At 33.5% G+C, this 57,671-nt stretch carries 47 protein-coding genes, 1 tRNA gene, 1 rRNA gene and 2 pseudogenes; 19 read left to right on the top strand and 32 right to left on the bottom strand.

Translation table 11 applies throughout. From position 1 onward, the window contains the following. The 11 genes from AMQ68_RS17250 to AMQ68_RS17300 form a co-directional block, all read right to left on the bottom strand. Nucleotides 1-1,085 (bottom strand): 16S ribosomal RNA (locus tag AMQ68_RS17250); the annotation flags it as partial. A 1,258-nt stretch (nt 1,086-2,343) separates the two neighbouring features. Next, complete coding sequence (locus AMQ68_RS17255) at nt 2,344-2,703, bottom strand: VanZ family protein (RefSeq protein ID WP_082384139.1); 360 nt, start codon at nt 2,701-2,703, stop codon at nt 2,344-2,346. After that, complete coding sequence (gene gcvH, locus AMQ68_RS17260; protein WP_054511864.1) at nt 2,696-3,073, bottom strand: glycine cleavage system protein GcvH; 378 nt, start codon at nt 3,071-3,073, stop codon at nt 2,696-2,698. The genes AMQ68_RS17255 and gcvH overlap by 8 nt, the downstream gene beginning before the upstream one ends. A 110-nt stretch (nt 3,074-3,183) precedes the next feature. Then, complete coding sequence (sprA, locus tag AMQ68_RS17265; protein ID WP_054512849.1) at nt 3,184-10,254, bottom strand: cell surface protein SprA; 7,071 nt, start codon at nt 10,252-10,254, stop codon at nt 3,184-3,186. Between the two features lie 6 nt (nt 10,255-10,260). Beyond that, nucleotides 10,261-10,845, bottom strand: coding sequence for a Holliday junction branch migration protein RuvA (ruvA, locus tag AMQ68_RS17270; protein ID WP_054511865.1), 585 nt, complete (start codon nt 10,843-10,845; stop codon nt 10,261-10,263). Nucleotides 10,846-11,020: 175 nt separating this feature from the next. After that, nucleotides 11,021-11,572: a carbohydrate porin gene (locus AMQ68_RS25840; protein WP_054511866.1), complete on the bottom strand. Its 552-nt coding sequence runs from the start codon at nt 11,570-11,572 to the stop codon at nt 11,021-11,023. Further along, nucleotides 11,569-12,327, bottom strand: coding sequence for a carbohydrate porin (locus tag AMQ68_RS25845; protein ID WP_054511867.1), 759 nt, complete (start codon nt 12,325-12,327; stop codon nt 11,569-11,571). The genes AMQ68_RS25840 and AMQ68_RS25845 overlap by 4 nt, the downstream gene beginning before the upstream one ends. A 402-nt stretch (nt 12,328-12,729) precedes the next feature. Further along, a complete protein-coding gene (locus AMQ68_RS17285) occupies nt 12,730-13,374 on the bottom strand; it encodes an HAD family phosphatase (protein WP_054511868.1) in 645 nt (214 codons plus the stop codon). A 21-nt stretch (nt 13,375-13,395) separates the two neighbouring features. Further along, nucleotides 13,396-15,684 (bottom strand): NADP-dependent malic enzyme, encoded by a 2,289-nt coding sequence (locus tag AMQ68_RS17290; protein ID WP_054511869.1) that lies wholly within the window; start codon nt 15,682-15,684, stop codon nt 13,396-13,398. Nucleotides 15,685-15,700: 16 nt separating this feature from the next. Beyond that, on the bottom strand, nt 15,701-16,552 hold the full coding sequence (locus tag AMQ68_RS17295; protein ID WP_054511870.1) for a BadF/BadG/BcrA/BcrD ATPase family protein: 852 nt from the start codon (nt 16,550-16,552) through the stop codon (nt 15,701-15,703). A gap of 84 nt (nt 16,553-16,636) precedes the next feature. Beyond that, complete coding sequence (locus AMQ68_RS17300; RefSeq protein ID WP_054511871.1) at nt 16,637-16,900, bottom strand: hypothetical protein; 264 nt, start codon at nt 16,898-16,900, stop codon at nt 16,637-16,639. 229 nt (nt 16,901-17,129) lie between these two features. On the opposite strand from AMQ68_RS17300, the gene AMQ68_RS17305 reads away from it, so the two are divergent. From AMQ68_RS17305 to AMQ68_RS17325, 5 genes and pseudogenes are all read left to right on the top strand, one after another. After that, entirely contained in the window at nt 17,130-17,588 is a 459-nt protein-coding gene (locus tag AMQ68_RS17305; RefSeq protein WP_054511872.1) for a GtrA family protein, read from the top strand. A gap of 3 nt (nt 17,589-17,591) precedes the next feature. Further along, entirely contained in the window at nt 17,592-18,320 is a 729-nt protein-coding gene (locus AMQ68_RS17310) for a 1-acyl-sn-glycerol-3-phosphate acyltransferase (protein ID WP_082384141.1), read from the top strand. A 41-nt stretch (nt 18,321-18,361) separates the two neighbouring features. Further along, nucleotides 18,362-18,937, top strand: a pseudogene (locus AMQ68_RS17315) (MFS transporter); the annotation flags it as partial. Between the two features lie 163 nt (nt 18,938-19,100). Further along, nucleotides 19,101-19,994: pseudogene (locus AMQ68_RS17320) on the top strand (MFS transporter); the annotation flags it as partial. 91 nt (nt 19,995-20,085) lie between these two features. Next, on the top strand, nt 20,086-21,042 hold the full coding sequence (locus tag AMQ68_RS17325; RefSeq protein ID WP_241775169.1) for a DUF3810 domain-containing protein: 957 nt from the start codon (nt 20,086-20,088) through the stop codon (nt 21,040-21,042). 400 nt (nt 21,043-21,442) lie between these two features. Here AMQ68_RS17325 and AMQ68_RS17330 read toward each other — a convergent pair whose 3' ends face one another. The 3 genes from AMQ68_RS17330 to AMQ68_RS17340 are packed head-to-tail and all read right to left on the bottom strand — an operon-like array spanning nt 21,443 to nt 26,668. Further along, the gene (locus AMQ68_RS17330) at nt 21,443-22,279 is read right to left on the bottom strand and encodes a thiopeptide-type bacteriocin biosynthesis protein (RefSeq protein WP_054511874.1); all 837 of its coding nucleotides are present in this window, start codon (nt 22,277-22,279) and stop codon (nt 21,443-21,445) included. Beyond that, a complete protein-coding gene (locus AMQ68_RS17335) occupies nt 22,279-24,480 on the bottom strand; it encodes a lantibiotic dehydratase family protein (protein ID WP_054511875.1) in 2,202 nt (733 codons plus the stop codon). Before AMQ68_RS17335 ends, AMQ68_RS17330 begins: the two co-directional genes overlap by 1 nt. A gap of 1 nt (nt 24,481) precedes the next feature. After that, entirely contained in the window at nt 24,482-26,668 is a 2,187-nt protein-coding gene (locus AMQ68_RS17340; RefSeq protein ID WP_054511876.1) for a prolyl oligopeptidase family serine peptidase, read from the bottom strand. A gap of 787 nt (nt 26,669-27,455) precedes the next feature. Here AMQ68_RS17340 and AMQ68_RS17345 point away from each other — a divergent pair. The 7 genes from AMQ68_RS17345 to AMQ68_RS17375 all read left to right on the top strand — a co-directional run bounded on the left by AMQ68_RS17345 (nt 27,456) and on the right by AMQ68_RS17375 (nt 36,993). Continuing rightward, nucleotides 27,456-27,731, top strand: a complete 276-nt coding sequence (locus AMQ68_RS17345; protein WP_054511877.1) for a hypothetical protein — start codon at nt 27,456-27,458, stop codon at nt 27,729-27,731. 81 nt (nt 27,732-27,812) lie between these two features. Then, nucleotides 27,813-28,562: a GLPGLI family protein gene (locus AMQ68_RS17350; protein ID WP_054511878.1), complete on the top strand. Its 750-nt coding sequence runs from the start codon at nt 27,813-27,815 to the stop codon at nt 28,560-28,562. A 135-nt stretch (nt 28,563-28,697) separates the two neighbouring features. Beyond that, a complete protein-coding gene (locus AMQ68_RS17355) occupies nt 28,698-31,265 on the top strand; it encodes a carboxypeptidase-like regulatory domain-containing protein (RefSeq protein WP_054511879.1) in 2,568 nt (855 codons plus the stop codon). 147 nt (nt 31,266-31,412) lie between these two features. Next, on the top strand, nt 31,413-32,963 hold the full coding sequence (locus AMQ68_RS17360; RefSeq protein ID WP_054511880.1) for a thioredoxin domain-containing protein: 1,551 nt from the start codon (nt 31,413-31,415) through the stop codon (nt 32,961-32,963). 260 nt (nt 32,964-33,223) lie between these two features. Next, nucleotides 33,224-33,409 carry a hypothetical protein gene (locus AMQ68_RS17365; protein ID WP_054511881.1) on the top strand — a complete coding sequence of 62 codons (186 nt, stop codon included), beginning with the start codon at nt 33,224-33,226 and terminating at the stop codon, nt 33,407-33,409. A 97-nt stretch (nt 33,410-33,506) separates the two neighbouring features. Continuing rightward, entirely contained in the window at nt 33,507-35,699 is a 2,193-nt protein-coding gene (locus tag AMQ68_RS17370; RefSeq protein ID WP_054511882.1) for a peptidase domain-containing ABC transporter, read from the top strand. Next, on the top strand, nt 35,689-36,993 hold the full coding sequence (locus tag AMQ68_RS17375; protein ID WP_054511883.1) for an HlyD family secretion protein: 1,305 nt from the start codon (nt 35,689-35,691) through the stop codon (nt 36,991-36,993). Before AMQ68_RS17370 ends, AMQ68_RS17375 begins: the two co-directional genes overlap by 11 nt. Before the next feature lie 61 nt (nt 36,994-37,054). On the opposite strand, the gene AMQ68_RS17380 is transcribed toward AMQ68_RS17375, so the two are convergent. From AMQ68_RS17380 to greA, 7 genes are all read right to left on the bottom strand, one after another. Then, nucleotides 37,055-37,128: transfer RNA gene (locus tag AMQ68_RS17380), tRNA-Met, on the bottom strand. Between the two features lie 44 nt (nt 37,129-37,172). Beyond that, on the bottom strand, nt 37,173-38,459 hold the full coding sequence (locus AMQ68_RS17385) for a peroxiredoxin (RefSeq protein WP_054511884.1): 1,287 nt from the start codon (nt 38,457-38,459) through the stop codon (nt 37,173-37,175). Nucleotides 38,460-38,519: 60 nt separating this feature from the next. Then, a complete protein-coding gene (locus AMQ68_RS17390; RefSeq protein WP_054511885.1) occupies nt 38,520-38,735 on the bottom strand; it encodes a hypothetical protein in 216 nt (71 codons plus the stop codon). Nucleotides 38,736-38,740: 5 nt separating this feature from the next. Beyond that, nucleotides 38,741-40,705: a T9SS type A sorting domain-containing protein gene (locus AMQ68_RS17395; RefSeq protein ID WP_054511886.1), complete on the bottom strand. Its 1,965-nt coding sequence runs from the start codon at nt 40,703-40,705 to the stop codon at nt 38,741-38,743. 77 nt (nt 40,706-40,782) lie between these two features. Beyond that, nucleotides 40,783-41,970 (bottom strand): ATP-dependent Clp protease ATP-binding subunit ClpX, encoded by a 1,188-nt coding sequence (gene clpX, locus AMQ68_RS17400; RefSeq protein ID WP_054511887.1) that lies wholly within the window; start codon nt 41,968-41,970, stop codon nt 40,783-40,785. A gap of 64 nt (nt 41,971-42,034) precedes the next feature. Beyond that, the gene (locus AMQ68_RS17405; protein ID WP_054511888.1) at nt 42,035-42,424 is read right to left on the bottom strand and encodes an HIT family protein; all 390 of its coding nucleotides are present in this window, start codon (nt 42,422-42,424) and stop codon (nt 42,035-42,037) included. Nucleotides 42,425-42,449: 25 nt separating this feature from the next. After that, a complete protein-coding gene (greA, locus tag AMQ68_RS17410; protein WP_054511889.1) occupies nt 42,450-42,920 on the bottom strand; it encodes a transcription elongation factor GreA in 471 nt (156 codons plus the stop codon). Between the two features lie 109 nt (nt 42,921-43,029). Here greA and AMQ68_RS17415 point away from each other — a divergent pair, with 109 nt between their 5' ends. The 4 genes from AMQ68_RS17415 (at nt 43,030) to AMQ68_RS17430 (ending at nt 46,456) form a co-directional block, all read left to right on the top strand. Next, nucleotides 43,030-43,482, top strand: a complete 453-nt coding sequence (locus AMQ68_RS17415) for a hypothetical protein (protein WP_054511890.1) — start codon at nt 43,030-43,032, stop codon at nt 43,480-43,482. A 1-nt stretch (nt 43,483) separates the two neighbouring features. Beyond that, nucleotides 43,484-43,933, top strand: a complete 450-nt coding sequence (gene dtd, locus AMQ68_RS17420) for a D-aminoacyl-tRNA deacylase (RefSeq protein WP_054511891.1) — start codon at nt 43,484-43,486, stop codon at nt 43,931-43,933. A gap of 30 nt (nt 43,934-43,963) precedes the next feature. Beyond that, nucleotides 43,964-44,647, top strand: coding sequence for an FKBP-type peptidyl-prolyl cis-trans isomerase (locus AMQ68_RS17425; protein ID WP_054511892.1), 684 nt, complete (start codon nt 43,964-43,966; stop codon nt 44,645-44,647). Nucleotides 44,648-44,767: 120 nt separating this feature from the next. Then, nucleotides 44,768-46,456 (top strand): S8 family peptidase, encoded by a 1,689-nt coding sequence (locus AMQ68_RS17430; RefSeq protein ID WP_054511893.1) that lies wholly within the window; start codon nt 44,768-44,770, stop codon nt 46,454-46,456. 107 nt (nt 46,457-46,563) lie between these two features. Here AMQ68_RS17430 and AMQ68_RS17435 read toward each other — a convergent pair whose 3' ends face one another. From AMQ68_RS17435 to AMQ68_RS17475, 8 genes are all read right to left on the bottom strand, one after another. Continuing rightward, nucleotides 46,564-47,076: a hypothetical protein gene (locus AMQ68_RS17435; RefSeq protein ID WP_054511894.1), complete on the bottom strand. Its 513-nt coding sequence runs from the start codon at nt 47,074-47,076 to the stop codon at nt 46,564-46,566. A 46-nt stretch (nt 47,077-47,122) separates the two neighbouring features. Further along, complete coding sequence (locus AMQ68_RS17440; RefSeq protein WP_054512851.1) at nt 47,123-47,656, bottom strand: hypothetical protein; 534 nt, start codon at nt 47,654-47,656, stop codon at nt 47,123-47,125. A 436-nt stretch (nt 47,657-48,092) separates the two neighbouring features. After that, a complete protein-coding gene (locus AMQ68_RS17445; protein ID WP_054511895.1) occupies nt 48,093-49,463 on the bottom strand; it encodes a DUF4153 domain-containing protein in 1,371 nt (456 codons plus the stop codon). A 50-nt stretch (nt 49,464-49,513) separates the two neighbouring features. Further along, nucleotides 49,514-49,999: a Coq4 family protein gene (locus AMQ68_RS17450; protein WP_054511896.1), complete on the bottom strand. Its 486-nt coding sequence runs from the start codon at nt 49,997-49,999 to the stop codon at nt 49,514-49,516. A gap of 305 nt (nt 50,000-50,304) precedes the next feature. Beyond that, a complete protein-coding gene (locus AMQ68_RS17460; protein ID WP_054511898.1) occupies nt 50,305-51,144 on the bottom strand; it encodes a metallophosphoesterase in 840 nt (279 codons plus the stop codon). Nucleotides 51,145-51,218: 74 nt separating this feature from the next. Further along, nucleotides 51,219-51,509 carry a transcriptional regulator gene (locus tag AMQ68_RS17465; protein ID WP_054511899.1) on the bottom strand — a complete coding sequence of 97 codons (291 nt, stop codon included), beginning with the start codon at nt 51,507-51,509 and terminating at the stop codon, nt 51,219-51,221. Between the two features lie 59 nt (nt 51,510-51,568). Next, nucleotides 51,569-52,186: a hypothetical protein gene (locus tag AMQ68_RS17470; protein WP_054511900.1), complete on the bottom strand. Its 618-nt coding sequence runs from the start codon at nt 52,184-52,186 to the stop codon at nt 51,569-51,571. A gap of 137 nt (nt 52,187-52,323) precedes the next feature. Continuing rightward, nucleotides 52,324-53,088, bottom strand: coding sequence for an enoyl-CoA hydratase/isomerase family protein (locus AMQ68_RS17475; RefSeq protein WP_054511901.1), 765 nt, complete (start codon nt 53,086-53,088; stop codon nt 52,324-52,326). A gap of 254 nt (nt 53,089-53,342) precedes the next feature. Here AMQ68_RS17475 and AMQ68_RS17485 point away from each other — a divergent pair, with 254 nt between their 5' ends. Genes AMQ68_RS17485 through AMQ68_RS17495 form a run of 3 tightly spaced genes read left to right on the top strand, consistent with a single transcriptional unit; the run spans nt 53,343 to nt 55,359 of the window. Beyond that, nucleotides 53,343-53,885, top strand: a complete 543-nt coding sequence (locus tag AMQ68_RS17485; protein WP_054511903.1) for a phage tail protein — start codon at nt 53,343-53,345, stop codon at nt 53,883-53,885. A gap of 56 nt (nt 53,886-53,941) precedes the next feature. Further along, nucleotides 53,942-54,487: a phage tail protein gene (locus AMQ68_RS17490; protein ID WP_054511904.1), complete on the top strand. Its 546-nt coding sequence runs from the start codon at nt 53,942-53,944 to the stop codon at nt 54,485-54,487. A gap of 35 nt (nt 54,488-54,522) precedes the next feature. Continuing rightward, on the top strand, nt 54,523-55,359 hold the full coding sequence (locus tag AMQ68_RS17495) for a T9SS type A sorting domain-containing protein (RefSeq protein WP_054511905.1): 837 nt from the start codon (nt 54,523-54,525) through the stop codon (nt 55,357-55,359). 71 nt (nt 55,360-55,430) lie between these two features. Here the strand turns inward: AMQ68_RS17495 and AMQ68_RS17500 are convergent, their stop codons facing one another. Genes AMQ68_RS17500 through AMQ68_RS17510 form a run of 3 tightly spaced genes read right to left on the bottom strand, consistent with a single transcriptional unit; the run spans nt 55,431 to nt 57,538 of the window. Next, nucleotides 55,431-56,159, bottom strand: a complete 729-nt coding sequence (locus AMQ68_RS17500) for an SMUG2 DNA glycosylase family protein (RefSeq protein WP_054511906.1) — start codon at nt 56,157-56,159, stop codon at nt 55,431-55,433. Nucleotides 56,160-56,161: 2 nt separating this feature from the next. Beyond that, nucleotides 56,162-56,950 carry a DUF4241 domain-containing protein gene (locus AMQ68_RS17505; protein WP_082384142.1) on the bottom strand — a complete coding sequence of 263 codons (789 nt, stop codon included), beginning with the start codon at nt 56,948-56,950 and terminating at the stop codon, nt 56,162-56,164. A gap of 51 nt (nt 56,951-57,001) precedes the next feature. Beyond that, the gene (locus AMQ68_RS17510) at nt 57,002-57,538 is read right to left on the bottom strand and encodes an SMI1/KNR4 family protein (protein ID WP_054511907.1); all 537 of its coding nucleotides are present in this window, start codon (nt 57,536-57,538) and stop codon (nt 57,002-57,004) included. Between the last annotated feature and the right edge of the window lie 133 nt (nt 57,539-57,671).

The following is a 57,671-nucleotide window of genomic DNA, read 5'->3' on the forward strand; positions in this document are numbered from 1 at the left end:
TGCAGGACTTAACCTAACACCTCACGGCACGAGCTGACGACAACCATGCAGCACCTTGAAAATTGTCCGAAGAAAAGTCTATTTCTAAACCTGTCAATTCCCATTTAAGCCTTGGTAAGGTTCCTCGCGTATCATCGAATTAAACCACATAATCCACCGCTTGTGCGGGCCCCCGTCAATTCCTTTGAGTTTCATTCTTGCGAACGTACTCCCCAGGTGGCTAACTTATCACTTTCGCTTAGTCTCTGAAGCTTAAAGCCCCAAAAACGAGTTAGCATCGTTTACGGCGTGGACTACCAGGGTATCTAATCCTGTTCGCTCCCCACGCTTTCGTCCATCAGCGTCAGTTAAGACATGGTAACCTGCCTTCGCAATTGGTGTTCTAAGTAATATCTATGCATTTCACCGCTACACTACTTATTCCAGCTACCTCTACCTTACTCAAGGCTCGCAGTATCAATGGCAGTTTCATAGTTAAGCTATGAGATTTCACCACTGACTTACGAGCCCGCCTACGGACCCTTTAAACCCAATAAATCCGGATAACGCTTGCACCCTCCGTATTACCGCGGCTGCTGGCACGGAGTTAGCCGGTGCTTATTCGTATAGTACCTTCAGCTTTCCACACGTGGAAAGGTTTATCCCTATACAAAAGAAGTTTACAACCCATAGGGCCGTCGTCCTTCACGCGGGATGGCTGGATCAGGCTCTCACCCATTGTCCAATATTCCTCACTGCTGCCTCCCGTAGGAGTCTGGTCCGTGTCTCAGTACCAGTGTGGGGGATCACCCTCTCAGGCCCCCTAAAGATCATTGACTTGGTGAGCCGTTACCTCACCAACTATCTAATCTTGCGCGTGCCCATCTCTATCCACCGGAGTTTTCAATATCAAGTGATGCCACTTAATATGTTATGGGGTATTAATCTTCCTTTCGAAAGGCTATCCCCCAGATAAAGGCAGGTTGCACACGTGTTCCGCACCCGTACGCCGCTCTCTCTGTCCCGAAAGACAAATACCGCTCGGCTTGCATGTGTTAGGCCTCCCGCTAGCGTTCATCCTGAGCCAGGATCAAACTCTCCATTGTATGTTTGTCTGACTCACTCAAAGTTATTAACGTTCTAGTCTTTTCCTTACTTGGTTGTTATATCTATTTTTCAATGATCTTCTTATATCTTACGCTTTTTACTATACCTAATTTTCTGTCGTTTTCAGTATAGATTTGCGTGTGCAAAAGTAAAACTTTATTTCTAATTGACAAAGCGTTTTCTAACTTAATTTAGTGTCTTGTAAATAACCCTAACCTCGTTTTCAACACTCCTTATCTTCTACTCCTCTGCTCCCGTTTTACCGGACTGCAAAGATACAAATCTTTTTAACTTTTCCAACTCTTTCTAAGAAAAAGTTTAAGTTATTTTTTGATTCGTTTTTGTTGTGTAGATATTGTCTTACTGTCTTCTGCGCTACCAATCAACATATCGTTTTTCAGTGGGGCAAAAGTACTCTCTTTTTACCCACCACTCCAAACTTTATTAACTTAATGTGGAGATAATTGGTTTTTTGTGGAGAATTAGGCATACTAAATAATTGATTTTATTAACGTTATGTGATATTTTGTAGTTATCCACATTGTTCGATTTTAGTTTTGAATATGTTATAAGACTGCTTTATACTGCTTAAAATACTTTTGGGAAGTATTCCTATTATATATAGGTTTTTGAAACCTATGAGGTTTGGGTTGGGGCTTAGATGTGAGGCCTCAAGGAATTACTGTTTTTTGTTTCCCACAGATTTTCGCAGATGTTTGAAAAGTTAGGTATAGAATGAATTGAGGATAGGTATTAGTGGATGGATGAAATGTTGATTTTTTACTCTTAAGGCAAACCTAACAGGTTTTTGAAACCTGTTAGGTTTAAAGGCGATGAAGATTACCAATAAATAATCCCATCCCCGGGGCAGACCTTGAGGTATTTATCCTCGAATACATAGTTGTCTTATTTTATTTCAAAGTATTTCATGAATCTGTCATTCTGAATGGAATGTAGTGGAGTGAAGAATCTCTACCCTTTTTTTGAATTTCGCTGTTGAGATCCTTACAGGATGACAAACTTTATGGTGATAGTGACTGTTGAAAAGAACGTCCAATACCCTAGCCCAGATAGAAACGGGTACCCCGCAACATTGGATGGGAGTATGAGAGGGGTTGAGCGTTGGAGCGCGATGGCGTGAGGAGTATGAGTGGAGAGCTGGATGAAGCTTCTGAAAAATTTTGAGCTAGAGGAAGGAGGGTTTGAGAGTTGGAGAATGATGAATGAAAACTTTCAATCCACTAATTAATTGTCTGATCAGAAAAATCGCTTGATTAGCAGCTTATAGGTAAAGTACCCGATTAAACAGCCGATAGCGTCTGCTACGACATCTAAGAATTCCATGGACCGGCCTAATCCCATTTCCTCCTGAAGGATCTCGGTTAGGAAGCCGTATAAAAGAATGATTTGAAAAAAGTAAATGAATTTGATCTTAGGAAAGCTTGCAGTAAATAGGAAACCAAGTGCTGCAAATATGCTTAGGTGCACAACTTTATCGAATCCGTCGAACATAAACCAATGCTCCTGGATCTCGTCTCCCGGCTTCAGGAGCATATAAGTAAGAAATGCCCAATAAATGGGCAATATCTTACTGAATATTTTTGAGATTTTATCCAATGATAGCTTGGTATTCTTCTGCTGTAAGTAATTCTGAATGATCTGCACCGTCAACCAATTCTAATTTGATGATCCATCCGTTTCCATAAGGATCTGAATTTAACAATTCCGGTTGACCTTCTAATTCTGAATTAAATTCGATCACTTTTCCTGCGATAGGTAAGAATAGGTCTGAAACTGTTTTTACTGCTTCAACACTTCCGAAAACTGCACCTCCTTCTAAATCTTCATCTACCGTATCTATATCTACATAAACGATATCTCCAAGTTCTCCTTGTGCAAAATCAGTAATACCAATTGTAGCCACGTTTCCTTCAATCTTGATCCATTCGTGGTCCTTAGTGTACTTTAATTCTGATGGTGTGTTCATTTTTAAATTTTTATTTTTACAAATGTATTCAAAATAATAGTACGTTCAAATATTGAGTATAAAAAATGTCCTTCAAAATTGAAGGACATTTAGTTTTATGTTTGTTTATCTTAGAAACCGCCACCTGAATCTCCAAATGTAAATGTTGCAGAAAGTCCGGCTCTGATTGTTGACAGAGGGAATGCTGTTGAAATTTTATACTTGGAAGTCATTTGTTCGTAGAATACTCTTAGGTTAAGATTTTCAGAAACGTTATAGTCTGCAGAAAGTCTGATGTTCATTAATTTCTGTCCACCTGTTACCTGAGAATCATCCAATAAGATATTCATGATGCTTGTTCTGCTGTCTCTTAATGAGATATCACCTCTGATGTTAAGATCGCTTCCTTTTCCTCTTCCACGGCCTCTCACATTGGTCATTCCTAATCTGAAGTTACGAACGATGTATCCTAATCTTACTACATATTCTGTATTGGCATCTTCCGTAAGCGTATGGTTTACTAATCCTAATAGCAACATTCTTGCTCTGTTATACTGTAGCCCAAACTGGAAGTTGTTTCTCATCGTAACATCGATCCCAATAAGTGGTGAGAAGTTTTCAACATATCCTACCTGAGCGAATGTAAATGGATTGATATAATCATTATTAACATCTCTCCCCGAACTCGTTAAAGAAGTCAGTGTATTGAAATAATCAACACTTGACTGTATCCCTGTTCCTGTATAGGTTGCTGTATAGCCGTGTAGGATATCAAACTTAGAGAACTGACCATTAATGAACGGTACATTTCTTAATCCTGAATAGGTTAGCTTCCAGTTTGGCAACGGAAGTCCTGCTTTTTTAGCATTTCCAATAAGTTTCGGCGCCTTTCCTTCAACCGCTGCTCTAAACGCAGGAATCAAAACATAAGCATTCGAAATACTGTGTCCTTCTGTATAACCGTCTGTTCCTATGTTGCCACCCATTTGCTGAGAGATTGCTTTTGCATTGTCTTTAATCGTCTGGAAGAGCGCCTGCCCCTCAGTGAAGGATGTTTTAAGAAGTATTACAGAGTTTGAATACGTCACAAAATCATTTCCAAACGTATAATTAGGATTTGGGTTCCCGTTACTATCTCTATAATTGAATCCTGTTTGCGTGAAGTTTCTGTTATAGGTATGCAAAGCACTCACATCAATTCTTAAATCATTCATTGGCATGATCTGTAAATTGGCCCTCAACTCTTTTGTAGACATTTTGATATAAGGATCCGTCATAAATTCTGAATCACTTACCCAGCCATTTTCCATTACCAATCTTCTAATATCTGCCTGTGAACCGAATAAGAATCCAAGTGTTGGACCTCCTAACGTTTGGCCATATCCATAGAAATTAGGCGCAGATAATAATCCAGGAAGTACAGTACCATTATTTTCAGAATAATTAACGTTTAACTGTTTAAATGATGTTAATAAGAATGCTGCACTTTGCAATGGTGTTAACTTATTCTTGAATTTATAGTTTTTATACTTATATCTGTTCTTCTCCCATTGCTGCGTGTATACATTATTAAGAGAGTCGGTTTCCTGCTTACGCTTTTGAAGCTTACTCGATATGTTTTTGAAATACTTAAACTGTCCAAAGAACTTAGGGAAATCAGCTGTTGCTGTTGCCTGAATAACACTTGTATTCTGCCCGATAGATCCTAAACTTCCATTTGGAGATGAAAGCAATGCTGTAGATCTTGCATTCCAGTTATAGGTAAATCCGTATCCTACTTCTGCATCAATAAAATCCATATACGGAAGATATTGGAATGGTAGTTTGTAATTCAACTGAACTCTATGGTTGTACAATACCGGTCTTCCCGCTCTGAATATATTTCCAAAGATTGCCGTATTATCCATTGTGTTTACATCCACGTTATCATTCAGCGTTCTTGTTACAGAGTTAATTTCAAGCTTCAATGATTTAGTAAAGTTGAAACCTAGTCCATACTGCCAACCAAAATAGAAATTTCTATTTCTAATTGCTGCAAAATCATCTGCGATATTACCGCTTAAGATGGATTCGATATTTCTAAATTCAAGTTCATTATAATTTCTGTCAATTTCTGTTCTGAAAGATAATCTTGTAGGAACCGGATTGAAATTAAACTCTTTGATCCATCTTAGATATTTTGTAGACTTTGCCGTATCGCTGATCATTTTATTGAACGGCTTCACTACCCATGGTTTGAAAGTATAGTTATAATCTACATACCCTCTCAGATATTGCCTATAGTTTTTCTTTGTGTAGATATCTCTAAAATAATCGTCATTATAAACCGCCGTAACAGAAACGTTTTCCACATCATAGAATTTAGGCTTCTTGTTTGGGTTCATTCTTTCCTTGTGCATATTCACAATACCCAAACTTCTTTGTTGAGTATATGTTCTTGCCACTTTCTTAAGCTGATCTTTATTGGCTGCCTTATTGAACTCAACATCGGTATCCAAAGGATTGTATTTTGGATCTTCAATGGTTTGTGAATAAGAATAGTTTAATGGAATTTTCACCCCACTCTTTTCAGGAAGGAACTTGTCTACATTAATTGCCGTATTGATACTGAATGCAGATTGTGTAGACTGATTTCTTTCCGCTGGTTTAGAATCAATATTCCCGAAACCAACAGACGTATATGATGCACTTGTATTCACAACTGCAAAATCTCCAAGGTTGAAATTTAAGCTCGCATTACCTGCGTATCCTCCGTCATTTTCAATTTCAGAAAGACGAATCTCATTCACCCAAAGTACTCTGTCTATTGCAATATCTCCTCTTGTTCTAGCATTTCTAATCCCTAAAACAATAGAGGTTACATTTCCTAAACTCGGGCGACCTTTAATATAAATCTTCTTGAAGTTGATATCACTTCCAAATTGATTGTCCATAATTCTTTTGGCAATATCATTTGGATTATTTTTATCTCTTCTTATTTTAGCATCTACAAAATCTTGGATATCCAGATCTACATTATTCTCCATTGGCCATATATCCAATGGTGCTGTAGCTGATCTAGGAGTAATTCTCAAAGAAGCTTCATATTCATAATAGTTATCTGTTGCATCATTTCCAAAACGAATAAAGAATTTTGTGTCTTTATCTAGTCCATCCACTCTATTCTTAGGATCTTCAGCATGTACAAAAAGTTTTAGCTTCTTGTATCTTCTCATATCTAATGAAGCATTCTTAAATACCCCTCTTGCCTCTGTACTAGGCAAATTACTAGCCTTCATATATAAAGAAGCTTCATTCTGTCTCTGCGCGCCTGCATTTCCACTTAGTACCTGTCTGTCAATTCCCGGAGGCAATACATAAGGTGGTTGGTTTAGTGCATTTTCTTCAATATTTACACTTCCTATTTCAAAATTATTTGGATCAGTAACTGCAATTGTACCTTCATCAGTTGCAGGATCAGCATTATTGTCTGTTCCATATACCGCAAAGTTTTTAGGATATCTTCTCCAGTCTGATCTTACTAAATCTAATGTTCCAAACCTCAACGTTGAAGTCTGATCAAAACCTGTTAATAATAATCTTGCAAATCTTACATTATTAAGAACATCTTGAGCATGATCTCCTGCAGTAGCTACATACTGAGCGATAGGCACTCTGAATAAATACCACTTTACCTGATCCGTCTGTCCGTTTTGGAAGCTTGCTTCAACAGTTTTAACATCTACAATATTATTTTGGCCTAACGTTAAACTTCCTTTATCTAGTTTTACTTCATATTGATTATAGCTTTCATTTTGATCTAAGTTATAATCTCTATTGATATCTTCAGCATCTGGAGTTTGAGAAGATACTTCTAAGGAGTTAGCCTGAGAGTTTCCTTCCGGGCCTCTGAAATATTTATATCTCTGAATAAGTGATGCTGCCTGACTTCCTGTAAATTTATCTGACATAAAAAATACGAAATCATCTACCGCAGGATCGGCAATATTCGTCACAGGATTAGTGAAGGTATTTCCAAACCTTGCAGCTTCCTGTTCTGAGCTTAACCCATCATATCCTACATCCTGAGCTCTTCTGTCATCTCCTTCACTTGAGAATGCATACAAAATTGGCGGTTGTTTTGGTTGAGTTCCCCAATTTGTACTTGTTGTAGTAGAAGGCGTAGATCCGGTAGGCAACCCATTCTCGTATTGCATTTGTCCATCTTTCAATACATCTTCAGAAACGTTTCCTAACTGTAGTAAAAGTTTAGGATTAACCCCTAAATTATTTCCATCAGCATAAGGATCCATCATCCAGAATTCTACATATTCAATATTAGAATTCACAAAGTTGGAAATACTGATTGGTCTCATAATACCTGCCCATCTCTGCTGTGTTGTTTCATTGGCAGGGTTCACATTATAAGGACCTCTTTCCTGAGGATAGTAAGATATATCGAAAGTATTGGTGAAAGTTTGTTCACCTGCTACAAAATCTCTGTTGTTAAAAATCTCCGAAAGCTGAACCCTTCTCGAGGCGTGATTGGAAACTGACTGTGGTGTAATTCCCGCAGGTGCTTTCCCTCCTACTCCCCAGAATCTCGGGTCAATATTATACCAAGATAATAGTCCTCTTCCATATCCATTCGTAAGATCATTATTTAATCCTGCGTTCTGAAACAAAGGATCTGATTTATTCTTTTCAGGTTTCGATGCTAAGCTCCAAGCCGTAGGTTCTTTTAATGAAATCTTAGAAGTTGTTTGTTCAAAATCATCAATATAAGATTGATCATTTGTCCCTTTATTAAGGCCCGGAAGTAAATAAGCTGCTTCCATTTTGAAATTCAAATTAGAGGGCGCCTCTGTATTTACCAAAGGAATCTTATCTGTTAATCTCGTAAGGAAAGGAAGTTGATTATTATACATTAAGTTAACCCCAGCCATTGTGTTGTTAACGGCTTCCTGGCCATAGTTTACTTTTTGGGTAAGCGGAGATTCTGAGTAATTAACAACCGTTCCTCCAAAAATAAAGTTCTCATTAACTCTTCTTTCTAAATTTAGTCCTAAGAATCTTTTTCTTTGGGTATTAAAGGTTAATTGATTTTCTAATGCGATATTAATAGCCTGACCTGATTGTTTTACCTGCTCATTGATAACAGTAACTGTTCCCAGCATATAGTCAACAGTATAGTCAACACCTTCTGTTAACTGTACGCCATTTGCTGAAACTTTTACGGAACCCTGCGGAACATTTACTGCTCCAAGAGAAATCCCTTGGCCTTGTGTTCCTTTGTAACGTCCTTCTAATGTATATCGTTGGGCTAGGTTATTTGATGACGCTACTTGCTTCTGCTGAGTATACAACTCATTGTACACATATTGTGGATCATTACTTCCCAATACCTGTGACATATATTTACCAAAAGGCTGAGCTTTGGTAAAGATAACCTTTCCTGTTTCCGGCCGAATTGTGATACCATTTACAAAGTCAAAAATACCATCTCCTGTAGAGCTTCCATTATTCTGTAAATCTCCGTTTGTGTTGAGACGGTCCCAGTTAAGTAATTTCAATAAGTTGGTATCCTTAACAATGGTATTTGGAAGATAATTTACTTTACCCCCTGTTTGTGAATCTCTATAGAATACATTTAAGATAAACCCATCCTGATTTACCTGCCCTGCATCTAAAGAATAGATGTTCTTCATCATCAGGTCCCACATCGGAGAAGCAACATTCAACTTATTGTTTACTCTTAAGACCTTAGTAACCAATACAGGGCTTTCTTCGGAGAATTCTCCTACTTTATACACCTGATTGCTTCCGTTAACGGTATAAGAATAAGAAACTGCTAAAAGCTGATTATCATTCAGTTTTTGATTTAAAGAGATATATCCTAATTGGGGCTGTAGTGTATATTCGTTAGAATTTAATCTTCTTGCCTTTTTATTAAAAATAAATTCCTCACTATTTTGATACGGCGCAGCACTTCCGGGGAAAGTTTTCCCTTGTAAAGCATCAGCATAATTCGTCCCTGCATCTCTTGGTGTTCCCATTGTAGTGGAAACTGCCTGATAAAGTCCGTTTTGTGTATTATCCGGTAATCCTGAAGGCCCTTCCCCCAAGTCTCTAATCCCTACAATACTTTTCTGATACGCTAAGTTACTATTCCCTTGATCCAGCACCCAGACTTCTAATCTTGTAATACTGATTTTTGAATTGATCTGAGGATAATTAAGCAATGAATTGTCATAGTTATCTAAGAAATAATGGCCCAAGAAGTAATGCTGATTATCTTCATAATCTATGGCATTCATCTTGAAGTTATTCACTACTCCACCTCCTTGTACTACAATATTTCGGGCTTCTCCTTGTTGTTGAGAAAGTACAACTGTTCCAAAAGTTTTACCTAATTGGAATTCTGTTTTAACCCCAAAAAGAGACTGTGAGCCTCGTATTAAACTGGTTGAAAGTGGCATATTTACGTTACCAAATTCAACTCTTTTTATAATTTTATCTTCTCCTCCCGCATTAGGCTGATCTACATTTCCAAGACCTTTTTGCTGAAGATCTTTCCAGCTTCCTTTTGCCTGCCAAACTAAGTTCATCCTATTTTCAAAAGCAAACCCACTTTGGGTATCATAATTGGCTTTTAGCTGAAGGTTTTCTCCTACTTTACCTAATAAACCAAGCTGAATTCTCTGATTAATATCAAAGGTAAAACTGGTTCTGTTTTGTGGTAAAATTAATGGATTGTCTATTTTCTGGTACAAACCTGCAAAATCAAAAGAGGCATATCCGGAAGGGATAATTTCAATCTTGTTGCTTCCGAAAATGGTTTCGAAAAGTTTATTTCGAATGGTTAAAGAAGGAATCAAACCTTTTCTTCGGGCATCACTTTTGTCTTTTCTGAACATCAAACTGTACTTGTCTGATTTCTCTTTGTAGTACGCCTTGGTTTGTGAAGCCAACATAAACTCCTTATAATCTTCAGGAGACATAGCCGTTGGCGGCCCGGTTATTGTATTACCAATCTTAGGGTATACGTAATACATGCCTGTTTTTACATCGTAAAAGGCTTCATACCTCGTAGGATCTGCCAGTTCATAGTCTTTCTTTATGATTGCGGTATCACGTACTGGTCGCTGCTGCGCAAAAGTACTTACTGATACACACAGAAAGGACAGGAACAAAAATATATTGAGAAACTTATTATTCGCCACCAAATGTTAAATGTTTTTTAAGATTTGTTTAACCAATTCTTCTACCGAAATAGCTGAATTTTGTTTTATTATTTTATCTGCAATCTTCTCGCTCATTCTTTTAGGAATCCCTAAAACTTCTAATGCAGATAACGATTCTTCTTTGATTTTATTATCCACAAATGTAGAAATATTTTCTTCTGCATTGGTGAATTTCTGGACCTTATCCTTTAAATCAACAATAATTCTTTCAGCAGTTTTCACCCCTAAACCTTTGGCCTTTTGGATCAATGCGCTGTTCTTGGAAACAATGGCAGTCGCGATCTCATCAAGACTTAAAGTAGATAGTAAAATAAGCGCAGAAACAGCCCCTACCCCATTAACACTTATTAACAAATTAAACATTTCTTTTTCAGAACGAGTGTTAAAACCAAAAAGTAAGTGAGCATCTTCACGGATGATCTGTTGAATAAAAAGTACAGTTGCCTGATTCAAAATCAGGGTTTGTGAGGTCATTAAGCTAATACCTACATAGTAACCCACTCCTTGTACGTTGATTACTGCGTAAGTAGGCGTAAGTTCTTGAACAGTGCCTTGTAAAGAAAATATCATTATTAATTTTTAAAACTCCCAAATATAGCAAATTAAACTAATTAATGTTTTCATTTCACGCGCGAATGAAATTTAACTTAATTTTTGAGGTGAAGTTCAATCATTTGCATTAAAAACGAAAAACTTCAAAATTTATATGCAAGCCTATCTTTTAGTGAAAAATTTACTCTTTTACTTACCACCACATTTCCATTTGCAGCCCGAAAGATATTCCTTGATTTTTATTAATGAGTCTGGTATTAAAATCAGACTGTCCGGTAATTCCCCGAAAGCTGTCAGGCCAATGTGCATACGTAACAAAAGGTCTGAATACAGGTCTGGTATAATATCCATAATCCCAAGTAAGCTGGGGAGAAAAAGTGATCTTCTGTAAGCTGCCTTCCAATCCCAATCCATCACTTTTCATATAATCATTGCCTGCCTCTAGTGCTAGGTTAAAATGTTTATTAACATAATGCACGTACCTAAATCCTACACTAAACCAATTTTTGACTGCCCTATGATCAAGCACATTTCCATTTTGATCTTTATTACCCATTCCAAAATCTCTACGTTGATACGTCACTGCAGCATTAAAAGCATGCGTTGTTTTATCATCATAAAGGAAATTATTGATCACATCCAACGAACTCGCTTTATTCAGATCATATACTCTGACACCATTAACAAATTCCTGTATCGGAGGGCCAGAAGTTTCTACAATTGAACTTCCTTTTCGGTAAATCACAGTGGATGTATGGGTGATATTTTTTTGGAATAAGTCCACCAAGTTCCTATAGCATATCCGAGGTGTTTTGAGGTTTGAAGAATTTTATTTTCAGTTGTATAATTAAATTGTCCAATAAAATTAATTTTATTGCTTTCTGATAATGGCACATCCAGATATCTCAGATCTGTAGTATAAGAATGGCTGTTATTAGAGTTAGGATCTGGATACTTAAATCTCATGAAAGCTAAATTCAGATTTCCTGAGTTTTTAACTTTATAATTTTCAATCCCCAATCCGATTTGGGAACCCTGCGCCGGATTCATCCAAAAGTAATCGAGAAAATCTACATTTCTACGGCTGTAATACCTTTTACCTACCCAGATATCCGCATTGTGTATCACTCTATTTATCTTACCGTACAATTGAGTCGTTAACGGGAATTGCTTATAGGCATCACTTCCATACGGGATGTATTTTGCCATCATGTACGTCAGTTCATATTTTTTTGTAGAGTCTGTATCTTTGTACCGATAATTCAGCTGAAGTTCAGCATAATGATTCGCTTCATTTCCCAATCTATATTTATGTACATTATCGGGTGTTACAAAATTAACCATCTGCCCGCCATCGCTTACTCCTATTCCGGCTCTCGCATAACCATTCGTAGTAAACTCATGGGGATTAAAATTTTGGGAATACAATACATTAAGCTTCATTATTCCTACAAGGAACATGAACAATACAAATTTGATATAATTTATCTTTTTTTGCATATTTTTTTCATTTATTGCTTACAACGCACTAATAAAATCTCTCGTTTGATTAAACAAAGAGAATAAAATACACATATCTACCTAAACAATTAATCTTGAAATTAATCGTCAGTTTAAAGCATGAAAGAAATATTTTCAGAATTCGAAAAGAATAAATTAAATATCAGAGAATAAGTGAAAGATAATTTTTAAGCTTAGAAAAGCAGAAATAATCCTACTTCATATGATCTGTACTTATTTTATTCATAAAAGTTAAAAGAAATGGTCATCTTTTAATTAAAGAAGAGCCTTTATGAATTCAGAGGGGGTTATAAATATTTTTTTCATGTTTGTATTTTTTTGTGTTTTTAGTACCTAGTACAAGTTGTGTTTTTGTGTTTTCTTTTTTGCAATATATAAAATTTAATTTATAATTGCATCCTTGTAATCATGAATCACTTGAGAGCAACCTTGATCCATCAATTCTTCTTCTGAATGCGTTGTTGTGATCCCAATTACTTTCAATCCTGCATCAAGAGCAGATTGAATTCCACCCATTGAATCTTCTACGGCTACACAATCTTTAGGATCTACCTGTAACTTTTCAATAGTCTTTAAAAATATTTCAGGATTGGGTTTTCCTTTGGAGACTTCTATACCTCCGGTGATTTCTTGAAAATACTCTCTAATATGTAAGCCATCTAAAATAAAATCAATACTAGAAGGGATTCCCATAGTGGCCAATCCCATTCTAATATTATTTTGTTTTAATTTTTGGAGAAAAGAGGTTAACCCAGTAACCTCTTTCATCTTGCTTTTATATAAAGTTTGATAAGCATTTTCTTTTTCAAGTCCAAGCTCGTATATTTTTGTTTCAGATAAATCATTCCCAAAAAAGCGAACGATCATTTCATCCAATGTTCCATGATTTTGAGCGCTAAAATTTTCACGCTTCATATCAATTCCATAGTGTTTCAAAAATATAATCCACGATTCTTCATGATAAGGGATGTTGTCTACCAGCGTTCCATCCATGTCAAAAATTATCGCTTTTTCATTTAACTTCATTTTCAAAATTTGTGTGTTTTATTATTTTTTGTTCTCTCTTCTCTGAGCATCAAGAACGGCAACTGTTGCTAAGTTTACAATTTCGTCTACACTAGAACGCATTTGTAAAACGTGAACAGGCTGTTTTAATCCCATCAAAATTGGTCCTATAACCTGAGCAACTTTCATACCTCTGATGATTTTGTATGATAAATTAGCACTTTCAAGATTCGGGAAGATGAATGTATTTGCCGGCGTTGTTCCTAATTTAGAGAAAGGGTAATCACTTAAATGATCCGCATTCATCGCAAAATCAGGTTGAATTTCTCCATCAACAACCATTTTAGGATATTTTTCGTGAAGAATACTTACTGCTTTAGCCATTTTTTTAGAAGTATCAGCCATTGCTGTAAAATTCTCGAATCCTAACATGGCAATTCTTGGTTCAATAGCGAAAGACTTCACAGTCATTTCAGCCATTTTAGCAATATTAACTAGATCTTCAGCCGTCGGGTTTTGGTTGATAGAAGTATCAGCAAAGAAAATGGGCTTCTTTTCTGATAAGATCATCATCATTGCAGCAATTTTGTCTACTCCTTTATCTTTTTCGATCACCTCTAATACAGGACGTAATACAGAAGTATAGTTTTTAGAAAAACCAACAATTAAGGCATCTGTATCTCCATGTTTTAACATTAACGGACCAAAATAATCTCTCTGGCGAACATATCTTTTCGCTTTATACTCGTTCAATCCTTTTCTTTGGCGAAGTTTCCAAAGTGTTTCTCTGTATTTTTTTCTGTTTTCTTTTTGATCATCATCACTTGGATCGATAATTGGAACATCTAATTGAATTCCAAAACGCTCCATCTGTTCTTTGATATATTGCTTATTCCCTAAAAGGCTAGGAAAAGCAATTCCTTCTTCATAAAGAATCTGAGCAGCTTTCAATACATTATATTCTTCAGCATTTCCTAAAGTAACTCTTTTAGGATTTGATCTTGCACGGCTCTGCATCATTCTTATCAACTTCTCATCTCTTCCCATTCTATCAAGAAGCTGATTTTCATATTCGTCGAAATCTGCAATTGTTTTTCTGGCAATACCACTATCAATCGCTGCTTTTGCAACAGCACTTGAAACTTTAGTGATCAATCTATTATCAAAAGGTTTCGGAATGAAATATTCTCTACCAAACTGTAAATTCTGAACGTTATACGCTAAAATTACCGCTTCAGGAACTGGTTCTTTCGCCAAATCTGCAATAGCATGAACAGCCGCTAACTTCATTTCTTCATTAATTCCTTTTGCCTGAACATCCAATGCTCCACGGAAAATATAAGGGAATCCCAATACATTATTAACCTGGTTAGGATAATCACTTCTTCCTGTTGCCATGATAACATCTTTACGAGTTTCAAGAGCAAGGTCATAAGCAATCTCTGGATCTGGATTTGCCAATGCAAAAACGATAGGATTTTCTGTCATGCTGCTTAGCATTTCAGGCGTCATTACATTTCCTTTAGACAATCCGATGAACACATCAGAACCTTTTACAGCATCTTCTAATGTTTCAATATCTGTATTGGCAATGAAGTCTATTTTTTCCGGTGTAAGGTTTTGTCTTTTATGATTGATAACTCCTTTACTATCGCACATGAGAACATTTTCTCTTTTCAGCCCTAAAGAAATATACAAATTGGTACAAGCAATGGCTGCAGCTCCTGCTCCATTTACGACCATTTTCACCTCATCGATCTTCTTATTGGCAATCTGCAATGAATTGATTAACGCAGCAGCAGAAATAATTGCTGTTCCGTGTTGGTCATCATGCATCAAAGGAATATCCAATTCTTCTTTTAACTTTTGTTCAATATAAAAAGCTTCAGGAGCTTTAATATCTTCAAGGTTGATCCCTCCAAAAGTAGGAGCAATTCCTTTTACAATCTGAATAAATTTATCCGGATCCTTTTCATCAATTTCAATATCAAAAACATTGATATCTGCAAAGATCTTAAACAAAAGACCTTTCCCTTCCATTACCGGTTTTGAAGCTTCTGCTCCAATATCACCCAATCCTAGAACTGCCGTTCCATTAGAAATTACAGCAACCAAATTTCCTTTTCCTGTATAATCATAAACCGTTTCAGGCTTTTCATAGATTTCCATACAAGGAACTGCTACTCCCGGAGAATATGCCAAAGACAAGTCTCTTTGTGAAGAGTGCGGTTTTGAAGGAATCACTTCAATTTTCCCTTTAGGTTCAGCTTTATGGTAATCTAACGCGGCCTGATTGAAGTTCTTTTCGTCGCGGTGGGTTTTATTTGACATAGAATTTTATTTTTTATTAAAGTATATATTTAATGTGGTACGCTACTAAGCTTTCGATAGGCTTTTGTACAATATGTCCCACATTTAAATTAAGCTCTGCCGCAGCAGAACGAAGAATATTTTCGTAATAATAAGCAATAGAACCGATAAAATTAATCTCGGCATGTTTAGACTCTTCATAAGGAAGAACCTGATAATCGAAGAAACTTCGCATCTCTTCTAAAACCATCTCTCTAAGATACGGATGCTCTTTTCTTTCGATCACAAATTTGTTGAAAGCAGCTAAATACGCATTAGGCCTTGTGATATGATACATGTTTTTCAACGCATCATCAATCGTTAAGTTATACACTTCATTGAATTCATCATGAAGATCCTGAGGAAGTTTCTGCATAAAAAATCTACGCACCAATTGTTTCCCAATAGCACTTCCGCTTCCCTCATCTCCCATTAAGAAACCAAGAGAAGGAAGTTTGATGGTTAAATTTTCCCCATCAAAATAACAAGAATTAGAACCTGTTCCCATAATACAAACGATTGCAGGCTTTCCGCTATAAGCAGCGTAAGCAGCAGCCATAAGATCTTCTTTCACAATAACTGTTGCATTGATGAAAACCTTACTGATCTCTTCTTTTATCGTTTGGCGGTTTTTTTCTACACCGCAACCCGAACCATAGAAAAACACCTTGGTAATAGAGTTCTTAACAGATGTTAAATTATTATTCTTTTCTATCTCAGGAACGATAAGTTCTATGTTGATAAAATTGGGATTGAAACCTATGGTTTCTGTTTTTAGAAAAACCTTTTTGAAATCATCAAGTATTACCCAGTCTGATTTAGTAGAACCACTATCAACAATAGCAACCATATTTTCATTTTAGTTTAAGGATGCTAAATTATGAATTTATCTTTAATTAGCCTTTACAAACACGCTAGAAGCTACCTTAAATGACTAATGTTTTATATCAGCTTTTTGGTTGTTGAATTGTATTAACCAATCTTCAATTTCTTCTTCAAGATATGAAGCCTGAAGAATTATTGCGTTAATAAAATCATCCGGAACAGGCTTATCGTTTGAATTCTCAAGATTCCACAGTTCGTTTGACATATTTTCATATTCAGAATACACTCGTTTGAAACGAGAATTTTCTTTCTCTAATGCCTCAATATTAGTTTGTTGAAGCTGAAATTTTCTGTATTTGTTTTGACTTTTCATACAAATATTGTTATTAAATGGTAAATAGATTGGTGGGAGTACGCTTCAATCGCGCATTACAAGATAGGAAAAACCATCAACACAAATAGTTGAAAATGAATTTATTACCAGGTTTGTTTTACATCATTCTGAAAATTAAAATTAGAAATATTTTTCATGTAAAAAAATATTTAACATCTTTTTTTAGTGTTTAACATATAGTTATAAATTTGCATATCATAAAATCAGGATGAGAGAGATCATACTACGTCAAAAACAAATTTTGTTCTTCATTGTTGCGGGAGGACTTAGCGCTATTATAGAAATTGGAAGTTTTAAAGCCTTCAGTACCTATCTGCCTCAATTTTTATCCAACGAAACCAACTTTCACGGAATACACTATCCGCTAAGTAATATTTTCTCCACAAGCTGCGGGATCATTACCAATTACTTCCTGAGTATCTGGTTTGTATTTGAAAGAGGAAAACACTCTAAAAGAAAAGAGTTTGCTTACTTTATGGTGGTTTCTTTTATTTCGACAATATTAAGCCTAAGCTTCTTCCAGATTTTTTACAGCTTTATATTTAAAGACAATATCAATTTAATTTTTTATACCTTAAGCCCTGAAATAACCAGTAAGATTGCTGCAATATTATTGGTTTCCATTCTTAATTATTCTATCAAGAAGAAAGTAATTTTTAACGGTTAATTTGTGATAAAGATTTTAAATTATCTCTGGAGATTCTGGCTGTTGATTTTAGCCTTTGTTCTAACCATCCTTTTCGGGATCCCCGTCTATATATTATCTTTTAATAAAAGACATTATAAATACGCTTATAAATTTATAAGGATGTGGAGCTATGCCATGTTCTACGGAATGGGATTAAGATATGAGATCATTAATCTTTCTAACCAAAAAGCAGATAGAAACAAACCACACATTTTTATATCCAACCATACTTCTATTATGGATATTATGCTGATGTGTATTTTATGTTCCAAACATCCGGTATGTTTCGTCGGAAAAAAAGAACTGGTAAAAATCCCAATTTTCGGAACCATCTATAAAAGGATATGTGTAATGGTAGACCGAAGCAGCGCAAGAAGCCGCGCCGATGTTTACAGAAGATGTGCCGAGAAAATGGAAGAAGGAAACAGCATTGTAATTTTTCCTGAAGGTGGTGTTCCGGATGATACTTCTGTTATTTTAGATGAATTTAAAGATGGCGCTTTCACTTTATCTTCAAAACATCAATCTCCTATCGCAATCTATACTTTCGTTGGATTAAAGGAAATTTTTCCGTTTGATAACACAAAAGGTTGCCCCGGTAAAGTAAAAGTTTATTTTAACGGAATTTTAGAACCTTCAACCTCTCCGAAAGACCTGAAAACAGAAGCTTTTGAGGAAATAAAAAAAACCTTGCTAGAACGTTCTATTTAAAAGAAATAATTATATTTGTTATTAAGAAATTTTTAACAAACATGTCAAATTATTCTAAACAAACTAATTGGGGGCAATTCCTTCCGCTAGTCATTGTATTTTTTTTCTGGGGCTTTGTCGCTGCAAGTAACGACATCCTGATCCCTGTATTTAAAAAAGCCTTCAACTTATCACAAACCGAAAGTATGCTCGTCCAGATTTGTTTCTACGTAGCATATACTGTAGGTTCATTAATTTATATGGCTGTTTCAAAAGGGCTGAAACAAGATTTAATTAATAAAATCGGTTATAAAAACGGTTTAATAATAGGTCTTCTTATTTCCGCAGCAGGAACCCTATTATTTTATCCGGCTGCCAACATGGGATCGTTCCCGTTGATGATCTCCGGATTATTCATTGTAGGATTAGGCTTTTCTCTACAACAGATCGTAGCCAATCCGCTAGCCATTGAAGTAGGTCCATCTGAAACAGGATCTCAACGATTAACAATGGCAGGAGGCATTAACAACCTAGGAACTACAATAGGTCCATTGATTGTTTCTTTCGCTATTTTCGGTTCAGCAAGTGCGGCTAATACAGAGGCTAGTATAGAAAGTGTGAAGATCCCTTATCTTATTTCTGAATACGGTCCATCTCACGAAGTGTCCTTGAAACAGGATCTTACACGTAAGGAGACAATCTAAAGACTAAGAATATAGATGCGTAATTGCTCTAGTATTTCTCTTCATAGCTATTTTCGGCGTTAGAATGCGCCGTAGAATACAGAGCTAGTATAGAAAGTTGAAGTCCCTTTAATCTCTTATTTTAGGAGCTGCCTTTGCAGTGGTTGCTTTTTTACTGAAGTTTTCTTCACTTCCTGCAATTACGCCTACCAATATTGAAAATACTGACGACTCTGCTCCCGGATCACACAGAAAATCAGCTTTAAAATACCCTCAGCTAGTTCTAGGAATGATTGCTATATTTCTTTACGTAGGGGTAGAAGTATCTACAGCAAGTAATCTACCTGCTTATATGGAAAAAGACTTAGGTTTTGAAACAAAAGATGTAGCCCCTTATATTTCTTTATATTGGGCATCTATGATGATCGGACGTTGGACAGGTGCTGTAGAAGCATTTGATTTCAGTGCAGGATTCAAAAAGATCTTACGATTTTTAGCACCGTATTTAGCTTTTGGATTATTCTTATTGGTGAATGCTATCGCCCATCATGATTTAGCTCCATTCTACGTGTATGGACTTATTATTATTGCGATGATCATCTGTGATATCCTAAGTAAAGGAAACCCTGCAAGAATGCTGCTTATTTTCTCATGTGCAGGAATCACTGCTATACTCATTGGTATGTTTACTACAGGAATGGTTTCTGTATATGCATTCACCAGCGTTGGGTTGTTCTGCTCTACCCTTTGGCCATGTATCTTCGCTCTTGCGATCAATGGACTAGGAAAACACACCAACCAAGGTTCAGGACTACTGATCATGATGATTATGGGAGGTGGAATTGTAAGTCTTGTTCAAGGATATGTAGCTGACTTAATAAGTATTCATGCAAGTTATATCATAGGGGTTATCTGTTTTGCTTATTTGGCATTTTACGCAATCACTGTAACTGGAATATTGAAAGCTCAAGGAATTGATTTAGATAAAATAACAAAAGGTAGTGGTCACTAACCGCACAAAAATATATTATAAAAAGACATTTTGGGCAACTATTTTAGTTGTCCAAATTCTTTTGTTTTATGTTTTTTCGAGATCTACTTTAATGATCTCGTTTTTCGAACGTTTTTTTGAGTTTCAGAAAAGTCTCCATCAACACATCTTCTCATGGATTCCTTTCTCATTTGGAGATTTGCTTTATATTATATTGGGCATTTTTCTTTTGTACTCTATCATTTCCTGTTTTAAAAAGAAAAGCAGAAGCTATTCTTTTTTGAGGCTTTTATTCATTATTAATATCTTATACTTTACCTATCAAATGTTTTGGGGAATGTTATACTTCCAGACTCCGATCATTAAAAAACTTTCTCATCAGCAAGAACCGAATTTAGCTAAAGCAAAGACCCTAGCTTTAGTTTATCTTGAAAAATGCAAAGCAACAAGAGCACTTGTACAAGAAGACAAAAATGGAATTTTTGTTGTAAAAGATCTACAGGCTATTCAAAAGGAAATTCTTTTTCAACAACAGCAGCTTCCAAGATACATTTCAGATAAGAAAGCGCCACAAATTAATTCCTTTAAACCTAGTTTATTTAAGAATGTAATGAGTTTTACTGGGATTTTAGGATACTACAATCCTTTTACTGCGGAAGCTCAATACAACGCCGAATTACCGTCTACATTCATTCCATTTACGTCTGCTCATGAAAGCTCTCATCAGCTAGGTTTCGCAAGAGAACAGGAGGCCAATTTTATAGGGTATTTAATTGGAGTTCATTCGAAAAATGTAGAACTGAGATATAGCACCGAATACTTTACCTTAAAAAGTCTTTTGCGTTTTATTGTTGAAAATGATCCTGAATTTGTAAAATCTATTTTGAAAAATTATTCTGCAGGAATGAAAAGAGACAGATCTTATGAAAAGAGTTTTATTCTAAGACATCAAGGCTGGCTGGATGAATTCTTTGGCTTTACAAACAACCTTTTCCTTAAAAGTAATCAACAAGAAGGATCTATTACCTACTCCTACTTTATCGACTTATTATTAAATTACGAAAAGTAACTAAAAACAAAAGAATCGTATCAGGCGATACGATTCTAAAAACACAAATGATGAAAAAAAATTTATTACCTTGACTTGTTCCCTCATTCAAGGCGATGTAAAAGTACAATTTATTTTATAACTACAAAAACATTTTACTTCTTTTTTCAAACTTTATGAAAACTTTATGAATTTTTAAGTTCACTTGAGTTCAAACCCTATTAAAATACTTATCACCAAAGCTTTAATAAAGTAATAAAAATGTATTTCGAAGTTTACTTTAAGCCAATAAAACCAATAAATCAAACGTTTGTTTGAGGATAAAACATTCATCATTTCGTGAATTTATTGAAAAAATAATTTCACTCATTTAACATTCAAATTAAGAGTAATTTAAAAGTACAGGAAAATTATAGCCTGCTTATTTTTGTTCCCGAAAATAAATCATCTTATAATAACGAAGCAAATAATCATAAATTATCATTTCGAAAAGTCGTTGATTAGATACAAACATTCTATTGATATTCATATGAAATATACTCTGGAAAAAAGATTTTGAAGAAACTGTGTTTGAAACTATATTTTCCACAATAGGTTTAAGTTCTAGAATATGGGTTTCGACTTTTTCTCTAAAATCACCATATTCATCAGATTCAATAAACTCAAGATATTTCGGTTTGAAAAGTCTATACTTTTTATCAAGCTGACTATTTAGATTTTTGTCTGCATTGAATTCTTTTTTGAAACCATCATTAAAATCTTTTATCCAAAACAATTTTTCATTAATGGATAAATGTAAAAGATCCAACTTCTGATCAATATAAAACAAGGAGATAATAATTTTTTCTTCATCGTCTAAGTGTAAGCATTCTTTGAGAAAGAAATCACTATTTTCAAAAAAAAGATATTCGGCAGCTTCCATTGTTTCTGTACCGTACCTTTCTAATTCTCTACGATATGTATCTACAACGAAATTCGCAATTTCTCCAGATTCTGTGTAAGGCTTAAAAGCATCCTGAATCATTGAAAAAATTTCATTGTAGTCAGTAAGATCAGATAATTCAAATCTAATTCTCAAATGAGGCTTAGGATCATTATATCGAATAAAAAACCATTTTTTAATAAGATCATTATTTAAAAAGGATGTAGTCAATGGTTGGATTGCTTCTTCTAAAAGAATATCCGAAGTCTTTATACCTGTATAGATTTTCAGATATAGCCACTCACTTCCCGGAATATAATTTCTTGTTATCTCCATTACTTATCTTTATACATTGAAAAAACAAACTGGCGCATGTAATCATCATTTTCATTGTATAGGAATTCTTCAATGACGATCGATTTTTGTTTTTTTATAGTTTCCAAAAAAATCTGAGCAAGATCATAGTTTTCTAAATTCAGTGTTAGCGTATTATCATATTTAATCCATTGAATCCATGCTGGAATTTTTCTTTTTAATCGCCAATTTTTCAATTCGTTTAGAAACTGTATTGCATCATTCATCAATAAAAATAAAGTACCAATGTCTTCCTCATTAATTGTCCATTGCGCTTTTGATAGAATTATATTTTTATACTCTACTCTTGGAAGAAATATATATATATATTTTAAATCACCCCAATCAAAATATAACCCACTTCTTTTATTTTCCGAATACAAATCACATAAGAAATGATAAACAGTCAATGAGTTTGAAGAATAATTATGTGCATTCGTAAGATAAGGCTTAACTTCTTTATTCAATTTATTAGAGCGCAGCACTAGTCTATCATTTTGTAACGAAATATATAAATCATCAATCGGAATTTGATTGTCATTGGGCAAAATAGATTGCGCTAAATAAGGAATCTCATAATTCCTCAATGAGGACCTTCTTATAACATTACCAATTCTTGCTTCCGGTAAATGAATAATTTCTGCAGAAATGTAATCTGGATGTAAAGCTTCTTCTTTTTGAACAATCTCTTTGGTAAGATTTTGTACTTCTGATTTTTCTGAACAAAACCTTCCTAATAAATTAGCAGCACTGCTACCTCCTCCACCACCCAGTACAAGTTTCTCTGCCCCAGATTCTGAAATAATCTCTGACATAAAAGATATGGTATCGGGTAAATCATCCCAAGTTTCTTCGAAGTCTTTAAAATCTTCATCAAATAATTCAATTACAAATTGATTTTCAAATAAAGCTTCCTGTAGTTTATCATTACATATTTTATGTATCGGATTAATTTTAATGGTAAAATCCTGAAGATTCTTAGAAAATGGAAGCTCGAGATCATTTAAATAAGGATGAACTCCTTTTAATTGAATATTTTGTTTATATCCAATTCCAACTTCAGTATCCAAAACAATCGACAAAGGCATTTCTTGGTTTTCAAACCTTTCATAGAATGCTTTTTTAAATTTACTAAGATGAGTATCTTGTTGAAGTAAGGTAATTTTATTGATAAAACTAATTCCCTTTTTTAGTTCTTTCTTCCAATGATTAGGAAGTTCAAATGTATTTTGAAAATATAAATCGGTCTGAAAAAGATATTTCTGTTCGTATTCTATTTGAAAAGACTGAATGAGTTTCTCTATCTCACTATACAATGAAATTGAATTTCCAACTTGCCCATCCAATCCAATCAATTTTTCTTTTATCGAAATTACAATTGAACTTTCTTTCTCAGCACCTATCCTACTTAAAACAGAAATGATTTCATCTAGAAAATCGGTTCCCGAAACATTCGGTTCAAGCTCACTTACTAAAACCTGATTCTCTATAAGCTCTTCAATAAATTCCGTGGTATCTTCTAATGTTATTTCATTATTCACAAGGATTTCTGAAATCCGTAATGACGTCTTACCTTCTATTGAAAAGTGCAAAACTTTTTTTAATTCTTCTGAAAATAGAGCCGATGAAATAACATACGCTCTTTTCCCATTATGATATTCGTATTCTATATAACGGATTTTATCTCCTATTCTGTAAATACTATTATTAGGAAAGAAAAGTAATTGAGTTTTAATGTCTGGTATTAAGGTTAATTTTTTTGATAGGGCTACCAAAAAATGCATATCCAGTCTTGTATCCCTTGCTAGGATTGACGGAGTTGAAGTCTTAGTCCTCAGAATCAATTCATCATTACTAAATCTTCCCAACCCAACTCCTGAAAACAAGCCGAATGGCGTACAGCGTGGACTCATTCGGCCATAGTATTTCAGTAGGGTATGTATTAGTTTTTTATGTTGTTTTTGTGTTAAGTTTTTTTCTGAATACAGCCAAAGATTGAGTTCTTCATATAAATAAGGTGATGCCAAATAAATTGCTTCCTGAAAAACAGGATTTTCACAAATCGCTTTTAATTCATCATCAGATAATTTCTCCTTATTAAATTGATCATAAAAGTTTTTTCGTAAAAACAAGGGCGTACGAAATACATAATTATCGAAGAAATTATAAGGAAAACGGGACATTTTATTTTTTTGTGGTTGATTTTGGCTGATAGTCTGGGTGTCCTAATTGCCAAAAAGCAAAAGCAAACATATCTCCTAAATTAGCATATCGTTGTGAAACAGGAACATTACCTGCATGCCCGCCTTCGAAATCTATTTTTAGTAATATTGGATTATTAGAGGTATCATTAGCCATCAATTTAGCTGCAAACTTTACAGGTTGCCATACAATCACTCTTTGATCATTTATTCCTCCTGTTATAAAGGTTGCAGGATAATTTACTCCTTTTTTTATATGATGATAAGCATCCATTTCTAATAATGCTTTAAATTCATTTGGATCTTTTATATTTCCAAATTCTTTTGGTTGAGAATTAGGTGATACTTCATCTCTAAGTATATTCAAAACACCTACTTCGGCAATAACGGTTTTAAAAAGATCAGGCCTTTCCGTCATTGCTCTTCCTACTGTAATACCTCCTGCACTTGCTCCCCAAATAGCAACTTTATCTTTAGATGTATATTTTTCATTAATCAGATATTCGGTACAGTCTATTAAATCTTTCCAAGTATTAGGCTTTGTTTCTTTATGTCCTCCCAGACGCCAGCTTTCTCCTTTCTCACCTCCACCTCTTACATGAGCTATAGCTACCATTCCTCCTTGATTAACCCATAGTAAATACATTTTAGCAAAAAAAGGAGTATAGGATATTCCATAAGAACCGTAGCTATCAATGAGTACCATATTCTTACCGTCTTTTTTTATATTTTTATTATATAGTAATGATACTGGAATTTCTTCTCCGTCCCTAGCTTTTATGGTAATCTCATTAACAATTATATCATTAAATTCAGGATATTCTGTAACAGGAGTAAGATTTTCTGGTGTAAGGATTTTAGCTTTTACATCATATTTAAAACGTTGCTCTTCATTAGCCCAGCCAGAGCAAGTGATCCAAATATCTGAATTGTTATCTCCTTTAGTCTGTAAATCAATATTTCCAGATGGATAAGGAAGTGTAATTGGAATATCCTTTCCATCCTTGTATAAATATAGCCTAGCTTCTACTCCATTTTTATTTGTGACATAATAGATACCGTCTTTAGTTATTCTATAACTATTAATAATTTCATCTTTTTTATCGGGAACCAATATTTCCGCATTTTTAAAATCTGGATTAGCAATCTTTGTTCTACACAACTTATTAAGAGATGAATTATAGGAAGATTGAAAAACAACCTTATCATTCCAAAAATCAAAGTTCTTAGCCTTATCATCTGAATTAGAAAATGGTTTCCAATTTTTCTTACCTGCCAATAAATCTTTCTTACTGATTATAAATGTTTTTCTGTAAGATTGATAATCAACGATCATTCCAATATAATACTTATCAATTTGATCAAAACTTAAGACCATAGGAAATTGGTTTTCAGATATATGCAAATCAGGATTGTTTTTAGATGAAAAAACATCAATTGCTGTTTTAGGATCTGTTCCCAACTTATACAAAACCGTTTGTGTATTTTTATAAAAGTCCTTAGACTTAGGATCTGTTGTAGATAAAGCCACACAGAAAAAACCACTGTTATCATCTACCCATTTTATTCCATCAAAAGTAGCAGGGGCCGTATTCGTAATAACTTCGGGATGAATATATTTTGTTTTAACATCCATAATCAATACATCTGCCAATTCATTTCCTTTCTCAGACATAGAAATAGCAATTTTATTACCATCCCAACTTGGACTTATGTAATTGATTACAAACTCATGATTAGTCTCTGATTTTTTGTAACTGACAGGATCATAAAGCAGTTCTTCTTTTACTTGAAATCCTTCTCGATAATATAATTTAGCTACTTTTTCATCCCCTTTTTTCTTTAAATAAAAATATTTGTCATTATTTGTAACTTTCAGATCAGATACAGAAAATCCTTGTCTCTTATCAAACTCTAATCTTTTTTCTAAATAATAATTCCTTTTAGGAATGAGATCAAGAACCGAATTGGTATAAGCTGTTTGTAACTTCATCCAATCCATTGTCTGAGGATTTTCTAAATCTTCTAAATTTCTGTAATCATCAACCATTTTAGTTCCAAAATATTCATCAGTAACTGGTTTTGATGGTGCTAAATTACTTTTTTGAGCATTAATGAAAGTGCAAAAAATAAAATAATTGATAAGGAAAATAAAATGTGTTTTTTTCATATGTTTAAATAAAGAAACTTATTTTTTTATATTTTCTTTAGGCTGATAATCTGATGGCCTAATTGCCAGAATGTAAAAACAAAGTATCATCTAAATTAGCATATCGTTGTACTAAAGGTATATCTTTTTCATATCCTCCTTTGTAATGCATTTTCAAAAGAATTAAATTTCCAGAAATATTATTAGCCAATAATTTAACGGCAAACTTTGTAAGCTTCCATGGATATACTCTAGGATCATTAAGCCAATAAGTAATTTAGTCTATTCTTTCTCTTTTTTTGCTTTACTGATAAAAGTAATAGCATAAACTTCCGCTTTAATATGATTCTTCCTAAACATTTGACTATAGCAAATTTATAGTTGGACAAAAGTTTCAACTTGTAAAAAATCTGGTATATGAAACTTTCTTATACTTCGTGAAAAGAATAAATTCAGACAAAGAACCAACAAAAATATGAGGTTTTTTTTGCATTGTGTGTTTAATGATACAATAATACAAAATTTTGAATAATTAATATCATCTATACATATCATTAATAACCAAACCTATAGATCTCTTATCGGAATTCATCAATTCATTATATAATTTACTCTAATTTTATAAATTCCGATATGCTTTTCTTGCACCATCGAAAATGCACTTGCATCTTTGCTTCAGGTAAAAACACAAATATTTTATTTTTTGTATGTGTACAGTACAAAAATTACAGATATAAAGCTGATCAGCAAAAACCCGTGTCAGGGGTTATATGACAAAAAAAAATACTAAATTTAAATAATTAACAAAATGAAAAAATTATTATTGGGCGCATTTTTAATCGCAGGAACTACATTAGCTTTTGCTAAAGATAATGCTACATCAACTACAAACAATTTAAAAATTGAAAAAACTATAACTTTAGAAAAAATCACTCCTTCTTCCGAGAAAGAAGTTGTTTCGCCTAAGAAAATTTGTGGACAACTTGTTTACTCTGAGCAGCAAGAAAGTTATTATGATATGCAATCTAATACAGTTGTTACTCATACAGTAGGATATTATACTCACTATAGCTATTGGTGCTAAAATTTGAGATTAATAAATCAAAGTTTAGTGCATCATTATTTTCGAATTGTGATGCACTTTTAAATTTAATATTATCATCTTATGAAAATAAATATTGTATTACTTCTATTTATATCCGTATTGCTAAATAATGTATTTGGGCAGCATCTGAAAATAGAATATGAAAGAACGGAGCTTCAAGATTTTGAAAGTCCAACAATGTCCAAAGAGTATAATCAAAAAGTGAATATGGGACGTAAAACTCCACAAAAGAATTTTTTGTATTATGCCAATGGAAATTCTTTTTTTAAAAATATTCCTCGAGCTACTTTCATACACGATGCAGGAACTAAACAAATAGACGACTCTAATAAGGAAACCAAAAAGGAAATCTTTAAAGATGTAGAAATAAAGATATACCATATAAAAAATGAAAAAGGTTCTTACCAGTACCAAAGCTTCCCACGTCTTAACGACGAATTTTATGGCTATATAGAAATGAATTATAAAAACATCGAATACAAAGATGATATTCAGATGATTGATAATTATCATTGTAAATTAGTAGAGGTAACTCTTATTAATGGGCAAATTACAAAAATATGGTATACTGAAGATATCCCTGTATCTACTGGACCATTAGGTTTTAATACTTTCCCTGGGGTTGTTTTAAGAATAGAAGCACCAACTTATACGATGACAGCTGTAAAAATAAGCAATGAAGCCAAAGAAAGTGAAGTAGAAAAAATAAATCCAAAACTAAAAGTATACAAAGGAGAAGAGTTTACAAAAAGAATGCAAGAAATAAGAGAAATAAACACTAAGCCAACTATCCAGGAAATAAGACTATAGACTCCTGAACAATAATAAAAACTCTTTTTCAATCTGTTATTCTGAGCCTCCCACTTCGTGAAGTCTAATATTAAATACATATCATCGCAAAGTAAAAGCCTTAGAAGTATAAGATACTCTTAATTCAAAAGCACAATGAAATTAAAATTTCTAGTTCCTATTTTCTCTCTATTTTTCTCTTTTTACTTTTCACAAAATATAAATATTGAAGTAAAAGATACTAATGGGAAACCAATATCTGAAGCTAATGTACAGCTTCTAAAAAATGGTAGAACATTGGACTTTCAAAAAACAAATGATGGAGGCTTTTGTACTTTCCCTCTCTCTGAAAAGGGAGTTTTTTCGTTGAAATTTACTTCTGTATTTTATAAAACAAAATTGGTAGAAATAGATACCAATGAAAAATTAAATTTTGAGGTTCAGTTAGAATCACAAATTACAGAGATTCAAGAAGTGGAAATAAAATCCCGCCCAAAGATTGCCACGGCTAAGGAAGATACTATTGCTTTTAATCTTAAATCTGTAAGAGACGGCACTGAAAGAACGACAGAAGATTTAATCAAAAAACTTCCGGGGCTAAACATCAACGAAAATGGTAAAGTAACTTATAAAGGAAATACTGTAGGGCAGGTTTTAGTGGAAGGAAACGAATTTTTTGGAAAAAACCATAAAATGGCTACTCAAAATATTTCAGCTAACATGATTGAAGGGATTGACCTTTGGCAAAACTTCAATACTATTAACGGAAATCGTTCTACTGCCATTAATTTAAAACTGAAAGATGAATACAGAGGAAAAGTCACTGGAAATATAGAAGGAAATTATGGAACTAAAAATTCTTATTTAGGTCATGCTAATTTATTTAAATTCGGTAAAGTAGGTAATTTAGCATTAATTGCAGATGCCAATAACATTGCAAAAGACCCAATTAATTTCATGGATTTTTACGAAATGAATACTCAGGAAAACATTGAAAACTCAGGAACTAACAATAATATAGACATTCCAAGTTTTCTGAATAATGATGGAAAGGTAAAATCAAAAGCCAATCAGTTTGGAGCTTTACAATATTCCAAATCTAAAAAAAATATAACCGTTACTGCTTTTTCTATCTTCAATAATGCTCGGTTAGAAAAACTCTCTACTTCAAAAAGAATAGCTTTTGACGGACAGCCACAAAATTTCAATTTCTTAGAACAAAAAAAAGAGGATAACAGAGGTTTTTTTGGAACGACTCAAATTAAAATAAAGAAGACATTTTCAGACAATAGCTTTTTATATTATAATTTTGGGTACAATCCTACTCAGGATAATTTTAATGAGGATATTAACAGATCATCAGTAGATTATAGTTATTACAAAGTACAAAATAAAACAAAAAATAGCAGTATAGGTAATTTCCTTTCTTGGAATAAAGACATTCTAAATTCTAAATTAATATTTACCTTAAGTCAGCTCAATGAAAACTATACGGGAGACTTGGATATTAACTCTAACACTCAGTTATTTTTGGGAAATACGCCCTTTTTATCTCAACGATATGCAACAAACTCCAATAAATACGGATTTGACTTTTATTTCAAGAACAAAAATCAAATCCTAAATTTCAATTTCCATTCGGGAATTTCTTACAAAAAAGATATTTCTGATCTTGGAGAAGTTTTTTCTCAAGCAGTTGAAAACAGAACTCTAAAAAATTACCATTATATTAATGATTTAAACATTTATAAAAAATTAGGAAAATTTGACATTTCAGCTTCTCTAAGTTCAAATTTTATTACGATTAATGAAAGTAATAAACATTATTTCGAAAAAAGATTCAGCATAAAATTTAACCCCGGGATAACTGCAATTAGTGAATTTGGATTGGAATATAATACAAAGTATGAAATCCCAGGTTTAAAACTTCTTCAATACAATGCATTATACACAAAAGATTTATCCTTTTACAAAAACACTTTACTTACCCCTGATTTATTAAGTAAAACAGATAATTATAAATTTACTTGGCATCGATTCAATTTTGAAAAGGGAAATAATTTATTCTTCATGTTTATGTACAGTAAAATTAAACCCAGCTTCACAACCAATATCACAAATTATGGTACATTTTCAGGTATAGAAAATACTATCGGAGAAATTAATAATAAATATATCTTCCTATTTGCAAACGATATGAGATTCAGCAAGAATTACACCTTGAAATCAAAGCTAACGGGTATGGTAAATAAGAATGCTAATTTTATTAGTGATAATAATAATTTTTCAACAATAAAGAACTTGGAATTATCTCAAAAGATTTCGACAAATTTCAGAAACAAGCCACTGCAATTTGATTTGGGGTATACTTTTACCAAAAGTATTTTTGAACAAAGCTTTTATGATATAACTTCCAAACAGGATTATTTAAAATTATCTCTAGGAATAAGAGCCAATATAAATAAAGAATGGATTACCAATGTTCTAGGTGAATATTTAATTCAAAAAACAGAACAAAATACATTAAAAAATTTCTTGTTAGGTGGTCAAATTTCTTACCGAAAAGAAAAGTCTAATTTTGAGTATAATCTTTTATTCAATAATATTCTCAATCTTAATTCTTTCCAATACATTAACAGTTCTACAAGTCAGTTAGGTATAGATGAATCTTCTATAACAGCTCTAAATGGCTATGTTTTAGGTGGATTGAAGATTAATTTATAATTACTATAATTTATAATCGTTTATAAAAGTATTGCAATCATATAGGCATCTGTATGAAATTTTATAAAAAATCAACATAAGTCACGTTAAAATGAAAAAACATTTGTTTTTTCAAAACATCTGTGTATTTTAGTTAAAAATATTAACATGACTTTTGATAAACTAATCAACTATCTTAAACTCGATAAACAGGAATTTATTTTTCAGTTTAATTCTCATCCAAATTACCCGTCAGCATTGGCTTTTAGTGATACATTAAACTTCATGGGAGTAAAAAATGATGCCTACGAATTAGACAAAGAATATTGGGATGAATTGCCAGAAGAATTTATTGCCATTGTAGATAATTCTTTTTCTTTGGTTAAAAAAGCCGGCACTCAATTTTCAGTTTATTCAGATAAAACTAAAACATTAAATAAAGAAGAACTTCATAAGAGCTCAACAGACTTTGTATTGCTTTTTGAAAAGGATGAAAAAGCAGAGAATAAATCTGCTTTAAATTTCAATCCATTTATTTATGCCGTTTTAGGAATCATCCTAATCTATTCTATACTCAACCATTCTTGGTACGAGACTGCATTCAATGTTTTATCAATAATTGGGGTATATATTTCCCTTGAAATCTTTAATCAAAAATTTGGAAATACGTCTGCTGTCATAGGAAGTATTTGTGGTGGTGGTGCATCAGCTACTCAAAATGTAAACTCATGTAATAAAATTATTACACAAGACAAAACGAGTATTTTAGGACTTAAATTCTCAGATTTTTCCCTTATTTATTTCATCGGAATTACGGTGTTGGGATTATTTTTACCAAGCACAGGATTTGTAATTAAAGGTTTTACTTTTGCTTCACTTATAGCAATCGGCTATTCGGTATACATCCAAGCTTTCGTAGAAAAAACATTTTGCCGTGTATGTCTTTTAATTATATCTGTTCTTGTTGCTCAGATTGTAATTAGCACTTTCCTTTTTGAAACCCTCGTTTTCGATCCTAAAGTACTTTTATTAAGTATTGTATTGTGGTTGTCTTCTTTCTCTGTTGTTTTATTTTTAAATAATTTACTTCAGGAAAAAGAAACATTACAAAAATCTAACGCTAAAAATCTACGATTCAAAAGAAATTATGATCTTTTCAAAAGAGAACTTACTGAAAAAGAAAAAATTGAATTTAATGACAATGAAACATTTTCTTTAGGAAACAAAGATGCTAAACTTCACATTTCTATCGTTTCAAACCCTTACTGTGGTTTTTGTAAAGACGCTCACAAAATAACAGAGCAATTATTAGAAAGATACCCGAATCAGATCTCAGCGCAAATAAGATTCAATTATACTCCTGAAAGAGCCAATGAAAAATTCACGAATCTGATTTCTGATTTCACTCATATTTATAAGAACAGACCTGAAAAAGAATTCTTAAAAACTGTAGATACTTGGTTTGAAAATAAAAATGAAAATAACATCCGACAACTAGCCGGAACCAATTCTAATAATGAAGATCTAATGCCTTTAATACAAATGTCTGGTGAAAATAGTAATGCAGGGTTAAATTTTACTCCTGTGTTTATCATTAACGGATATCAATTCCCTGAAAAATATGATCGTGAAGATATTTGGTATTTTATTACCGATTTAATAGAAGACGAGGAATTTGAAAGAAAATTATTTCCAAATTATGAAAATTCACTATCTTAGGACAAATTAAAAGCGATATCCGAAAAGCTTAAAAAAGAGTAGGAAACACTAAAATCTATTACTATGAAAAATTTAAGAAAAGTATCACGAGAAAATTTAAAAATGGTTAAAGGAGGCCTTAGAATGTGTCCATTAGATGGAGATTGTGGGTCAGGCTGGTGTTGTTCAAATGGTGCATGCAGAACAATTGCGGGAGCAAGCCCATCAACATATCTATGTACGTACTATCCAATTGACTAGTAATTGCAAAATTTTATATCATGAAAAACCTAAGAAAACTTTCTAGAGAAAATTTAAAAGCACTTAAAGGAGGAATCACAGAAGAATGTGCAAGAGGACAAGCTGCATCTACTGCATGCTTCTCTACATTAGCAGCTTGTGAGGCTACTTTTTCAAATCCTGATTTTAATTTCTGTATACGTTATTGCAATAGATATTGCTACTAGCCATTATTAAAAGTCAATAAACTTTTAAACATAAGAGAAAAGTTGTCGCCAAGAAAAGGCGGCAACTTATTATAAACAAATAGATAGATCATTGAAGTTGAAACCTTTTCCTTTTTACCGCCAACCTGACTCCAAGGATTGTGGCCCTACATGTCTTCGTATCGTAAGCAAACATTATGGAAAAAGCATTTCCTTACAACAAATCCGTAATCTCTCTGAGACAACCAGAGAAGGCAGTAGCCTATTAGGATTAAGCGATGCAGCTGAAGACTTAGGTTTTCGTTCATTGGGTGTTCAAATTGATTTTGAAACCCTTACAGAGGAAGTTCCATTCCCCTGCATTGTACACTGGAACAAAAATCATTTTGTTGTCGTTTATAAAATCGATAAAAATAATAAAGTATATATTTCAGATCCAAGTTATGGGCTGATTACCTATTCCAGAGATGAGTTCATCAAATTATGGATTGGGGAAAATTCTAATGAAAAAACAGAAGATGGTATTGTTCTTATTTTAGAAACGACCCCTGCATTTTTTCAAACTGAATTTGATGATAAAGAAAGCAAGGCTAGTTTTACTTTCCTTTCAAAATACTTATTAAAGTATAAATCTTTAGTCGCTCAGCTAGCGGTTGGACTTTTAGCGGGAAGTTTACTATCATTAATTTTCCCTTTCCTTACGCAAAGTATTGTCGATGTCGGAATACAAAATCAGGATTTAAATTTTATCTATGTTGTCTTATTAGCCCAAGTCATGCTTTTCTTAGGCAGAATGGGTATTGAAATAATAAGAAGCTGGATCCTACTCCACCTTTCCGCCAGAATTAATATTTCCATTATTTCAGATTTCTTTATCAAGCTAATGAAACTTCCCATAAGTTTTTTTGATACAAGAATGACGGGTGATATTATGCAGCGTATCAATGATCACCACAGAATAGAGCAGCTTCTGACTAGTTCGTCTTTAAATACATTATTCTCATTGGTGAATCTTGTTATTTTCAGCATTGTTCTATTGTTGTATGATTACAGATTATTTGTCGTTTATCTTATAGGTGCAGCATTGTACATCGGATGGATCACTTTCTTTCTTAATAAAAGAAAAGAACTTGATTATAAAAGATTCTCACAGGTCTCACAAGAACAAAGTAAAGTGATTGAGCTGATCAACGGAATGCAGGAAATTAAAATGCATAACGCCGAAAAGCAAAAACGTTGGGACTGGGAGTTTTTGCAGGTAAAACTATTTAAGATCAGAATTAAATCTCTATCATTAGAGCAGTGGCAATCGGTCGGAGGAAATTTCATCAATCAAATGAAAGACATTCTGGTAAGTTTTCTTTCTGCTAAATTGGTATTAGAAGGAAATCTTACTTTAGGGATGATGCTTTCCGTACAGTATATTATTGGTCAGCTTAATAGTCCACTTCTACAACTTATTGATTTCATTAAACAATTTCAGGATGCTAAGATCTCTCTTGAAAGACTCGGTGAAATTCATGATAAAGATGATGAAGAAAATAAAGAAGAGCAATATGTTACCGAACTTCCACAAAAAGATATCGAAATCAAAGATATGTCCTTCAGATATATTGGTTCTGATGCTTTTGTTTTTGAAAACTTAAGCTTAAGTATTCCCTATCAAAAAACAACAGCCATTGTTGGGGCCAGTGGAAGTGGAAAAACCACCCTTTTAAAGCTATTAATGAAATTTTATGAACCTAATGAAGGTGATATTAAAATAGGAAATACAAAATTAAAGAATGTATCCCCAAGGTATTGGCGAGATCAATGTGGAGTGGTAATGCAGGAAGGATATGTTTTCAATGATACTATTGCCAATAATATTGGAGTAGGTGAAGATTATATTGATAAACAAAAATTAAAAAAAGCAGTAGAAATTGCCAATATTAAAGAATTTATTGAAGGATTGCCATTAAGCTACAATACAAAAATCGGAAATGAAGGTTTAGGAGTAAGTGGAGGTCAAAAACAAAGACTTTTCATTGCAAGAGCAGTTTATAAATCTCCGGAATATATTTTCTTTGATGAAGCCACATCAGCATTAGATGCCAATAATGAAAAAATCATTATGGAAAATCTTGAACAATTCTTTAAAGGAAAAACGGCTATTGTTATTGCTCATAGGCTTTCCACTGTAAAACATGCAGATAAAATTATTGTTTTAGATAAAGGAAACGTAGTGGAAGAAGGTAGCCATACAGAATTAGTGGCGTTAAAAGGCGAATATTACAGACTGGTAAAAAATCAATTGGAACTTGGAAACTAACAAAGATATCTTAGATAACATCGAATTACGTTCTGAAAGTGTTCAGGACATTCTTACACGACCACCCCACTGGATGATCCGTTGGGGAAATACTATTATTTTCGTTATACTACTGCTTATTTTGATAATGAGCTATGTCATAAAATATCCGGAATTCATTCCGGCACCAATTGTTGTGACTTCACAAAATCCTCCGGAAAAGCTAGAAGCAAGGATAAGTACCAAAATTGAAAAAATCTTCATTAAAGACCATCAAGAGGTTAAAAAAAATGAAGTTTTGATGGTCATGCAGTCAGCAGCTAATTACAAAGATATTTTAGAGCTTAAAAAGCTTGTAGATTCTATTTCTCCCAATCAGCTACGTTCATTTCCAGTTCAGCAGAGTTCACACTTTAAACTGGGTGAATTACAAGGTGATTATAATAATTTCGCAAAAGCTTTTCAGGATGAAGAACTTTTCACAAGATTACAGCCTTATGCTCCGGAAAGCTTAGCAGCCAATCAAAGTTTATCTGAATATAAACTCAGAATCTTAACGATGAAACAGCAAAAAAGCCTAGAGCAAGCGAAGTATGAGATTACAAAGAAAAGTTACCAGCGTTCACAGGAATTGTTCAATCAAGGAGTGATTGCCGCAATGGAACTTGAAAATGAAAAAATAAAATACCTGCAAGCTCAACAGAATTTAGAAAACATCAATATTTCATTATCACAAATGGAAGAAAGTATTTCTAATGTTAATAAGACAAAAAGCGGTACCGTGATTAATACTGAAAAAGATAAAATCAACTACTCTTCCCAAACATTGCAATTATTTGAACAGCTAAGAAAATCCTTAAAACAATGGGAACAGAATTACTTGGTTATTTCATCCACAGATGGGGTAGCTAGTTTTCAGCAGTTTTTTGGCGAAAATCAGTTCATAAAAGCCGGGGATGCTATTTTATCCATTCTTCCAAAAAACAAGGATAAATTAGTAGGGAGAATGTCTGTACCGGCAACCAATTCTGGTAAGATAACTCCGGGAGAAAAAGTTTTAATTAAACTTGACAATTATCGCTTCCAGGAATACGGTATTGTAGAAGGTAGAGTTCAAAATATTTCTTTGTCTTCAGATGATAAAGGAAATTATTATGTAGACGTTGTTCTTCCAAAAGGTTTAAAGACGAGCTATAATAAAAACTTAGTGTTTGATAAAGAATTAAGAGGTAGTGCTGAGATTGTAACGCAGGACCTAAGACTTATTGAAAGGTTCTTCTACCAAATTAGAAAATTATTGGGATATCAAAGTTGATATTCTTTAAATATAAAAACAAAAAAACCGCAACGTAATGTTGCGGTTTTTCTCGCTATTGTAGCGAAGACGGGAATTGAACCCGTGACCTCAGGGTTATGAATCCTGCGCTCTAACCAACTGAGCTACCTCGCCGTTTTGGTGGTGCAAATATAGAAAATATTTACTTACTACCAAAATTATTTTATCTTAAAATATTCCAAAACATCACCAACATGATCTGGTTTGTTGATTATCTTATTGTTAGCATCCAAAATAAAATACGTCGGAGTTGCATGAACATTGTATGTATCTACATAACTACTGTTCCATCCCTTCAATTCTGAATCATTAACCCATGGGAATACACTTATTTTTTTGTTATATGAATCTTTATCTGTATCCAAAGAAAGTCCTACGATTTGAATATTTTTAGCTTTTAACTCATTATATTTTTCCAATAACTTTGGAAGTTCTGTTTCACAGTGCGAACAAGTAGAAGACCAGAAAACAATCACTTTTTTATCAGCCTTTACATCATACAATGACTTAGCTGTTGTATTCATAGGAGACTGAAACTTGTTATTTGGAAAAGTAGCCCCCATCTCAACATTAGAATTTGATTTAAGAGTTGAAGCTAACCTATCATTAATCGTACATTTTAGATTCTTAGCAAGGCTTAGATACTTATCCTTAAGGTCATTCATGTCATATACATCAAAGATATCAATCAATTCAGATAAAACAGTCTGCCCACGTGGAGTTTCTACTTTTAAAGTATCTAAAAGCTTGTCTACTGACGCGCCAACATTCGCATTACCTCCCGTATTCAAATAAGCAACAAGTATAGGTCTTAATAATGATGAGCTTTCAAGAAGATCATTAGATTTATCTAAAAAGTTTACGATATCATCCTGAGTAACCTTTTTTGAGCTATCTGCCGACAAAAATTTACTATAATTAGTATTATAATAGTAAATAAAAGGATGCTGAGCCTGATCTACTGAACCAATACCACCAGAAAGTCTGTTAATCTCTGTTTTTAAAGCTTTACCAAAATCGGTATTCTCTTTATAGTATTCTTTTATTTGAGCCAAAGCAGGTAAAATCAATTCTTTCTTTTGAGATCCTTCCTGTATCTTACTCATTAAATCATTTGCCTCATCCTGGTAAATAATATCTTTAACCTTATTATTTTCTGTTACTAACTTTACACTCACATTTTTATTTTCAGAAATAAAACTAAATGTATTATTGGTATTTGGAAAATAGATTTTCATCATACCCGAATAGTTTTTAGGATATTTAAATGTCCATACATTGTTTTTATTCTGTTCTTTAGAAGCAATGATATCTTTTGAACCGTTTAATGTATATAGAATAGCATCCTGCTCTTTAAAATCTGCAGGTGTCTGTACTGTAACAGTAAACTGAGCCTGTAAATAGAATGCAGATAATACTGCTGATAGTACGTAAATCTTTTTCATAATGTAAAAATAAAAAAACTCTCTGACTAATCAGAGAGTTTAAAATATTTTAATAAAATTTTATATTTTTTGAGTTTTGTACTTTTTAGTATAGAATGCAATAAATAGTATTGCAATAGCCCCTAAAACGTAAACATACATATCAATAGGGGAAGGAGCACCTGGCCCAACAACCGCCTGTACCGTCGGGTCATCTATATTAATTGTCTTTTGTGCATGTCCCATAAACACAACAAAAAGAAAGAAAGCACCTACTAGTTTATTTATAGTTTTCATATATTTTATTTTAAGATTTTGGTATTAACAGTTTCTCCTTTATCAGAAACAATTTTTACTACATAAGAATTTTTAATAGAATTATCTAATTCAATTACGAAATCTGTAGAAGTATTTACTGCTTTCTTAGAGATAACAAGTTTACCACTCATATCATAAACTTCAATATCTGCTTTTTTCCAGTTTGGATCAAATCTAACAATATAGTTAGTAATTTCTGGGTTGTAAACAACCATAGTTCTAGAAGAATTAACAGTAGTACTAGGTCTAGTAGCTAAAACATTACGGTTAGGTTCTCCATAGTATAAATCATAAACATCATTAGTTACAGGAACTGTTTCACCTTGTTTTGCTTGCATTACAGATCCATTCGGAGCTTTATAATAGAAACCGGTACCCGTTGAAAGTTGATGTGTTCCGTTAGAAACTAACTCAGCATTTTCTCTAATTTCAAATTTATAAGACTTAATTTGAGTACTGTAATTCTTCAAAACAATATTTTTCCCTTTGAAATCATTTTCGTTAGCTTCATTAATGTATAACCAATAATTAGAGCTATAATTAGCATCAATACCTCCTGTTGAAGATTCTTCAAAAGTTCCTAAAAGATTTGCAGTACTCGCTGTATATTGAGTCTTTTGGGCAGAAGTATGACCTGTCGTACCATTTGGATAAACAACATAATATGTTCTATCCAATTCTTTCCCATTAGCATCAAGAGCAATAACTCCTAATTGTTTAACAGTTCCGGACGCTCCATTTTTGTTTGCATTAACATTGTAAGCAGTAGTTGAAGCCCTTCCATAATAATTAAATCGTCTTAAATTACCAAAGTTAAGCACATCATTATTACTATTGTTATTAAGCTTAATGGTAAATGCACCAAAAGGTCTAACTAATAAAGATGAAGCATCTCCCGTAGGGACTCCAGAATTAAAAGTAACAACTTTATAAGCAGTAGCTGAACTACCTGCATTATTAAGAACAACTCCACTTGCATCGGTTCTTACCCCATATATATTACTAAGATTCACACCATCACCATTTGCTTCATTAATTCCGATGTTGTTTAAATCTAAGTTAGTAAGATAAGGATTGGCAAATTGGTATATATTCTTACCCCAATTTCCCTGCCATGCACCTGAAGATCCATTGAACTCATCTGTAAGATAAGAATTATATTTCTCACCGTAGACGTTCGTGTTTTGTCCGCTAGATCCGAAAGTAACATTTGCACCTGCACCATTTAATGTAGGAGAAGCATTAGAAAACGATCCATCATCAGAAACAGGACGACCTTTAATTGTTCTGGTAGTAGTAAGATCTAAATTATTACCACCTACCATAAGATAATTAAAACTAGGAACTACTTCCCCAAATCTAAGATTTAGATTATTAAGATGATAACCAATAACATCATAATTTCCATATACAAGAACCTCATTTTTAGAGTATCGTTGTGTTGAGAAAGTTTTCCCAACTTCAGGACCTAAAGAAGTCACTGTTTTTTGGAAAAAAGGCATACCCATTTGTTGGTAATCTCCTTGATTAACTTGTCTCATTTCTTCATCAACAATACCAACTATATTATTTTGTGGAACACCAGTAATATATAGCTGTCCATAAGTGTATACGGGAGGTGTTGTACCGCCATCGTTAGCGTTTTGTTGATTATACGCAGTAGGCTCATTAAGCTTGTTAACGAAGTTCCCTCCTGCATTAGATTCTGTTTTGTCTACATTTCCAGTAGTAATTGTCTTAAAGGAATCAGTGTTTGTTCCGCTCACCATAAAATTACCGTGATTTTCTACAACACCTGTTCCTCTCATTTGTACGCCTCCACCAGAATAAACCAGTGTACCTTTACTCACGTACGTAGTAGCTGTGTCATCTACGTGTAGTAGAACATTCTGCGCCTGAACAGAAAACCCAGCTGCTAATAAACCAATAGCAAATAAACTTTTTCTCATTGTATGTAAATATTTGTGTGTTAATACAATCTTCACCCGCAAAGGTATATTTTTTTCTCCTAGGAAAAAAATATTTTTTATTTTTTAACAAAAATATTATCTTCGGTCAGTACGATTTCTTTCTCTTCACCTATTGAAAACATATAGTCCTCAAGTACTTTTTCTGTAGTTCCTCTAAGTCCTCTGGCTCCCAGTCCCTTCTCCATTGTTTCCTCTACAATTTTCTCAATTGCACCGTCTGTAAACTCCAATTTTGTGTTATCCATTTTAAAAAGTTCCACAAATTGATTAACAATTGAATTTTTTGGTTCTTTCATGATACGAACCATTACTTCTTTTGTGAGTTTATCAAGGTAAGTGATGATTGGAAATCTTCCTAAAAGTTCGGGAATTAATCCGAAAGTACGAAGATCAATTGCATTAATATTTGTTAATACATAATCATCTTCATCTACTTTATTGATCTTTTCAGAGCTGAAACCTATTGCCTGCTTATTCATTCTTCTTTCGATGATCTCTTTGATCCCGTCAAAAGCTCCACCCGCAATAAATAAAATATTTTGAGTATTTACCTGAATATATTTTTGGTCAGGATGTTTTCTTCCTCCCTGAGGTGGAACGTTTACAATGCTTCCCTCTAATAATTTCAATAAACCTTGCTGAACTCCTTCTCCTGAAACATCTCTTGTTAAACTTGGATTATCAGATTTTCTTGCAATCTTATCTATTTCATCAATAAATACAATTCCTTTTTCTGCTTTTTCCACGTCGTAATCGGCAACCATCAAAAGTCTTGACAAAATACTTTCTACATCTTCCCCTACATATCCTGCCTCAGTTAAAATTGTTGCATCTACGATACAAAACGGAACGTTCAACTCTCTGGCAATTGTTTTCGCCAATAACGTTTTCCCGGTTCCCGTTTCCCCAATCATAATGATATTAGATTTCTCTAATTCCACTTCTCTGTTTTCGTTCTTAGCGTGAAGTAATCTTTTATAATGATTGTAAACTGCAATAGACAATTGCTTTTTAGCCTGGTCTTGTCCTATCACATATCCATTAAGAAATTCTTTGATCTCTTTAGGCTTTTTAAGCTCATCAATATTTTCTGCAGGAGACTGTTCTGTTTTAGAACCTCCATCCTTTACAATTAAGTGAGCCTGTTCTATACAATTTTCGCAAATAAAACCGTTCTGGCCAGAAATAAGCATTTGTACTTCACTTCTTTTTCTGCCACAGAAAGAACATTGGTTTGAATTCATCTTATACTATTATATATGTTAAAGAAAATCGTAAAAAATTGCTTCTTTACGATTTCCTTATTTTTTAAGAATTAATAATTGAGTTTTGAATCTCTGTATATTCTTCGTTTGTTAATTTTAATCTCTCATTTTTAAAATTCATATCCTCTACCTGCTGTAAAGGAATCAAATGAATATGTGCATGAGGAACTTCTAATCCTACAACTGCCACCCCTACTCTTACACAAGGAATAGCATTTTTGACCTTCTTGGCAACTTCCTGAGCAAAACCCCAAAGGTTTTTATACGCTTCGCTGTCTAGGTCAAAAATAAGGTCAACTTCTTTTTTAGGAACTACCAAAGTATGTCCTTTCACCAATGGCATAGCATCTAAGAAAGCAACAAAATTTTCATCTTCTGCAATTTTATATGATGGAATTTCACCGTTAATGATTTTTGTGAATATTGTACTCATTCTTATTAGAATTAGATATTAATTTTTACAGCGTAATTTCAAGTACTTCGAAAGACAATTTGTTTCCGTTTGGTAAAACAATCTCTGCAGTATCTCCAATAACTTTACCTAGTAAACCTTTTGCAATTGGTGTGTTTACTGAAATTTTTCCCGTTTTCAAATCACTTTCGTTATCTGGTACCAGTTTAAATGTCTGTTCTAGGTTTGTTGCATTATTTTTAAGTCTCACTGTTGTTAAAATTGAAACTTTTGAAGTATCTAATAGGGTCTCATCTATAATCTTGGAAGAAGAAACAACATCTTTAAGTTTAGAAATTCTCATTTCCAACATTCCCTGTGCTTCTTTAGCCGCATCATATTCTGCATTTTCAGACAAATCTCCTTTGTCTCTAGCTTCTGCAATTTGCTGAGTAATCTTGGGTCTCTCTACAGTTTCTAACTGTTCCAGCTCAGCTTTCATTTTCTCTAAACCCTCCTTTGTTACATAGCTTGCCATAATTTTCAAAATTTAGTTTTAGTATAAAAAAATAATCCGACATTTGCCGGACAATGTTTTGTTGTTGTAATCGTTTAACTTTTACAAATATATAAAAATTTAAATTGAAATGAAAAAAAGTTTCTCAATACTATCTATTTTCACCTTGCTGATATTCAGTAATTTAACTATAAATTCTTGCGGTAGCAGAGAAGATACTGTCAGTTGTTTTCCGAACGCTCCTATCAGTGTAATATTAAATCTTAACCTTGCGGCTTATTATGATCTTAACAACTCGGGAGGATGGAAATATATAGATGAACAAAGCTCTGGCACTAGAGGATTAATTGTTGTACGTGGAGCAGGCAATATATTTAAAATATATGACAGAAATGCACCTCATATTTGTCCAGATTCCAATACAACGCTTGAGGTTAAAGATGGTATAACAATAGTTTGTCCAAAAGATAATGCAAAATGGATTTTATTTACTGGCCAACCAACAGCTGTTGCCAATGTTCCTCCTAAAACTTACCTCTACAACTACGATTCAGCGAGTAACGTTTTAAATATATATTATTAATATGAAAGTGGTTATTCAAAGAGTTTCTGAAGCGAGTGTAAAGGTGGATGAGAAAATTGTAGGAGCCATCGGGAACGGATTAATGCTCTTAGTAGGCATTGATGAAAATGATGAAAACACAGATGCAGATTGGGCTGTTCAAAAAATTTTGAATCTTAGAATTTTTGGTGATGAAGATGGTAAACTTAATCTTTCTGTAAAAGATATTTCAGGAGAAATTCTTTGCATCAGCCAGTTTACATTAATTGCTGATTATAAGAAAGGAAACCGCCCGTCTTTTATTAAAGCGGCAAAACCAGATAAAGCCATTCCTCTTTTTGATTATTTTAAAGAAGAAATATCGAAATCAGGACTAAAAACCGAGAGCGGAATCTTTGGTGCCGACATGAAAGTTTCTTTGATAAACGATGGACCTGTAACGATTGTTATGGATTCCATTACAAAAGCTTAAATTTACAACATATATAATTTATAACAGAAAATGAAAAAAACGTTAGTTACTTTAGTTCTTCTTGCAGGAATCAACACAGCTTATGCTCAAAAATCTTATACAGACGAGCAAAAAGCATCTTATTACATCGGTCTTGATATTGCTCAAAATCTTAAAAAGCAAGGATTTACCGTAGATCCTGATCTTTTATCTCAGGCTATTAAAGATGAGTTTTCAGATAAGGCAAGATTACTTCCAAAAGAAGAAATGGGAACTTTCTTACAAGGTTTCATGCAGAAACAAGGGGAGAAAAAACAGGCTCAGGATAAATTAAAAGCTGAAGAAAATAAAAAGAAAGGAGCTGAGTTTCTTGCAAAAAATAAACTAAACAAAAAAATAACAACTACAGCAAGTGGTTTACAGTATGAAGTTCTGACACCAGGTGACGGAAAAGCAAAACCTACTGCATCAAGCACTGCTAATGTAACCTATACCGGAAAATTGATGGACGGAACCATTTTTGATTCTACGGAAAAACAAGGGGGAAAACCTATTGAATTAAATGTTTCTGGAGTTATAAAAGGATGGACAGAAGGTATTCAATTGATGAGCAAAGGGGCTAAATACAGATTTTACATCCCTTCTGATTTAGCATATGGAGACAACGGAGCTGGTGGCGTAATTCCTCCAGGAGCAACGTTAATCTTCGATGTAGAATTGGTAGATTTTAAATAAGAATTTGATCTTTAATATCATTAAAAGCGTCTCTCAAAAAATTTGAGAGACGCTTTTTTTACAATCGAAACTTAAAATCACTATATTTATTCCCTAATTGTAGAAATAAAAAAAACGCTTATGAAAACAAGAATCTTTATATTATTTATTTCTGTTTCTTCCTTTCTTTTGGACAAAACAGAAAGGGGCAATTTCAATTACAGAAAAACTCAAATTCACACAGTCTTTACGTTTCTTTTTCTAAGAATGCCTCTAATATTGATATTATCAATTATCTACTTTAAGAAAAATCCAGCATTCAAAGAATTTGTAGAATCAAACAAAATTTCATTTGTGGATGATCTCGGTTTCAGTGATAAAAAACTGAACGAAATGCTTGAAAGCAGTAAACAAAATAAGAACTCTGGAGAATCAATCGAAAAATTAAAACGAATTTTCAAAGTTGAAACTGCTGTAAATGACAATGAAGATATTTTAAAATTAGCAGAAAGCTTTGAAAAATTCCCTGAGATAGAATATGCTTCAATATTAAGCAATGAACCTATTGAACCCCCTTCAACAGCTACTTTTGTCATTACACCTAATTTAGAGGCTTCTCAAACTTATTTATTTGATAATCCTGGAATTAATGTAAATTATGCATGGTCAAGAGGTATCACAGGACAAAATGTAAGAGTGCGTGATGTAGAATATGGTTTCCATAAGACGCATGAAATGTTAATTAACAGAAATACCATTCAATTAGAAGCCGGTGTTACTCCAAATGCAGCACTTACAACTCCAAGCAGTCCAAATTACAACTGGCTGGATCATGGAACTGCCGTAATGAGTATTTTAGGTTCAGCAAAAGATAATATTGGACTTTCAGGAAGTGCTTACAACGCTACTGAAATGAAAGGTTTTCTAGAATGGACAACCACTTCATACAACAGAGTGTCAGCGGTAACAAGAGCTATAAATGCTTCTCAGGCAGGAGATATTGTTTTGTATGAAATGCAAACGGGAGGTCAAAACTCCAATTATGTTGCTGCAGAGTATGACAATCTTATCTGGGACCTAACAAAAGCAGCAACAGATTCCGGAATCATCATTATTGCAGCAGCAGGAAATGGTAACGAAAATCTTGACTCTTCTTTCTACTCGGCTTATAATGCAAGAGGTAATAGCGGGGCTATTATTGTTGGAGCAGGAACCAATACTACCGCACACTCAAAATTAGGTTTCAGTACATATGGTTCGAGAGTGGATGTACAAGGTTGGGGACAAAATGTTTTGGCCGCAGGTTATGGTGGCTGGGCAACTTATGATGGAGATACCAACAGAACATACACCCTTTTCAGTGGAACAAGTTCTGCAACACCAATTGTATCTTCTGCAGCTATTTTAATTCAATCTTATTATCGTCAGGCTACTGGACAATACTTAACTCCGGCTGCTATGAAAAACCTTCTGGTGACAACAGGAATACCTCAAGGTGGAAATTTAACAACTAAGATTGGTCCGCTTCCAAACATCAAAGGAGCCATCGAACAGTTAGAAAAGACTCCTACTCTTTCTGCAAAAAATACAAATGTAGCTCCATTAAAAATTGAAATTTATCCTAATCCTGCATCAAATTCTATTTCAGTAAGAAGTCAGGAAAATAAGAATATTGATTTTGAAATCATCAATATGGCGGGACAATCTGTCCTTAAAAGCTCAACTTCATCTGATAGGAAATTAAATATTTCAGAACTACCAAAAGGAACCTACATTATAAATGCCACAGATGGCCAAAGAAGAGTTGTTGAGAAGTTCATTAAACAATAATTCAGGGATTTAGTCATCAATAATATAAAATTACAGATCTCAATATAATTAAAAGCGTCTCTCAAAGATTTTGAGAGACGCTTTTTTTAAATAAACTCTTATAAAAACTATTTCGCAGGAACGCTGCTGAAATTAAGTGCGATTTTTAAGTTCATATCTGAACTTGTCTGATTTTTTAATTCGTAAACCGTTCTTACCGTAAGACCTGAACTTTTTACCACTTCATCTAAAAATCCTGTATCATTAAGATCAAGATTTAAACTCGCTGCATTTGTAGAAATAGGAGAACGTGATGCCACCAATCTTTCTTTTGTACCACTTGAAGAAACGTACACTTTTATTGATTTAAGAGCACTTAAATTTCCTCCTGATGGAGACACTACAGAAACTTTGGCATCTGAAATTCTTACATCTTTAATCTGTGCATTATTATTTCCTCCGAACCAAGTCTGTACATTGGTAGCGGTTGCTGTAGAAGAAACTTCTTTATCTGCAGGAACTCCGGTAGAAACTAAAACATTGGTTGTATAGGGAAATGTATTCTGAACCAGTGACTGAACAGTCCCACAACTTACAAGAGCTGCAGAAGCTACCATGGCTGTTAAAAACATATTTTTCATAATAGTAATTCTTTTGCAGGATAACTTACAGAAATTGTACCAAAAATTATTCTACGCTTACCTTAAAACTACCTTTTGTATTTCCGGACGCCATATTGCTTTTCCCAATGATCAGCCAAACTTCTCCTTTTCCTGAAATGTCGTGGGTGAGTTCTCTACCAAAAGGCCCGTCATACTTTCCGTTAGGCATTTTTATTTGATTAAATCTAATATTAAAATCTTTTTCATTCGTTGCAATGGTAGCCTTAATATCAGATTTTTCGTAATCTGTAATTTTTAAAATCAGTTCCTGATTGTCTTTCGTAAACTCTTCTCCAAGGGTAAACGGAAGTTGAGAAGCATCAGCGGTTCTTATGATCTGCCCTTCCTTCGTATTTCTCATGACACCACTTTTCAAGACTTCTTTTGTAACCGGAGAATTATTGATAACAGAATCTCTTTTTCTTATTGCTACAGAATCTACTTTTCCTGCAGGCATTTCTGATACCATCATTGAATCTTTATTAGGAGTTTCCGTAATCGTTGCTTCTTTTTTACAAGAAATAATAATCAATGGGATCAACCATAAGGATTTTTTCATAATAGTTATTTTTAAATGAAACATTGGAGTTTTAATTTAAGCTTATTAAAAAATTCAACCACAAATCGAAGATTCGACGGAGTCAAAAGGTACAAAAGCCATGATTGAACTATTTAATTTTAGCTATTTTGAAAACAAAAGCTCTCAAAAGAATAAAAATCAAAGATTTTTAAAAACTTATGTGTTCTTGTTTGCCCTTCATTATAAACTTAAATAATGTGCTTAATCTTTTGTGACTTTTGACTCCGTCGAATCTTCGATTTGTGGTTACAATAACTAAGCTTTAAATAAGTTTAAATAATGAATCTATTGAGAAGCTAAAATTGTTCCATAAAGTATATTAAAAACTTAAAAAAAGCTTAGATTTTTATTTTTCAGGAATAAAAGTATCCTTTCTTATCGTTCTCAACATACAGCAAAACTTCAGTCTCCCCAATTATTTAATCGTTTGATAATAAAGAACCTTTGACAGAAAGCTTTCTTTCTGATGAACTCTTACTCTTTCCATAATATCCTTCTCTATGCCTTCAGAATGCTTTTCTCTAGCATATTTCAGCAGATATTCTTCATTGAAATTAACCTCAGTTTTATGATAATAATAGTCAAAATGATTGCTTTTTATATTTTGAGAAGTTATCAAGCCTCCCCAATTAAAATAGCTACACACCAAAATAGTTCCATACACATACCCAATCATTGTATTGAATAAGAAGGCATTTCTTTTTTTCTTGTGGATTTTAATGAATGTCAAGATCAAACCAATTAACGATACAATCAAAAATCCGAAAACTCCCAATCTTTTATACGTAAAACCAGAATTGATAACATATTCATAGTTTTTCATCATTGCAGAAAGAACAAGAATTATATTTAACACAACCCATATTTTGGCTAAAATTTTAAGCAATCCGGCTTTAGGATCAAAATTAAAACTCGATTTAAAATAAAACATGATCACCAAAATTGCCAATACGATTGAAACAATTACTGCGTTTACTCTTTCGTGCGTTTCTGCCGAAAGTTGATTTGGCGTTTTTACCGCTTCAAAAAACTGTTCATAATTATAGGTCGCAATAAAGAATATCAATAAAATATTTAATGAAAAGAAAGAAATAACGCCACTCATTCTTTCAGCATCCAGATCTAGAAAAGAATAGGTTGGTTTCTGAATTTTATTTTCCTCCTTGAAATTATCATCTAAAATATAATTCTGCTTGTAGATGGTTTTTTCAACCGAATAATTCCAATAATTAAATGCAAAGAAAAAGCCTAAAACTGTGATCGCTACAAGTTGCCAGAAGTTAATATCTAATTCAATATTCTTAAACAAATTCGCAAAATGATCACTTCCAGCAGAATAAACGCCAAAGAAAATAGCCAGCAGCACAAGCGGAATCAATACAAAAGCTAATGCTTTCTGCCATAATCCGGGGATATTTCTTTTCGGTAACCATTTATCAAAATTGAAAAATCTACAGAGAAACGTAAAGCAGTTGACCACAAAAACAGGAATAAGGAAAAGTATTTTCAATCTTCTGTTCTTTGATCTGTAAGATAACAGTAACAGTGAACTCGTGATCGCCAAAAATGATGGAAAATCTCCATACCAAGCAAATGCAATACTGGAGAGAATGCTTGTTACAAAAAGAATAAGAAATGTTCGAGTTCTGTTTCTTTCGGGCGTTTTATATAAGGTAAGGGAAGCATAAATAATTCCCAGAATTCCTAGATTCAATCCTATACTTTCATCATAAAATAAGATGACGAATAATAAGGTGGTGAGTAGTATATAATGATGTGTTTTCATAATGAGGTTGGATATTTCGTTAATCGTTGTTGGTTTCTAGGTGTTGGTTTTTAGTAATATACCGGAGATTGTTTTTGCTGAATAAAATCTTTCAGGTGATCAAAATTTTGCCATAAAAGGTTTTCAAAATCCCAATTGTGAAATGACCTCATGTTTCGACCTTTTTGAAAGGCTTTTCTGTAGGTTTTATAATATTCAGGAAAGACAAAAGTTCCCAACAGCAAAACCCCTAATAGATAAGCACTTCTTTTCCCGTTTCCGAAAAGCAGATATTGCATCGCAATTTCATCCTGAATATTGGTACTGAAATCGGTAATAAGGTGATAGACATCGTGGTTTTCCATTTTAGGAATCATTCTAAAGCCATGAGCCTGATAAAATTCTCCCAGTGTTTTCCCTAAGGAATCTTCTTTGAAACTTAACAATTGCTTTTCATCAAACTGCCATTGTCTTTTTTTCTTTTTAAAGTATTTTCGATATTGTTTTTGAGAATTTTCATACATGAAAAGCAGAAATTGAACACGTAGTTTTTTCATTAGTTTATTATTTTAATTAGTTATAAAAAAGGAATGAGTAAAAGAGTAATACAGGAAGATTTAAAAGAATAATCAAAGCAGATTTAAGACATATAACCAACTTCTTTTGATAAAATCCACCATAAACAAGGAGTCCAAAAAATATTATCATATTAATTATACCTCCAATACATATAAAGAATATTGCAGCTATTGCAAATTCTATGATTAGACTGAAAATAAATCCCCAAAAGAAAATATTTCCCAATAGGAATGTGATTCCAAAAGTTAGCTTCCCAATCATTAAAATATTTTGATCTTTCATACTAAGCTTGCGTTAAAGTGAAAACAGTAATTTCCGGGCGCACCATAAACCTCAACTGAAACGAATGGCCAATGGCCCGATTGATATAAAGCATTCTTCCATCTTGCAAATCAATTTCGCCAGCGATATATTTCCTGTTTTTTACAGGGAGAATGGGTGTAATTATTCCGGGAATTCTGCATTGTCCGCCGTGGGTATGTCCGCTGAGAATCCAACCTTGATACTCATTCCAAATATCTTTATCGCATGCATCTGGATTATGGCAGAGAACTACATTAGCTTTTGAGGCATCATAATCTGTCATCACTTTCATCGGATTGAAATTAGACGACCATAGATCATCAAAACCTATAAAATTTAGCCCGTTACTTTCCATTTGCGAGTTGTTGAGCATGGTTACTCCAAAACTTTCAAGGATTTCACAAATATTTTCTGCAACATCCAGCTCTTTCCAATCTTTTCCATAGTCATGATTTCCTAAGATTCCAAAAGTTCCCAAGCTTCCGAAAACCGCATTTTGTATCACTATTTTTAAATCTTCGCGTTCTTGAGATGTTCCATGATTTACAAAATCACCGGTGTAGACTACAAAATCAGGATTAAATCTTTTTGCTTTTTGAAAAGAATCTATAAGAAAATTCCAATCAAACCTACTTCCTACATGGAGATCCGAAATCTGCATTAATCGCTTTCCAATCAAATTTTCAGGCAATTTTTTTATAGGCATTTTCTTTTCCACAAATTCCAGCCAAAATGGTTCAACCTGCCATGAATACAAAACAGGAAATGCTCCGACTACCGAAATCTGTAAAAGTTTTTTTAAAAAAGATTTTCTAGTCATTTATATTTTTATTTACAATTTAAAACAACAAAGAACTTTGAATAACAAAGTAAAAAGATAAAAAAATATAGAGCTTACCTCCCTATTAATTTTTCCAACATATTTAGATGTTCAGTAAATGCTTCTCTCCCACTTTGGGTGACCCTATATGATGTTTTAGGTTTTTTACCTACAAATTCTTTCTTCACTTCTATGTAAGCAGCTTTTTCCAACGCATTGCTGTGACTGGCTAAATTACCATCTGTAATTTCCAACAGACTCTTCATTTCTGAGAAATCAACCCAATCGTTCACCATGAGAACAGACATAATGCCCAATCTTACACGGCTTTCGAATTCTTTGTTGAGTTGATTTATATTGATCATAATTTCAGGAGATAGGTTGCAGGCTTCAGGAATTAGTTTCCGAGGCGCAAATTTAGGTATTATTTATATTTTTTATGCATTATCAATCCATACACAATATGTAAAACTCCAAAGCCTAGCGCCCAAAAGAGTAATCCCCATCCTAAGAAAAATAGAGAAAGTAACCCTAAAGCAATCTGGCAATATCCTAAATATTTTACATCTGTTAAAGTATATCTTTCTGCGTTTACTAAAGCTAATCCATAAAAAATCAAAGTTGCAGGAGCTACTAAAACGAAGAGATGGTGATAAAGAAGAGCTAAACACACCATGCCGCCCGTTACCAAAGGAACGCTAAAAGTGAATAACAGTCTTTTGGTTGTAGCATCCCAAATCTTCAGTCCTTTCTTTTTACTTTTATTAGCAGTGAAAAAATACCCGCTAAGAATAGCAACAAACAGGATCAAAGTTCCAATAATGACTAATTCGCGAACTAAAGCCGGATGAAATATATTTCTGTCACCATCAAAATAGTTTATTCCCTCTCTCTGAAATACAACATACACATAACCGGCACCAATAAGCGCTGCCAAACCAGCAACCACTCCGGATAATCCGCTTAAAGAAATAAATCTGGAAGAACGCTCCATCATGGAACGAATATGTGACAGATCTTCGTGATAGTTTTTTGAATCCATATAAAGAACTTTGAAATACAAAGTTAAAATTAATTTTTAATCTGCAAACTATTTTTTCTAAAATGTAGAAATATTTTTATTAAACAAAAAAGCCGCTGAAAATATCAACGGCTAGATTTATTTAAAAAGACTGAAAACTATTTCGCTCTCAATCTTTCTTTAATAGATTCTATATTTTTCTTTGCAGATTCTTCCAAGATCAAACTTGCACTCATGTGAATTCTTGCAGGCATTAATTCATTGAAATGATCTGTTTCTTCCCAAGATACTTTTTTAATTAACGCTAAGGCATCGCTGCTTCTTGAAGCCAATGTTTGCATAAATTTATCCAACTTAACATCCATCTCTTCAATATTTTCTGAAACGGAATGATATACATTGTGTTGTTCTGCCCATTCTGCTGATCTGAAATCTGCATCAATTGCCATTGCTGAAAACTGAGATTTCCCTATTTTTCGTTCTACATACGGTCCGATTACGAATGGCCCGATTCCTAAATTGATTTCTGTTAATGCCAACGCCGAATCTTTTGTTGCAAAACAATAATCTGCTCCACAAGCAAGGCCTACTCCACCTCCAGTCGTTTTTCCCTGAACTCTTACCACTACAATTTTACCGCAGTTTCTCATCGCATTCAAAACTTTAGCAAAGCCTCCGAAAAATTTTGTAGATGCTTCCAGCTCTTCAATAGACAAAAGCTCATCAAAACTTGCTCCCGCACAGAAAGCTTTCTCCCCTGCACTTTTCACAAGAATAGCTTTTACCTCATCTTTGGCACCATCATCCAAAATGGTCTGAGCCAGCTTTTCTAAAATGGCTCCCGGAAGAGCATTACTTTTTGGAGTACCGAATGTGATCTCGGCAATATTATTTTTCAGTTCTGAAACTACGAATTCGTTCATTTTTAAATTATAATTAGATTCTTACAAAAATACTAAATACGAAGCTTTTAACGAGAACAAAAAACAAATATTCTTTCATAATATTCCTCTGCCACTCAGTAAAAATACGGAGTCTCCAATTTGGTATTTTATACTCTACTTCTCCTTTTATATATATCGTTCCTTTGACTTGTAAATAAACACCAACAACCGGCGGGATCCGAAAAGCCTCAGAAAAGAGTAGGAACATTTAAAACTGAAAAAAAAATAATATCATGGACGAAATGATTGGAGTAATTAAAGTATTTGCAGGAAACTTTGCCCCTAAAGGTTACCTACTATGCGATGGAAGCTTATTACAAATCCAGAGTAATTCTGCCCTTTTCTCAATTTTAGGTACTACGTATGGTGGTGACGGTATAAGAACCTTTGCTTTACCTAACTTAAAAGGACGTTATCCTTTGGGATCAGGCAATATAAATGCGAACGAGTATTATCCTTTAGGAGGACAGGCAGGTACTACGCAGACAACTCTTCTTCAACAAAACTTACCCAGCTTTATAAGCCAAGTAAAAGTAGCGAATGCAAATGCAAACTCCATTACTCCTTCTGCAAATGCATCACTTGCAATCACAGGAACACCAAATGGGAGAGAATTCAGCCCTATACCAAGTTTTGCAGATGGTGATCCTAATACGGTTATCAATCCAAAATCTGTTTCTTTTACGGGTCAGAATTTACCAATCAACAATATGCCTCCTTACTTAGCATTAAATTACATTATCTGTATACAAGGTATTTACCCTTCAAGACCGTAAGCTTAAAAAAACGACAAGTACTTAAAAAAATCAATAACTGAAAAAACTATACAATCATGGAAGAATTAATGGGCACTATCAAATTATTTGCAGGAAACTTTGCCCCTAGAGGTTTCTTATTCTGTAACGGAGCTTTATTAAGCATTGCACAAAATTCTGCACTTTATTCATTACTAGGAACAACCTACGGTGGCGATGGACAATCTACTTTTGCGTTGCCTAACCTTAACGGACGCTATCCTATCGGAGCAGGAGGAGGTTCAAACACAGGAAAATCGTATGAACTTGGTGAAATGTCGGGTTCTGCACAAACTACTCTTTTGAGTTCAAACCTACCAAGCTTTATAAGCCAAGTAAAAGTAGCGAATGCGAATGCCAATTCTATAACACCTACTTCCGGATCTTCTTTAGCGATTACAGGAACGCCAAACGGGAGAGAATTTAATCCGATACCAAGCTTTGTAGATGGCGACCCTGATACGGTTATTAATGCAAAATCTGTTTCATTCATCGGTCAGAATTTGCCTATCAACAATATGCCTCCTTACTTAGGATTAAACTATATCATTTGTGTTGAAGGTATTTACCCTTCAAGACCATAAACTCAAATTTATTAACAACCTAAACAATTAAAATCATGAAAAGCACTACTTTTTTCACGATCTGTAGTCTGCTCATTTCCCTTTTTACATTTGCGCAGACAAGTACAGAAGTTTTCGAAACTGAATCCAGTGGAAGCACTAGTTTTAGTGATAATGGAGTAATTTTCAATATCATCTCGCATAATGCTCCAGCTTCTCTTTTCGATATTGCTAACTTTCCCAATACTGGATGGAGTGGCACATCAAATGACAATAGATACATTGATAATTCCGGTACGGCAACTTTGGAAAATGCAAATGTTTCTTTTAGTATAAAAACAACTTCAAATTTGTTTAAAGTAAATAGATTTTGGGTATTTTTAGCCAATTACCTTACCAATCAAAATGCTTCGGGGACTCTTACGGTTACCGGAAGATTAAATGGTGTAACCAAATTTACACAAACTAAAAGTACAGGTTTTGCAACATCTCTGGGAACGACAAATGGATATACCTTAATTGATCTTACGAACCTAAACGGACAAAACTACTCCAATATTATTGTAGATGAACTTCGATTGACCATTGGTGGAGATTATCGTTATCTTGGTTTTGATGCCTTTACCTGGGTGAAAGATTCAGGTATTGTTTTAGGAACAAATGATACAAAAGTTTCAAAAGATAAGATCAGCATCTATCCAAATCCTACAAACGGTGAATTCTCAATGCAAACTGACGAAAACACAAAAGCTCAGGTATACAACCAAGAAGGTAAGTTGGTAAAAAGCTTAGACCTTAAAAAAGGAATCAATGAAACCAATATTGCAGAACTTCCAAGTGGAGTTTATATCATAAAAACACCCTCAGAGTCTTATAAAATCATTAAGAAATAGCTTAGTATAGTGTTAAAAACTAATAACCATGAAAATTTTAACATAAGCATATTGTACCACGAAGATTCTAACTACACAATTGTGATAAAATCCCTTGAAATAATCAAGGGATTTTTATTTTTTAATGCTAAAATATACTTATCAATATACATCTCTTTTTCTTTCAATTTATATTGCTGAATATATCTTGGATGCTCTAATACTGTCATTCTATCAAAAAGCTTTGCTTCTTTATTAAGTTTGGAAATAAAGTCGGCATTTTTCTTTCCTAAAATAAAAACCTCTGAAGTATCGATATTTAGGCTGATGTGTTTTTGTAAAGATTCTATCATAAAATCTTTTACGTCTTCGAATAGCTTTTTATCATCATAATAATTGGCATTCAACCAACCGGTTTTTGCCTTTCTTACAATGGCTAGAGGAAATGGAGAATTGATATAAAATTCTTTGTAAAATTCTTCTGCACCGCCGTATGCTTCGATCATATCGTACATAAAAACGGAAGAAATTTCGTGCGTGTGGGCAGATTTCATAGTAATTCCGCAAACAGATTCCAAACGTTTTGTATCGGTAAACGGAACGCCTGTTACCCCTGCTCCATGACGGCTTGGATTAATCCCAATAATGAATTTTCTTTTATTAGAATCGTTATAATATTTTTGATAAAACTTTTGCATGACTTCCATCGTTTCCGGATGATCTAAATACGGATTCAATACCTGAAAACCTTCAGGAAGATCTCCTGTATATTCCAGATTTTTATTGAAGTGAACAACTTGGTCAGCAAAAGTTTTATTCATATTTAGTTTTTAAGAAAAACGAAGTTGTCAGGTTGATCATCGTCATCCCCGTCTACATAGTCTACATCGTCCTCGTCTCCTTCATCACTTAAAGCCAATTCAATATCAATAAATTGAATGTATAAGCCACAAATTTCTCCATTAGCATCATAAGCAAAGTAAACAGGATAGCTACCGTCACCAAAACCACTTGCAAACATCGGGATCTGATAATTTGTATTGGGAACCGTCCAATTGATCCAGTCTCCGGCCTCTCGCTGATTGTTGGGATAATCTTTATAGCTTTGTGCGAAAATTTCGGCGAAATAATCATCGTAAACATTATCTACATCTGTTGCATCTATAAATTTATCTACAAAAGGAAGCACTTCTTTATCGGTAATACAACCTAGACCGGCATCCACACCGAAACCAAAAAAATCATCTTCGGTTACCCCTTCCAGCTCTTCAATTCCGACTAAAGCCTCTCTATAAACAACCGGTTTTTCTTTGGTAAACTCCACTTTCACAACAGCATATCTGTCTCCCCAATCTTCAGATTTTACCACAGCAATTGTCACAGGGAAATTTCCTTTCGGAGCCTGAATAAAATAAGGCGATTGATTCGCATTCAGAGAAACCAACGGATCTCTCACCACCACTTTTCCAGAAGGCAGAGAAACATTTCCGATTTCCATCGTCTCCATTTTCTGTCCCAGAATTTCATCGGAAGTAAAATATGTTTCCAGGTCTGTAGGACAAACCATAATATTTTTCACTTCTTCCCACTTTTGCATCCAGTTTTCGTTCATTATTTTTACTATTTATGATTTTTAATTGTACGTTTTAAAATTACAGCTTATTTACTCGGCATCAAACTCATCTTCGTCTTTTAATCCTTTAATAAATGTTTCAAAATCCTTTGCCAGAAAAATTTTTCTGTAATCATCTTCCTGATCTACATGTACCACTTCCGGCTCGCCGTCTTTTCCACACTTAGAATAGTCGAGTAAGATCATATCATGACCTGCAGAAGGGCAATCTGCAATATACACTCCGATTGCAGGATATCCCCATTCATCAATCATAAACTGGCTTCCGAGTTCTCCACAAACAGAATACGTTTTGTCTCTTCCAATTCCCATAATTCCAGTAATTGCAATATGATCATCTGCCCAAGAATTATCTTCTGTTGTTGGAAAACAACTTTTGTCTACCAATCCTCCGTTCTGAATTCTCATCAATTCGATATAAGAAGCTGGAAGTTTATAGCCTAATTCGTTTTCAATTGATACAACCATTTCATCATCGGAAAATTCTTCGATGTAATCTCTTACTGAATAACTGCTTTCACTCCAGAAATCGGTAAAGTCAAAGTCTTTGAAAAATTGTAATTCCATATTTTGTTTTAAATAAATGAGATTCTGATTTTACTGTAAAAGTAATTATCATTTTTAATTAAAAATGATTTTTTATAAATTGTCATGGGTTTAAATTAATTATACCAATACATTGATTTAAACCTATGACATC

It is taken from the genome of Chryseobacterium sp. ERMR1:04, assembly GCF_001297705.1.
Taxonomy (GTDB): Bacteria; Bacteroidota; Bacteroidia; order Flavobacteriales; family Weeksellaceae; genus Chryseobacterium.

Excerpts from the sequence above, each read along its gene's own strand:
- gcvH (WP_054511864.1), bottom strand. The coding sequence starts at position 3,073 with ATGAACACACCATCAGAATTAAAGTACACTAAGGACCACGAATGGATC.
- ruvA (WP_054511865.1), bottom strand. The coding sequence starts at position 10,845 with ATGATATTTTCTTTACAAGGCACTGTTCAAGAACTTACGCCTACTTAC.
- AMQ68_RS25845 (WP_054511867.1), bottom strand. The coding sequence starts at position 12,327 with ATGCAAAAAAAGATAAATTATATCAAATTTGTATTGTTCATGTTCCTT.
- AMQ68_RS17285 (WP_054511868.1), bottom strand. The coding sequence starts at position 13,374 with ATGAAGTTAAATGAAAAAGCGATAATTTTTGACATGGATGGAACGCTG.
- AMQ68_RS17290 (WP_054511869.1), bottom strand. The coding sequence starts at position 15,684 with ATGTCAAATAAAACCCACCGCGACGAAAAGAACTTCAATCAGGCCGCG.
- AMQ68_RS17295 (WP_054511870.1), bottom strand. The coding sequence starts at position 16,552 with ATGGTTGCTATTGTTGATAGTGGTTCTACTAAATCAGACTGGGTAATA.
- AMQ68_RS17300 (WP_054511871.1), bottom strand. The coding sequence starts at position 16,900 with ATGAAAAGTCAAAACAAATACAGAAAATTTCAGCTTCAACAAACTAAT.
- AMQ68_RS17305 (WP_054511872.1), top strand. The coding sequence starts at position 17,130 with ATGAGAGAGATCATACTACGTCAAAAACAAATTTTGTTCTTCATTGTT.
- AMQ68_RS17325 (WP_241775169.1), top strand. The coding sequence starts at position 20,086 with ATGATCTCGTTTTTCGAACGTTTTTTTGAGTTTCAGAAAAGTCTCCAT.
- AMQ68_RS17330 (WP_054511874.1), bottom strand. The coding sequence starts at position 22,279 with ATGGAGATAACAAGAAATTATATTCCGGGAAGTGAGTGGCTATATCTG.
- AMQ68_RS17335 (WP_054511875.1), bottom strand. The coding sequence starts at position 24,480 with ATGTCCCGTTTTCCTTATAATTTCTTCGATAATTATGTATTTCGTACG.
- AMQ68_RS17340 (WP_054511876.1), bottom strand. The coding sequence starts at position 26,668 with ATGAAAAAAACACATTTTATTTTCCTTATCAATTATTTTATTTTTTGC.
- AMQ68_RS17345 (WP_054511877.1), top strand. The coding sequence starts at position 27,456 with ATGAAAAAATTATTATTGGGCGCATTTTTAATCGCAGGAACTACATTA.
- AMQ68_RS17350 (WP_054511878.1), top strand. The coding sequence starts at position 27,813 with ATGAAAATAAATATTGTATTACTTCTATTTATATCCGTATTGCTAAAT.
- AMQ68_RS17355 (WP_054511879.1), top strand. The coding sequence starts at position 28,698 with ATGAAATTAAAATTTCTAGTTCCTATTTTCTCTCTATTTTTCTCTTTT.
- AMQ68_RS17360 (WP_054511880.1), top strand. The coding sequence starts at position 31,413 with ATGACTTTTGATAAACTAATCAACTATCTTAAACTCGATAAACAGGAA.
- AMQ68_RS17365 (WP_054511881.1), top strand. The coding sequence starts at position 33,224 with ATGAAAAACCTAAGAAAACTTTCTAGAGAAAATTTAAAAGCACTTAAA.
- AMQ68_RS17385 (WP_054511884.1), bottom strand. The coding sequence starts at position 38,459 with ATGAAAAAGATTTACGTACTATCAGCAGTATTATCTGCATTCTATTTA.
- AMQ68_RS17390 (WP_054511885.1), bottom strand. The coding sequence starts at position 38,735 with ATGAAAACTATAAATAAACTAGTAGGTGCTTTCTTTCTTTTTGTTGTG.
- AMQ68_RS17395 (WP_054511886.1), bottom strand. The coding sequence starts at position 40,705 with ATGAGAAAAAGTTTATTTGCTATTGGTTTATTAGCAGCTGGGTTTTCT.
- clpX (WP_054511887.1), bottom strand. The coding sequence starts at position 41,970 with ATGAATTCAAACCAATGTTCTTTCTGTGGCAGAAAAAGAAGTGAAGTA.
- AMQ68_RS17405 (WP_054511888.1), bottom strand. The coding sequence starts at position 42,424 with ATGAGTACAATATTCACAAAAATCATTAACGGTGAAATTCCATCATAT.
- greA (WP_054511889.1), bottom strand. The coding sequence starts at position 42,920 with ATGGCAAGCTATGTAACAAAGGAGGGTTTAGAGAAAATGAAAGCTGAG.
- AMQ68_RS17415 (WP_054511890.1), top strand. The coding sequence starts at position 43,030 with ATGAAAAAAAGTTTCTCAATACTATCTATTTTCACCTTGCTGATATTC.
- dtd (WP_054511891.1), top strand. The coding sequence starts at position 43,484 with ATGAAAGTGGTTATTCAAAGAGTTTCTGAAGCGAGTGTAAAGGTGGAT.
- AMQ68_RS17425 (WP_054511892.1), top strand. The coding sequence starts at position 43,964 with ATGAAAAAAACGTTAGTTACTTTAGTTCTTCTTGCAGGAATCAACACA.
- AMQ68_RS17430 (WP_054511893.1), top strand. The coding sequence starts at position 44,768 with ATGAAAACAAGAATCTTTATATTATTTATTTCTGTTTCTTCCTTTCTT.
- AMQ68_RS17435 (WP_054511894.1), bottom strand. The coding sequence starts at position 47,076 with ATGAAAAATATGTTTTTAACAGCCATGGTAGCTTCTGCAGCTCTTGTA.
- AMQ68_RS17440 (WP_054512851.1), bottom strand. The coding sequence starts at position 47,656 with ATGAAAAAATCCTTATGGTTGATCCCATTGATTATTATTTCTTGTAAA.
- AMQ68_RS17445 (WP_054511895.1), bottom strand. The coding sequence starts at position 49,463 with ATGAAAACACATCATTATATACTACTCACCACCTTATTATTCGTCATC.
- AMQ68_RS17450 (WP_054511896.1), bottom strand. The coding sequence starts at position 49,999 with ATGAAAAAACTACGTGTTCAATTTCTGCTTTTCATGTATGAAAATTCT.
- AMQ68_RS17460 (WP_054511898.1), bottom strand. The coding sequence starts at position 51,144 with ATGACTAGAAAATCTTTTTTAAAAAAACTTTTACAGATTTCGGTAGTC.
- AMQ68_RS17465 (WP_054511899.1), bottom strand. The coding sequence starts at position 51,509 with ATGATCAATATAAATCAACTCAACAAAGAATTCGAAAGCCGTGTAAGA.
- AMQ68_RS17470 (WP_054511900.1), bottom strand. The coding sequence starts at position 52,186 with ATGGATTCAAAAAACTATCACGAAGATCTGTCACATATTCGTTCCATG.
- AMQ68_RS17475 (WP_054511901.1), bottom strand. The coding sequence starts at position 53,088 with ATGAACGAATTCGTAGTTTCAGAACTGAAAAATAATATTGCCGAGATC.
- AMQ68_RS17485 (WP_054511903.1), top strand. The coding sequence starts at position 53,343 with ATGGACGAAATGATTGGAGTAATTAAAGTATTTGCAGGAAACTTTGCC.
- AMQ68_RS17490 (WP_054511904.1), top strand. The coding sequence starts at position 53,942 with ATGGAAGAATTAATGGGCACTATCAAATTATTTGCAGGAAACTTTGCC.
- AMQ68_RS17495 (WP_054511905.1), top strand. The coding sequence starts at position 54,523 with ATGAAAAGCACTACTTTTTTCACGATCTGTAGTCTGCTCATTTCCCTT.
- AMQ68_RS17500 (WP_054511906.1), bottom strand. The coding sequence starts at position 56,159 with ATGAATAAAACTTTTGCTGACCAAGTTGTTCACTTCAATAAAAATCTG.
- AMQ68_RS17505 (WP_082384142.1), bottom strand. The coding sequence starts at position 56,950 with ATGAACGAAAACTGGATGCAAAAGTGGGAAGAAGTGAAAAATATTATG.
- AMQ68_RS17510 (WP_054511907.1), bottom strand. The coding sequence starts at position 57,538 with ATGGAATTACAATTTTTCAAAGACTTTGACTTTACCGATTTCTGGAGT.